This is a genomic window from Pelistega europaea (genome assembly GCF_013133775.1).
Taxonomy (GTDB): Bacteria; Pseudomonadota; Gammaproteobacteria; order Burkholderiales; family Burkholderiaceae_B; genus Taylorella; species Taylorella europaea.
The window spans coordinates 57,672-115,342 of record NZ_JABGBO010000009.1; the positions used below are offsets into that span (position 1 = coordinate 57,672).

Annotated in this window: 48 protein-coding genes and 1 other RNA gene (2 of these 49 cut by a window edge); 13 read left to right on the forward strand and 36 right to left on the reverse strand. The window is 42.3% G+C overall.

Translation table 11 applies throughout. The annotated features are described in order from the left end of the window. Positions 1-158 carry the 5' portion of a 2-C-methyl-D-erythritol 4-phosphate cytidylyltransferase gene (gene ispD / locus HKX40_RS10755; protein WP_246233657.1) on the reverse strand. Its footprint begins 586 nt before the window's first position, so only the first 158 of its 744 coding nucleotides appear in the window; its start codon is at positions 156-158; its stop codon lies beyond the left edge, outside the window. Between the two features lie 163 nt (positions 159-321). On the opposite strand from ispD, the gene mfd reads away from it, so the two are divergent. Both mfd and serB read left to right on the forward strand, forming a co-directional pair. Beyond that, complete coding sequence (gene mfd / locus HKX40_RS08655; protein WP_171589174.1) at positions 322-3,759, forward strand: transcription-repair coupling factor; 3,438 nt, start codon at positions 322-324, stop codon at positions 3,757-3,759. Between the two features lie 332 nt (positions 3,760-4,091). Further along, the gene (serB, locus tag HKX40_RS08660) at positions 4,092-4,952 is read left to right on the forward strand and encodes a phosphoserine phosphatase SerB (protein ID WP_171589175.1); all 861 of its coding nucleotides are present in this window, start codon (positions 4,092-4,094) and stop codon (positions 4,950-4,952) included. A 120-nt stretch (positions 4,953-5,072) separates the two neighbouring features. On the opposite strand, the gene HKX40_RS08665 is transcribed toward serB, so the two are convergent. The 3 genes from HKX40_RS08665 to HKX40_RS08675 all read right to left on the reverse strand — a co-directional run bounded on the left by HKX40_RS08665 (position 5,073) and on the right by HKX40_RS08675 (position 7,771). Continuing rightward, on the reverse strand, positions 5,073-5,429 hold the full coding sequence (locus tag HKX40_RS08665; RefSeq protein ID WP_246233658.1) for a hypothetical protein: 357 nt from the start codon (positions 5,427-5,429) through the stop codon (positions 5,073-5,075). A gap of 258 nt (positions 5,430-5,687) precedes the next feature. After that, positions 5,688-7,490 carry a sodium:solute symporter family protein gene (locus HKX40_RS08670; RefSeq protein ID WP_171589176.1) on the reverse strand — a complete coding sequence of 601 codons (1,803 nt, stop codon included), beginning with the start codon at positions 7,488-7,490 and terminating at the stop codon, positions 5,688-5,690. Between the two features lie 11 nt (positions 7,491-7,501). Further along, a complete protein-coding gene (locus HKX40_RS08675; protein WP_171589177.1) occupies positions 7,502-7,771 on the reverse strand; it encodes a DUF4212 domain-containing protein in 270 nt (89 codons plus the stop codon). Positions 7,772-8,357: 586 nt separating this feature from the next. On the opposite strand from HKX40_RS08675, the gene HKX40_RS08680 reads away from it, so the two are divergent. Both HKX40_RS08680 and HKX40_RS08685 read left to right on the forward strand, forming a co-directional pair. Next, entirely contained in the window at positions 8,358-10,238 is a 1,881-nt protein-coding gene (locus tag HKX40_RS08680) for a DUF294 nucleotidyltransferase-like domain-containing protein (RefSeq protein ID WP_171589178.1), read from the forward strand. Between the two features lie 140 nt (positions 10,239-10,378). Next, a complete protein-coding gene (locus HKX40_RS08685) occupies positions 10,379-11,101 on the forward strand; it encodes a 3'-5' exonuclease (protein WP_171589179.1) in 723 nt (240 codons plus the stop codon). A gap of 56 nt (positions 11,102-11,157) precedes the next feature. Here HKX40_RS08685 and HKX40_RS08690 read toward each other — a convergent pair whose 3' ends face one another. From HKX40_RS08690 to gyrA, 24 genes are all read right to left on the reverse strand, one after another. Then, positions 11,158-11,667, reverse strand: coding sequence for a DUF2818 family protein (locus HKX40_RS08690; protein ID WP_171589180.1), 510 nt, complete (start codon positions 11,665-11,667; stop codon positions 11,158-11,160). Positions 11,668-11,683: 16 nt separating this feature from the next. Then, complete coding sequence (gene nuoN / locus HKX40_RS08695; protein ID WP_171589181.1) at positions 11,684-13,168, reverse strand: NADH-quinone oxidoreductase subunit NuoN; 1,485 nt, start codon at positions 13,166-13,168, stop codon at positions 11,684-11,686. A 12-nt stretch (positions 13,169-13,180) separates the two neighbouring features. Beyond that, positions 13,181-14,662 (reverse strand): NADH-quinone oxidoreductase subunit M, encoded by a 1,482-nt coding sequence (locus HKX40_RS08700; protein WP_171589182.1) that lies wholly within the window; start codon positions 14,660-14,662, stop codon positions 13,181-13,183. A gap of 10 nt (positions 14,663-14,672) precedes the next feature. Beyond that, positions 14,673-16,691, reverse strand: coding sequence for an NADH-quinone oxidoreductase subunit L (gene nuoL, locus HKX40_RS08705; RefSeq protein WP_171589183.1), 2,019 nt, complete (start codon positions 16,689-16,691; stop codon positions 14,673-14,675). 11 nt (positions 16,692-16,702) lie between these two features. Beyond that, the gene (gene nuoK, locus HKX40_RS08710; protein WP_171589184.1) at positions 16,703-17,029 is read right to left on the reverse strand and encodes an NADH-quinone oxidoreductase subunit NuoK; all 327 of its coding nucleotides are present in this window, start codon (positions 17,027-17,029) and stop codon (positions 16,703-16,705) included. Then, positions 17,029-17,646 carry an NADH-quinone oxidoreductase subunit J gene (locus HKX40_RS08715; protein WP_171589185.1) on the reverse strand — a complete coding sequence of 206 codons (618 nt, stop codon included), beginning with the start codon at positions 17,644-17,646 and terminating at the stop codon, positions 17,029-17,031. Before HKX40_RS08715 ends, nuoK begins: the two co-directional genes overlap by 1 nt. A 13-nt stretch (positions 17,647-17,659) precedes the next feature. Next, positions 17,660-18,145, reverse strand: coding sequence for an NADH-quinone oxidoreductase subunit NuoI (nuoI, locus tag HKX40_RS08720; protein WP_171589186.1), 486 nt, complete (start codon positions 18,143-18,145; stop codon positions 17,660-17,662). Between the two features lie 11 nt (positions 18,146-18,156). After that, positions 18,157-19,257 carry an NADH-quinone oxidoreductase subunit NuoH gene (nuoH, locus tag HKX40_RS08725; RefSeq protein WP_171589187.1) on the reverse strand — a complete coding sequence of 367 codons (1,101 nt, stop codon included), beginning with the start codon at positions 19,255-19,257 and terminating at the stop codon, positions 18,157-18,159. A 1-nt stretch (position 19,258) separates the two neighbouring features. Beyond that, positions 19,259-21,577, reverse strand: a complete 2,319-nt coding sequence (nuoG, locus tag HKX40_RS08730; RefSeq protein WP_171589188.1) for an NADH-quinone oxidoreductase subunit NuoG — start codon at positions 21,575-21,577, stop codon at positions 19,259-19,261. Positions 21,578-21,586: 9 nt separating this feature from the next. Then, positions 21,587-22,945: an NADH-quinone oxidoreductase subunit NuoF gene (nuoF, locus tag HKX40_RS08735; protein WP_171589189.1), complete on the reverse strand. Its 1,359-nt coding sequence runs from the start codon at positions 22,943-22,945 to the stop codon at positions 21,587-21,589. Next, positions 22,942-23,433 carry an NADH-quinone oxidoreductase subunit NuoE gene (gene nuoE, locus HKX40_RS08740; protein WP_171589190.1) on the reverse strand — a complete coding sequence of 164 codons (492 nt, stop codon included), beginning with the start codon at positions 23,431-23,433 and terminating at the stop codon, positions 22,942-22,944. Before nuoE ends, nuoF begins: the two co-directional genes overlap by 4 nt. Positions 23,434-23,463: 30 nt before the next feature. After that, positions 23,464-24,720: an NADH-quinone oxidoreductase subunit D gene (locus tag HKX40_RS08745; RefSeq protein WP_171589191.1), complete on the reverse strand. Its 1,257-nt coding sequence runs from the start codon at positions 24,718-24,720 to the stop codon at positions 23,464-23,466. A gap of 4 nt (positions 24,721-24,724) precedes the next feature. Next, the gene (locus tag HKX40_RS08750; protein WP_171589192.1) at positions 24,725-25,333 is read right to left on the reverse strand and encodes an NADH-quinone oxidoreductase subunit C; all 609 of its coding nucleotides are present in this window, start codon (positions 25,331-25,333) and stop codon (positions 24,725-24,727) included. Positions 25,334-25,363: 30 nt separating this feature from the next. Next, on the reverse strand, positions 25,364-25,843 hold the full coding sequence (locus tag HKX40_RS08755; protein WP_171589193.1) for a NuoB/complex I 20 kDa subunit family protein: 480 nt from the start codon (positions 25,841-25,843) through the stop codon (positions 25,364-25,366). 21 nt (positions 25,844-25,864) lie between these two features. Next, positions 25,865-26,224, reverse strand: a complete 360-nt coding sequence (locus HKX40_RS08760) for an NADH-quinone oxidoreductase subunit A (RefSeq protein ID WP_171589194.1) — start codon at positions 26,222-26,224, stop codon at positions 25,865-25,867. A gap of 185 nt (positions 26,225-26,409) precedes the next feature. Continuing rightward, positions 26,410-26,706 (reverse strand): integration host factor subunit beta, encoded by a 297-nt coding sequence (locus tag HKX40_RS08765; RefSeq protein WP_171589195.1) that lies wholly within the window; start codon positions 26,704-26,706, stop codon positions 26,410-26,412. A gap of 4 nt (positions 26,707-26,710) precedes the next feature. Then, a complete protein-coding gene (gene rpsA / locus HKX40_RS08770; RefSeq protein WP_171589196.1) occupies positions 26,711-28,423 on the reverse strand; it encodes a 30S ribosomal protein S1 in 1,713 nt (570 codons plus the stop codon). 295 nt (positions 28,424-28,718) lie between these two features. Further along, on the reverse strand, positions 28,719-29,372 hold the full coding sequence (gene cmk, locus HKX40_RS08775) for a (d)CMP kinase (RefSeq protein ID WP_171589197.1): 654 nt from the start codon (positions 29,370-29,372) through the stop codon (positions 28,719-28,721). A gap of 130 nt (positions 29,373-29,502) precedes the next feature. Beyond that, positions 29,503-30,879: a 3-phosphoshikimate 1-carboxyvinyltransferase gene (gene aroA, locus HKX40_RS08780; RefSeq protein ID WP_171589198.1), complete on the reverse strand. Its 1,377-nt coding sequence runs from the start codon at positions 30,877-30,879 to the stop codon at positions 29,503-29,505. Positions 30,880-31,081: 202 nt separating this feature from the next. Next, entirely contained in the window at positions 31,082-31,960 is an 879-nt protein-coding gene (locus tag HKX40_RS08785) for a prephenate dehydrogenase/arogenate dehydrogenase family protein (protein WP_171589199.1), read from the reverse strand. Between the two features lie 125 nt (positions 31,961-32,085). Continuing rightward, on the reverse strand, positions 32,086-33,177 hold the full coding sequence (gene pheA, locus HKX40_RS08790) for a prephenate dehydratase (protein WP_171589200.1): 1,092 nt from the start codon (positions 33,175-33,177) through the stop codon (positions 32,086-32,088). 5 nt (positions 33,178-33,182) lie between these two features. Then, positions 33,183-34,310, reverse strand: coding sequence for a 3-phosphoserine/phosphohydroxythreonine transaminase (gene serC / locus HKX40_RS08795; protein ID WP_171589201.1), 1,128 nt, complete (start codon positions 34,308-34,310; stop codon positions 33,183-33,185). A gap of 63 nt (positions 34,311-34,373) precedes the next feature. Continuing rightward, a complete protein-coding gene (locus HKX40_RS10810) occupies positions 34,374-34,496 on the reverse strand; it encodes a hypothetical protein (RefSeq protein WP_281360255.1) in 123 nt (40 codons plus the stop codon). Between the two features lie 16 nt (positions 34,497-34,512). Further along, positions 34,513-37,200 carry a DNA gyrase subunit A gene (gyrA, locus tag HKX40_RS08800; RefSeq protein WP_171589202.1) on the reverse strand — a complete coding sequence of 896 codons (2,688 nt, stop codon included), beginning with the start codon at positions 37,198-37,200 and terminating at the stop codon, positions 34,513-34,515. A 488-nt stretch (positions 37,201-37,688) separates the two neighbouring features. Between gyrA and ompA the strand changes: the two genes are divergently transcribed. From ompA to HKX40_RS08815, 3 genes are all read left to right on the forward strand, one after another. Then, positions 37,689-38,246: an outer membrane protein OmpA gene (ompA, locus tag HKX40_RS08805; protein ID WP_171589203.1), complete on the forward strand. Its 558-nt coding sequence runs from the start codon at positions 37,689-37,691 to the stop codon at positions 38,244-38,246. Positions 38,247-38,540: 294 nt separating this feature from the next. Next, the gene (gene ubiG, locus HKX40_RS08810; protein ID WP_216605212.1) at positions 38,541-39,245 is read left to right on the forward strand and encodes a bifunctional 2-polyprenyl-6-hydroxyphenol methylase/3-demethylubiquinol 3-O-methyltransferase UbiG; all 705 of its coding nucleotides are present in this window, start codon (positions 38,541-38,543) and stop codon (positions 39,243-39,245) included. 134 nt (positions 39,246-39,379) lie between these two features. Then, a complete protein-coding gene (locus HKX40_RS08815; RefSeq protein WP_171589205.1) occupies positions 39,380-40,045 on the forward strand; it encodes an HAD family hydrolase in 666 nt (221 codons plus the stop codon). Here the strand turns inward: HKX40_RS08815 and ssrA are convergent. Beyond that, positions 40,046-40,407, reverse strand: a transfer-messenger RNA (tmRNA) gene (ssrA, locus tag HKX40_RS08820). Positions 40,408-40,529: 122 nt separating this feature from the next. Then, complete coding sequence (locus HKX40_RS08825) at positions 40,530-42,776, reverse strand: carboxy terminal-processing peptidase (protein WP_171589206.1); 2,247 nt, start codon at positions 42,774-42,776, stop codon at positions 40,530-40,532. A 262-nt stretch (positions 42,777-43,038) separates the two neighbouring features. Between HKX40_RS08825 and HKX40_RS08830 the strand changes: the two genes are divergently transcribed. Next, entirely contained in the window at positions 43,039-44,229 is a 1,191-nt protein-coding gene (locus HKX40_RS08830; RefSeq protein ID WP_171589236.1) for a lytic murein transglycosylase, read from the forward strand. 125 nt (positions 44,230-44,354) lie between these two features. Further along, positions 44,355-46,295 carry an ATP-binding cassette domain-containing protein gene (locus HKX40_RS08835; protein WP_171589207.1) on the forward strand — a complete coding sequence of 647 codons (1,941 nt, stop codon included), beginning with the start codon at positions 44,355-44,357 and terminating at the stop codon, positions 46,293-46,295. Positions 46,296-46,342: 47 nt separating this feature from the next. Here the strand turns inward: HKX40_RS08835 and HKX40_RS08840 are convergent, their stop codons facing one another. After that, complete coding sequence (locus tag HKX40_RS08840; RefSeq protein ID WP_171589208.1) at positions 46,343-46,510, reverse strand: hypothetical protein; 168 nt, start codon at positions 46,508-46,510, stop codon at positions 46,343-46,345. A 393-nt stretch (positions 46,511-46,903) separates the two neighbouring features. Here HKX40_RS08840 and HKX40_RS08845 point away from each other — a divergent pair, with 393 nt between their 5' ends. Further along, positions 46,904-50,650 (forward strand): indolepyruvate ferredoxin oxidoreductase family protein, encoded by a 3,747-nt coding sequence (locus tag HKX40_RS08845; protein WP_171589209.1) that lies wholly within the window; start codon positions 46,904-46,906, stop codon positions 50,648-50,650. A gap of 222 nt (positions 50,651-50,872) precedes the next feature. Here the strand turns inward: HKX40_RS08845 and pnp are convergent, their stop codons facing one another. Together pnp and rpsO are read right to left on the reverse strand one after the other, a co-directional pair. Then, positions 50,873-53,029, reverse strand: coding sequence for a polyribonucleotide nucleotidyltransferase (pnp, locus tag HKX40_RS08850; protein ID WP_171589210.1), 2,157 nt, complete (start codon positions 53,027-53,029; stop codon positions 50,873-50,875). Between the two features lie 144 nt (positions 53,030-53,173). Then, positions 53,174-53,443: a 30S ribosomal protein S15 gene (rpsO, locus tag HKX40_RS08855; RefSeq protein ID WP_171589211.1), complete on the reverse strand. Its 270-nt coding sequence runs from the start codon at positions 53,441-53,443 to the stop codon at positions 53,174-53,176. A 373-nt stretch (positions 53,444-53,816) separates the two neighbouring features. Here rpsO and HKX40_RS08860 point away from each other — a divergent pair, with 373 nt between their 5' ends. Continuing rightward, positions 53,817-54,317, forward strand: coding sequence for a hypothetical protein (locus HKX40_RS08860; protein WP_171589212.1), 501 nt, complete (start codon positions 53,817-53,819; stop codon positions 54,315-54,317). Between the two features lie 121 nt (positions 54,318-54,438). On the opposite strand, the gene pssA is transcribed toward HKX40_RS08860, so the two are convergent. Beyond that, positions 54,439-55,239 (reverse strand): CDP-diacylglycerol--serine O-phosphatidyltransferase, encoded by an 801-nt coding sequence (gene pssA, locus HKX40_RS08865; RefSeq protein ID WP_171589213.1) that lies wholly within the window; start codon positions 55,237-55,239, stop codon positions 54,439-54,441. A 345-nt stretch (positions 55,240-55,584) separates the two neighbouring features. On the opposite strand from pssA, the gene HKX40_RS08870 reads away from it, so the two are divergent. Together HKX40_RS08870 and HKX40_RS08875 are read left to right on the forward strand one after the other, a co-directional pair. Further along, on the forward strand, positions 55,585-56,544 hold the full coding sequence (locus HKX40_RS08870; protein WP_171589214.1) for an NAD(P)H-dependent flavin oxidoreductase: 960 nt from the start codon (positions 55,585-55,587) through the stop codon (positions 56,542-56,544). A gap of 115 nt (positions 56,545-56,659) precedes the next feature. After that, the gene (locus tag HKX40_RS08875) at positions 56,660-57,406 is read left to right on the forward strand and encodes an enoyl-CoA hydratase-related protein (protein WP_171589215.1); all 747 of its coding nucleotides are present in this window, start codon (positions 56,660-56,662) and stop codon (positions 57,404-57,406) included. Positions 57,407-57,415: 9 nt separating this feature from the next. Here the strand turns inward: HKX40_RS08875 and HKX40_RS10945 are convergent, their stop codons facing one another. Then, the gene (locus tag HKX40_RS10945) at positions 57,416-57,586 is read right to left on the reverse strand and encodes an anti-sigma factor family protein (protein ID WP_484555880.1); all 171 of its coding nucleotides are present in this window, start codon (positions 57,584-57,586) and stop codon (positions 57,416-57,418) included. A gap of 34 nt (positions 57,587-57,620) precedes the next feature. Next, on the reverse strand, positions 57,621-57,671 hold the 3' portion of the coding sequence (locus tag HKX40_RS08880) for a sigma-70 family RNA polymerase sigma factor (RefSeq protein ID WP_171589216.1). Its footprint extends 525 nt past the window's final position; only the last 51 of its 576 coding nucleotides appear in the window; its start codon lies beyond the right edge, outside the window — the gene reads right to left on this strand; its stop codon occupies positions 57,621-57,623.

A 57,671-nucleotide genomic window follows, 5' to 3' on the forward strand; every position in this document is an offset into this window, starting at 1 on the left:
AATAGTGCTTGCACGGTATGCCACAACATAGATTGCCCTTTAATCAGACGATATTGCTTTGGAATAGCCTGTCCATTGACCATAGCAGCCGCTCTTGAGCCAACACCACCAGCAGGAATAACTGCACGGATAGTAGGATAAGGAAAATCTAACTTCATCAAACCTATATCACCCTTTCTTTTATCATGCTGGCTATATTACCATTAAGTAGATAACTTTGCTAACACACAGAAATACGTCAAGCAAATACCTAGTATGTTAAAATTTTCCTTTGTTTTATCTGGTGAAATTTAACCACAGCATCACCTACTATCATCACTTATGAGTCTCATCCATCTACCCTCCCACGCTATTAAATCTGGTCAAAAATTTCTCATTGCTAGACCTGTTGGTTCTGGCGATGCGTTATGGATAACACAGCTGGCAGACTACACCAAGAAATGTTTAACAGTGTTCTGTGCGGACCCCTTAGAGGCTCAACGCTTAACTGAAGAGATGCGTCTATTTGCTTCACATCTTAAAATTCACCAGTTTCCAGATTGGGAGACACTCCCCTATGATGCTTTTTCTCCCCATCAAGACTTAATTTCTGAACGTTTGCAAACACTTAATCAGCTATGCCAAGGACTAGTAGACATTTTAGTCATTCCTGTCACTACTGCCTTGTACCGATTAGCTCCACCATCTTTCCTAGCAGCTTTTACTTTTTCATTTAAGAAAGGAGCTACGTTAGATGAGCAAGCCTTAAAAAATCAACTGATGTTGGCTAACTATACCAATGTCACCCAAGTGACCACCTCTGGTGAGTTTAGTGTGCGTGGCAGTATTATTGACATTTTCCCCATGGGGTCAGCACTACCTTATCGCCTTGATTTACTTGATGATGAGATTGACTCTATCCGCGCTTTTGATGTCGATACACAACGCAGTATTTATCCTGTCAATGAGATTAATCTACTCCCTGGTCGCGAGTTTCCAATGGACTCAGAGGCACGTCAACAGTTCCGGGCTAGATTCCGAGAGTATTTTGAGGGTGACCCATCACGTGCATTACCCTATAAAGATGTTGGTAATGGCATCAGCTTTGCAGGGATTGAATACTATCTACCCTTATTTTTTGAACAAACTGCCACTATTTTTGACTATTTGCCTGCTGATAGCATTTGCATCACCGTAGGCGATGGAGAAAAAGCTATCCGCGAGTTTAGTGAAGATACTCAAAATCGTTATCGTTTTCTCAATACAGATAGAGAGCGTCCTATCCTTGCTCCTGAAGAACTTTTCCTCTCACAAGAGCAGTTTTACACTGCCCTAAAATCCCACCCGCGTCTTGGTTTTGATGATACACAAACTAGCACGGATATTACTACCCCACCAACAGTTGCGGTACTACGTCGTCATGAACAGCCATTTCAACATCTCAGCACAGTCTTGAATAGTCATGAATGGAAAGTCTTGCTCTGCACGGACTCTGCTGGTCGCCGTGAAACGTTATTACAACTTTTGCAAGAGCATCAACTACGCCCGTCTAAAGTTGTCGATACCATTCATCAATTTCTAGCAATACCTGAAGACTTTGTAATGGCTGTAGCACCTTTGCAAAAAGGCTTTGCCTTACCAGAACAAAAGTTGCTTTTCATCACCGAAAATGACCTCTACCCAGAGAGTGTTAGTCAGTCACAACGTCGTCGACGTCAGCAAGAAAAACATAGCAATGTGGATGCGATGGTACGTGACTTGGCTGAGTTACAGGAAGGAGACCCTATTGTTCATGTACAACATGGCATTGGACGCTATCGCGGTCTTACACATATGGAAATTAATGGTGATATTGTAGAGATGCTACAGATTGACTATGCTGGTGATAGCAAACTCTACGTCCCTGTCTCTCAACTACATGTCATTTCACGTTATTCAGGAGTGGATCCAGAGACAGCACCATTACATAAACTTGGTTCAGGGCAATGGGAAAAAGCTCGCAAAAAGGCTGCCAAACAGGTAAGAGATACCGCTGCAGAGTTGCTTCATATCTATGCCCAACGTGCGTTACGCCAAGGTTATAGTTTTAACTTGCCATTACAAGACTATGAGCAGTTTGTAGCAGGATTCGGTTTTGAAGAGACGCCCGATCAAGCCCAAGCCATTAATGCTGTTATCCAAGATATGACAAGTGATAAGCCTATGGATCGCTTAGTTTGTGGTGATGTGGGCTTTGGTAAAACAGAAGTCGCCTTGCGTGCAGCATTTCTCTGTATTGCCAATGGTCAACAAGTGGTCATGCTTTGTCCAACAACCCTGCTTGCAGAACAACATGCACAAACTTTCGTTAATCGTTTTGCCGATTGGCCAGTAAAAATTGCTGAGCTCTCACGTTTCCGTACTGGCAAAGAAACTACAGCAACATTAAAAGGGCTAGAGGACGGTACTGTTGATATGGTTATCGGGACACATAAAGTCCTTTCCAAAGATGTGCATTTCAAACGATTAGGCTTGGTTATCATTGATGAGGAACATCGTTTTGGTGTGCGTCAGAAAGAAGCCCTTAAGGCATTACGTTCTGAGGTGGATATTCTTACTCTCACCGCTACTCCTATTCCTCGTACACTCAGCATGTCGCTAGAGGGTATTCGTGATTTCTCAGTGATTGCTACCGCACCACAAAAACGCTTAGCCATTAAAACTTTTGTGCGTCGTGAAGATAACAGCACCATTCGCGAAGCGGTCTTACGTGAATTAAAACGAGGTGGACAAGTTTATTTCTTACATAACGAAGTCGATACTATTTATAACCGTAAAGCTCGTTTAGAAGAATTAATTCCCGAGGCTCGAATTGGTGTAGCACATGGACAGATGCACGAACGTGAATTGGAAGTAGTCATGAAAGACTTCTATCATCAGCGTTGTAATATCTTGCTTTGCACCACCATTATTGAGACAGGGATTGATGTTCCCAGTGCAAATACCATCATTATTCATCGTGCAGACAAACTAGGACTGGCTCAATTACACCAACTACGTGGTCGCGTAGGACGTTCACACCACCAAGCCTATGCCTATTTACTCACACCTGGAGAAGATGCAATTACATCACAAGCAAAGAAACGTCTTGAAGCTATTCAATCTATGGAAGAGCTCGGATCAGGTTTTTATCTTGCCATGCACGATCTTGAAATACGAGGGACAGGGGAAGTACTGGGAGATCAGCAATCAGGAAATATTCAAGAAGTAGGCTTTACCCTCTATGCAGATATGCTTAATCGTGCTGTGCGGGCTTTAAAAGCAGGAAAAGAACCTGATTTAGAATCACCATTTGATCTTGGAACCGAGGTCAATTTACATACCTCTGCCTTGCTACCAGATGACTACTGCCCTGATATTAACATGCGTTTGTCTATCTATAAACGCCTCTCTCATGCTGAAAACAACGATGACTTGATTCAAATTCAGGAGGAACTTGTTGACCGTTTTGGTAAACTTCCTGAGGCAACCATCATGCTAATGGCAACCCACCGGCTACGTCTTATTGCTCAAGACTTGGGTATCACAAAGATTGATATTAGTGAAGAAAATGCCCTACTTGTCTTTGATGAGAAAAATAATAAAATCGATCCAGTAACAATTATTGAGCTCATTCAGAAAAATCGCGGTATCCGCCTGCAAGGACCTGATAAATTACGCATTGAACTGAAAAATATGCCAGATATTGCACAACGCATAGAAAGTATTCGTCAGTTACTAAAAACGTTGAAAGGAAAATAACACCTCTCTGTTGGGCATTGTTTGCTTGTCATTCTATCCGCCTCAAAGAGTCCTCTATCAACGATAAACCATAATACTGGCGTCATCTATGCTCTGTAGATTTTACTGGTCTACCTTATCAGCTATTTACCTTATTCCATAGTATTAAAGCTATTATCAATCCTCTTTATGGCATGTCTGATTAAGCATTCAATACAGTCTTGGGGTAGAAAACAATCTAGCTCAATATCATTTCAATGGATAGCTGCTTTCACTTTCTTTTATCTGTTTTACCGCTGCCCCCATGTTAAAATGCTTCCATTAAGTTTGCTGTCATCACGAAGGAATTTGTCATGTCCACCCCTAGTATTGTTCTCCAAGCTCCTGCCCTTTCCCTTTCTTTGATGGAACAAGCAGCAGCACTGGCGAATGCCAATCAGTTGATTTTAGAAGGTGCTCATTGCGGTTTGCTAGTCGATATAGATACCACACTAGTAGATGATGTTCGTACATGGGCAACTCAACAACGCGTGGACTTTGCCTATTTCCCCCATGGTTTAACTAATTGGCAAGATATCCGTATCTTGGCAATGGACATGGACTCTACCTTGATTAATATTGAATGTATTGATGAAATCGCTGCGATGGCGGGCCGCAAAGAACAAGTTGCCGCAATTACCGAGGCTGCTATGCGTGGTGAAATCAAAGACTTCTCTGAAAGTCTACACCGCCGTGTTGCTATGCTAGAAGGTGTACCTGCCTCTGCCCTTGAGCAGGTTTATTTAGAAAAACTTGCACCCAATCCAGGAGCTGAACTATTGCTACGCAAGGCCCATGAAGCAGGAATTAAGACCCTATTAGTCTCAGGTGGTTTTACTTTCTTTACTGAGCGCCTTCAAAAACGTCTAGGTCTTTATGAGACTCATGCTAATACCTTAGAAATTGATGCACGAGGTTACCTTACTGGTAGAGTACTTGGTAATATCGTAGATGCTCAAGCCAAAGCAGACTACCTTGCGGATTTAGCTACTCGCGAGAAAGCAGATGCCACCCAATGCATTGCAATGGGTGATGGCTCTAATGATTTATTAATGATGGAAAAGGCATTCTATTCTGTAGCCTACCGTGCGAAACCTATTGTTCAACAAAAAGCCCGCTTTAGTATCAACTACAGTGGGCTTAATGCTGTATTAAATTGGTTTGAGGGCGTTTAACTCCCTTATCTTTACATAGGTCTATCCTCTTTGATATGGTGCTAGGTATCATTTCACCTTCTTTAAACACCAAGCACAATTAACAAGTGGCTTATTAAACTAAAGAGAATTCATAGAAGACTATGCGGGCTTCTTGCGTACAGGTGGGTGTGCATGCCGTCCCATTACAAAACTAAACATCATCTTGCACCAAATCGTACTACCCGCCAATGCTGTCCATGTGTTATAAGACCACGCTTCGACTACCACTCCATAAATAGTAAAGAGCAATAGTGATGCTGCCACCACATGTAAAATTACATCAGGAATGGCAAATTTGCGAGGGTTCAATGCAGGAACACCCTTTTTAAGGGCAACCACAGAATAGTCTTTTTTTACAGCGATACGATAAGCACGATAAAGCCAAAATCCTGAAATAGGAAAAAGTGCTAAAAACAAAATCCACGTCAGTACAAGATCTACATAAAATGCCATCATAGTCCCCTTTTATCTCACTCATCAAATGATCATTACTCGGTGATTAATAACTCAAATATTTTTTATTAAAAACTCAGTAAGCTCTTAATAAACAACATTCTCCACTTTTGAATCTAGTCTGCTAACCTGATGCTATACAACATCCACATAAACACTCTCAAATAACACAGACAAAATCAATACATTGTTAACTAGCTTCTTTTACTGAATAAAATCAGCTTTAAATGGGAGGGAAAAATCTCCCTCCCCATCACTTAATTAGTGATCATGTGCTGCACCCGCACCACGTGGAATACGAATAGATTCAACCAGTTGTTGAATTTCTGCAGGAACAGCTGGTGTCACTTTACTTACGATAAACGCAACGATAAAGTTCACCATAGCACCCACTGCACCAAACCCTTCTGGAGAGATGCCAAAGAATGAGTTAGGACCACCGATAAGGTCTGTGTAAGAAGTACCTGCAATGAAGAAGATACCTTTGTGAGCAAACACGTAGAATAACGTGATGCCAACACCACACAGCATACCCCAGATAGCACCTTGTTTAGTCACTTTAGTACTAAAGATACCCATCATAATTGCAGGGAACAAGCTAGATGCTGCAATACCAAATGCTAACGCTACAGTACCTGCTGCAAACCCTGGAGGATTAAGACCTAACCAACCTGCAAAGACAATCGCCACAGCCATGGAAATCTTACCTGCAAGAAGTTCATTCTTCTCACTAATATCTGGTTTAATCACACTCTTAATCAAGTCATGTGATACTGCAGAAGAGATTGCCATCAGTAGACCTGCTGCCGTAGACAACGCTGCAGCTAAACCACCTGCTGCTACCAATGCAATAACCCAATCAGGTAAGATAGCAATTTCAGGGTTAGCCAATACAAGAATATCTGGGTTTACGGTCATCTCTGATCCTTTCCAACCAGCGGCTTCTACTTTAGCGACAAACTCAGGATTTGTGTTTTTGTCGTTATAGTATTGGATTAAACCATCACCGTTTTTATCTTGGAATTTCAATAGACCAGTTTTCTCCCAACGTTGCATCCAATCAGGTTTCGCATCAAAATGCAAGGCTGCTTCTGGAGCAAATAAATCACCACCTTTAGCTACGTTAGCATTGACTGTTGCATGTACGTTATAGCGAGCCATAGCACCTACTGCTGGGGCTGTAGTATAAAGAATCGCAATACATACAAGAGCCCAACCAGCTGATTTACGTGCATCAGCCACTTTAGGTACAGTAAAGAAACGTACAATCACGTGAGGCAAGCCTGCTGTACCAACCATCAATGATAGAGTATAGAAGAAAGTGTTTAACTTACTGCCTGCAAAAGCTGTTGTATATTCACTAAAGCCTAAGTCAGTCACTACTTGGTTAAGACGATGCAAGAATGGTTCTCCAGAATCTACCAAAGTACCTCCCAAACCAATCTGCGGAATAATATTGCCAGTAAGGTTTAGAGAAATAAAGAGAGCAGGAATGGTATATGCCAAAATCAATACGATAAATTGAGCAACTTGAGTGTAGGTAATACCTTTCATGCCACCAAACACAGCATAGAAGAACACGATACCCATACCAATATAGATACCAGTTTCACTAGACACATTAAGGAAGCGAGAGAACGCTACACCTACACCTGTCATTTGACCAATCACATAAGTCACTGATGCTAATAGCAAGCAGATCACTGCGACTGTACGAGCACTGCTACTATAGAAGCGATCACCAATAAACTCTGGTACAGTAAAACGACCGAATTTACGCAAGTATGGAGCAAGCAACATCGCTAATAGCACATAACCACCAGTCCACCCCATAAGGAATACAGTACCACCATACCCCATATTGGCAATAAGACCAGCCATACTAATAAATGATGCAGCTGACATCCAGTCTGCACCAGTTGCCATACCATTGATAACTGGTGGCACACCACCACCCGCCACGTAGAACTCCTTAGTGCTCCCTGCACGAGCCCACCATGCAATACCTAAATACAGAGCAAAGCTTGCCCCTACTACCAAGTAAGTAATCGTCTGTAAATCCATGATCCTCTCTCCTATTCTTCATGCACATCAAAGCGCTTATCAATATCGCTCATCTTCTTGGCATAGAAGAAAATCAGCACGATAAAGATGTAGATTGAACCCTGTTGAGCAAACCAAAATCCTAATGGATATCCACCCAGACTAAACTGGTTAAAGAACTCCACAAAGACAATGCCTACCACATAGGAACACAGGAACCATACAACTAGAATTGAGAATAGCAACTGTTTGGTTGCCTTCCAATAACCACTATGGTCAATAGATTTTTGATTGTCGCTCATGTTGTCTCCTCTTTTGCTAGAGTTAAGTTTTAAAGAAAATTGAATTTATTTCTGTTAATAGAAACGACAAACTTAGTATCTTTTAAGAAACTCAAAACGACAAGTTTTTTTTGCAAAAATTAGGGAAAATTCTAGTAATTTTTGAGGGTTTTTCGATAGAAATTAGTAGTAATACTGAGTAATTTTGCAACTTAAAATCTACACATCTTATCTCTTTACCGAGCCTTAGGCTAAATACTTTTTATTAGGTGAAACATATACCCCCTATAGAAAATCATACCTATACGGACAAACCACTGGCAAAGCACAAATCCGTGATAGTAAAGTGCAATAACACCTATCTCCTATCTCACTAATTAAATCCGTTTATATAAGCGTGGAAATTGACGGTCTTGAACAACATCTGTCTGCTATCTCACTGATTAAATCAGTAAAAATACCAGTTTTTTTAAATCAAAAATCCACCTAATATAAAACACATGTAGCCCTACTGTATTAGACGTAGTTCATACACCCCACACTGAAAAAAACCGATTTATTAATCAATAACAACAAATAAATAGCTCCCCACCACAGAGGATTAGACATGGACATTATTCGCACGACGATAAACCACCTACAACAGTTTATGCCTTATCAAAAAATGGATATTGCCTCCCTGACTTTTCTTGCTGAGCATATTGAGGTGAACTACTTTGCCCAAGGGGAAGTCGTGCTTAACCATACAACCACAGAACCCGAATACTTCTTTATTGTGAAACAAGGTGTTGTAGAAGGGCATCGTGAAGCCAGAGAAAACCAGTTTTACAAAAATGCCTTTGAGTTTGAGGAAGGAGAAGGCTTTCCTGTAGGACCACTGCTCTCCCATTCCCCTAATCTCAGCCAATTTATCGCAAGCACAGACTGTTTTGTTTATCAAATATCCAACCATGTTTTTCATGAACTACGCCAGCGGTCACAAGTATTTAAAGATTTCTGTGAAACCCGCGTAGCCATATTATTAGAAGAATCCAAACGCATTATCCAAAGCCAATATGCCACTCGTGACCAAGAACAACAACCTTTATCTCTACCGCTCGGTGAGCTAATTCGCAAAAACATTTACTCTTGTACACCTGATACCCCAATACGTGACATATTAAACACTATGGATAGCACAGGTATTGGCTCGATGGTAGTTGTCAATCCTCAACAACAGCCTGTGGGGATTTTTACTCTACATGATGTCTTGCGTCGCATCACTATTCCTCAAGTTAACCTAGACACACCAATTAAAGACTATATGACAGCTAATCCCATCACCTTATCACGTGATGATTTAGCATATAAAGCTGCGTTGATTATGGCAAAACATGGTTTTCGTCATATCCTTGTCGTCCATCCACATACCCAAGTCTTACTCGGTGTTGTCTCTGAGAGGGACTTATTCTCACTGCAACGCATAGGCTTACGGGAATTGAGTATCCAAATTCAGGAAGCAACCCAATTAGAAACTCTTAAAGACTGCCAAAAAGAAATTAAAAGACTGACCAAAAATATGATGGCTCAAGGGGTAGCGATTGGTCAGTTGACCCACATTATTTCAACATTAAACGACTTAATTTCTGAGAAAGTCATCTCCTTAGGGATAGCTCAATTCCCTGAAGTCAGGGATATCCGTTTTGCCTGGATGGCTATGGGTTCAGAGGGAAGACTAGAACAAATGTTTTACACTGATCAGGATAATGGTATTATTTTTGAAGATACCGATAACCGCGAAGAACATCGTGCAATCCTACTTAAGTTTGCCCACCAAGTAAACCATGACTTAAATACTCTTGGTTTTACCCTATGCAAAGGTAATATCATGGCGATGAATCCACAATGGTGTCTCAGCACGGTAGAGTGGCGTCAACGCTTTAGCAAATGGATGAATACCCCCGAACCACAGGCAATTTTAAATAGCACCATTTTCTTTGATTTTAGAGGTATTGCAGGAGATATTCGTCTTGCAGAAGAATTACGCACATGGTTATGTGAACAAGTATCTACACAGAAGATGTTCTTACGCTTTCTATGCCAAAATGCACTCTCAAATCGCCCTCCTTTAGGATTAATCAAAGACTTTACGACCAATCATAATGATGCGATTGATCTGAAAATCAACGGTGCTGCCCTACTTGTCGACATTGCCCGTCTCCTTGCTCTTGCACATGGCTCTACAGCAACGAATACTGTGCAACGGTTTAAAGATGTGGTAGATAAATCAGGCTTCACGGAAAAACAAATTAAAGGATGTATAGAGACATTTTTATTTATTCAGCTGCTACGTATGCGACACCATTTTGAATTGGAGCAAGCTGGCACTGAGTTGAGTAATGAGATAAAACCATCAGAGTTAAATACGCTAAATACAAGGGTATTAAAAGAGGCGTTTAGGTTTATCCGAGACCTACAAAGTAGCATGGCGAATAGGTATCGATTGTAATCCTGCTACCACACTTACTTCACTGCTTTTATAGATAACTATAAAGAAAACATTGGCTACAGTGAAAGTGAAATAGTAGATACTCAACCCAAGCTACAGGAGAATACACTTTGAGCGAAAGGGAGAAAAAGGAGTAACCAATGCAGATATTAAAAGCTGTGAAGCGACTATTTGCTTCTACACCAGCATTAAGCCCAGAGATAGAGCAGCGTCTAAAGGCATGGGAGGCCCTGCCTCCTCCAGACCTCACTCGAACTTTTGCAGAGAGCGAATTTATTGTTGTTGATGTGGAGACTAGTGGCTTTAGCCTGCGTAAAGATAACCTCATTGCTATTGGAGCCTGTCTGCTTAAAAATGCCAAAATCCCTCTAGCCAATGCCTTTGACATCATATTGCGTCAAGAGCAAATCAGCTCTAAGCAAAACATCCTCATCCACCACATTAGCCAAGAACAACAACTAAATGGGGTTGAACCTGCCGAAGCACTGATGCGTTTTTTAGAATATATGGGGAAACGACCATTACTCGCCTTTTATGTGGGTTTTGACCAACCCATGTTGGATAAAGCGTTTAAAAAGTATCTAGGCATCAGCCTCAAACACCACATATGGTTGGACGTTGCTTTTATTGCCCCTTTGTTTTTTCCAGAGAAAGCACGTCAGCACCGCAATCTAGACTTCTGGATGAAGCTATTTCACATCCAAAACATGAACCGTCACCATGCTGTGGCTGATGCAGTAGCGACTGCACAGGTTATGCAAGCTGTGATGAAAGCAGCTCCTATCAATCTCAATCTACAAAAACTCAAAGATATGCAAGCTAAAGCGATGAAGATTCATAACGAACTGCATGGCCCTAAATAACTTTTTATCTATAACACTCCAAAGGGTGTTATATCTCATCAAGTAATATAGAGGACCTACTCCATATGCCCTTGCCCTAATCCTGGATGACGCATTAAATGTCGCCATACAAACCCAGGGAAGGCAAGCAACACAAACAAGCAAATACCAATAGCGTAAAACTGCCAACTCTGTGTAAAACGATTAGCGTAGTAGGACTCAATAAAAAATCCTACTGCTGCAATAAAGCACACTAATAACAATAGCTCTACCATACGAGCCCAGACAGGCTTCACCGCCACATAACGACTATATAAAAACCCAGGCATAGCGAATAACACGATAAACAATACCAATCCAAACAGCTTGGCACTCATCGGTAGTACAACCTCAGTCGTTAGGTAAAAAGCACACCCCATCACGCCATAAAAAACAAAGGCACGAATAAGATAAAAGCCAGCAAACTTCTCTGGCTCCCCTTTCATGCGTACAGGCACAAAAGCGAACATCCGCTCGGTTAAAAACGGTACATTAGCACAAATAATCGCCAAGACAATAATTAACCAAACGGATGATTCAGGATACATAATACAACGCTAAAAATTAAAACGGAAACTTAAGTGATGCATCGATCACTTGTACGCACAGTGTTAACAAGCCCCCTGGTAAGATACCTAGTACAAGGATTAACAAACCGTTGATAGAGAGTACTCCACTACGGAAGCTAAGTTGCTTACCGATTTCTGGGGCATTTGTTGCTGGCTCATCAAAGTACATAGTTTTCACGACACGGAGGTAATAGAATGCACCGATAAGCGAGAACAATACAGCTACGATGGTCAAAGTTACATGACCTGCCGCAAGTGCTGCTTGTAATACCACTAATTTAGCATAGAAGCCCACCATTGGAGGAATACCTGCCAATGAGAACATCAAAATTAAAATCGCAAAGGCAAGCAAGGGGTTACGACGGTTCAATCCAGCTAAATCGCTGATTTCCTCGCTTTCAAAGCCTGCTCGACTAAGGATTAAAATCACACCAAAAGCCACCAATGTTGTTAATACGTAGGTAACCATATAGAACAACGCTGCCCCATAAGCACCTGTCGCTAACTGACCATCAGCGATACCAGATAATAGACCTAGCAGTACAAAACCTACATGGGAAATAGTAGAGTATGCCAACATACGTTTAAAGTTAGTTTGCATAATCGCGGTCAAGTTACCGATAGCCAATGATAACACCGCCAATACAACTAACATCGGTTGCCAGCTAAGTGACATTGAGCTCATAGCCTCAACTAATAGGCGCAGGGCCATCGCAAATGCTGCTAATTTAGGACCAGAAGCAATAGTCAATGTTACAGCTGTGGGAGCACCTTGATATACATCAGGAATCCACATATGGAATGGTACTGCACCAAGTTTAAAGGCAATACCTGCTACCACAAAAACGATACCAAGAATGAATGCCATTTGATCAACCTGGCCTTGAGCGAGTACTTGTGCTACATCTGAAAGATTCAATGCCCCTGTCGCTCCATATACCATAGAAATACCATAAAGCATGAAACCAGAAGCCAATGAACCCAAGATATAGTATTTCATCGCAGATTCAATACTACCAAGATGGTCTCGTCGAACAGCCACCAAGGCATATAACGCTAATGACATTAACTCTAAGCCAAGGTAAATCATCAACATGCTACTAGCAGAAATCATTACCATTTGACCTAATAGAACAAATAGGCTTAATACGTAGTACTCCCCCCCTTTAACCATGTGACGATCAATCAAGTATTGACGACTATAGATGAAAGTCACTAGTGCAGCTAGGTAAGAGAAGATTTTAAGCAAATAGGCTAAAGGATCTGCCGTAAATTGTCCGTAGAAAGTTGTGCCAACTACACCTGAGTTCCATTGAACCAAAGTAAGTACAGTCACAAAAACCAAAGACAATAACGACAACACATAGCTTACTGCACTGTCTTTGGACTTAATAAATGCCTCAATAAGCAAAATACCGGTTGCCAAAGCACAAAGAACAACTTCCGGTAAAGCGAGTGCGATATTAAATTGATTATCCATTTTGTCCCGACCTTACAGTTTAGATTGAGCCGCTTGCTCAAGCAAGTTTTGTACAGATACGTGAATCATATCAGTAAAGGCTTGCGGATAGAGACCCATAAATAGCGTAAAGATAGCTAATAAACCTAAAATTAAAAATTCACGTTTATTAATATCGGTCATATGTTCGACCTCTGGGTTGGTAATTTTGCCGTAAATCACACGTTTAGTCATCCAAAGTGAGTAAGAGGCACCAAGAATCAAGGCTGTTGCTGCCAATAAACCAATCCAGAAGTTGTAATCTACAGAGCCTAAAATCACGTAGAACTCACCCACGAAACCACTCGTTGCAGGTAAACCACTGTTTGCCATAGAGAACAACACAAAGTAAGTGGCAAATTTAGGCATCACATTGATTACACCACCATAGTCAGCGATACGACGAGTATGTAGGCGGTCATAAAGAACACCGATACACATGAACATCGCACCAGAAACAAAACCGTGAGAAATCATTTGGATAACCGCACCCTCAACCCCTGCAGTACTAAACATAAAGAAGCCAAGAGTCACAAAACCCATATGAGCTACTGAAGAATATGCCACCAGTTTCTTCATATCGTCTTGAACAATAGCCACCAACCCAATGTAAATAACGGCAATTAATGACAACGCAATCATTAAACCAGCCATACTATGTGCTGCATCAGGGGTGATAGGTAAAGAGAAACGTAAGAAACCATATGCCCCTAATTTCAACATAATCGCTGCCAACACGATAGAACCACCAGTAGGTGCCTCCACGTGTGCATCAGGCAACCATGTATGCACTGGCCACATTGGAACTTTAACAGCAAACGCTGCAAACAAGGCAAAGAACACTAGTAATTGCGCTGTCATGCCAAGTGGCACTTCATGCCATGTTGCAATATCAAACGTACCTGTTTGAGTGTACAAATAGATAAAGGCAATCAGGGTTAATAAGGAGCCTAACAAAGTGTAGAGGAAGAACTTAAATGCAGCATATACGCGATTTGGTCCGCCCCATACACCGATAATGATGTACATAGGGATAAGTGTCGCTTCAAAGAACACGTAGAACAACAAACCGTCAAGAGCAACGAACACTCCAATCATCAAACCCGATAAAATAAGGAATGCTGCCATATACTGCGCTACACGGTTTTTAATCACTTCCCAACCCGCTAATACCACGATAACCGTAATAAAAGCAGTAAGAATGACAAACCATAAGCTAATACCATCCACACCAAGGTGGTAGGCGACGTTAAACGCATCAATCCAAGGTACATTCTCTACAAACTGCATATCTGCAGTGGTAGAGTCAAAACCGAAAAGGACTGGTAAAGTCACTAGAAAGCTCACTATCGCCCCAACCAACGCCATCTTACGGGTATAGTCAGCACGTTCATCACGGCCGAAAATCAATACCAGAATACCAGCGATAATCGGTACAAAAATCGATAAGGAAAGCCATGGAAAAGTTGAATTCATTTCGCCGCCCTTAACCTAATACAAAGAATACAAAGAAAGAAATTAATACGATCAAACCCGCAATCATGGCAAAAGCATAATGATAGATATGACCAGATTGAAGCACACGGCTTACCGCAGCTACCAAACCAACCAAGCGAGTTGAACCACCAATAAAGATACCCTCAATAATGCCTTTATCCCCGATGTTCCAGAAGAACTTACCTAGGGCACGAGCACCACGTGCGAATACATTTTCGTAGATCCAGTCCACATAGTATTTGTTTTCAAGGATACGGTTAATGCTAGAGAGTGCTTTATAAATCTTAGGTGGTAATGATGGGTTCACCACATAACCATACCAAGCCACCACCAAACCAGCTACCATAAGCCAGAAAGGCACGGAAGTAAAGGCATGAATACCATAAGCCACCCAACCGTGGAATTCTTCAGCCAAATGCTCCATCGCAGGATGTTGGTGAACATCAATAAAGATGGTATTAGCAAAGTAACCACCGAATAACAAGCTATCTACTGCCCAAGCCCCTATGACTACAGAAGGAATCGCTAACACAATAAGTGGTAAAGTCACTACCCAGGGTGATTCATGAGGTGTACCACCATGGTGTCCATGATCATCATGTCCATGGGCATCGTGTCCATGATTTGAGGTATCAAAACGCTCTTTTCCATGGAATACTACAAAGTACACACGGAAAGAATACAATGAAGTCACAAATACGCCGATTAGAGTTGCATAGTATGCAAAACCAGCACCCCAAACATTCGCATAGTGAGCTGCCTCAATAATATGCTCTTTGGAATAGAAGCCTGAGAAGAATGGTGTACCGACAAGTGATAAAGTACCAATTAAGAAAGTAATCCATGTAATTGGCATATATTTGCGTAAACCACCCATATTACGAATATCTTGGTCATGGTGCATACCGATAATAACTGAACCTGCTCCCAAGAACAATAAGGCTTTAAAGAAAGCATGTGTCATCAAGTGGAATACCGCTACTGAATAAGCAGAAGCACCTAAAGCCACAGTCATATAGCCAAGCTGTGAAAGAGTAGAGTATGCAACTACACGTTTAATATCGTTTTGGATAAGACCTAAGATACCTAGGAACAGTGCACCAATAGCACCCACGATGATAATTAATGATGATGCACTAGGGGCTAACTCATACAATGGCGAGAAGCGAGATACCATAAAGATACCAGCAGTCACCATGGTCGCCGCGTGAATCAATGCAGAAATTGGTGTAGGACCTTCCATAGAATCAGGTAACCATGCATGTAAAGGCACTTGTGCTGATTTACCCATTGCACCGATGAACAGACAGATACATGCCAAGGTCAGCATATGCCAATCACCAAGCACAGTCACTTGATTAAGTTCCTCAGCTTTAGGAAAAATATCTACATAGTTCATGCTGCCAGAGAAAGCAAACACTAAACCAATACCAAGAATAAAACCAAAGTCACCTACACGGTTAACTAGGAATGCTTTCATATTGGCGAAAATCGCTGTATCTTTGGTATACCAGAATCCAATCAATAGGTAAGAAACCAAACCTACGGCTTCCCAACCAAAAAAGAGTAAGAGCATATTATTGCCCATCACCAACATCAACATTGAGAAAGTAAATAATGAGATGTAAGCAAAGAAACGGGCATAGCCAGGATCATCCACCATGTAACCGATAGTGTAGATATGAACCATCAAGGATACTGAAGTCACTACAACCATCATCAAGGCACTGAGTGGGTCAATTAGGAAACCCACATCAAGGTGAATATCACCAATCATGCTCCAAGTATAAAGCGTGCCATTAAAATAAGCATCATTTACGATAACGTTATATAAGACGTAAATAGAGGCTAAGGCAGAGAAAGCTACCAGAGCAATCGTTACCATATGAGCCCCTCGACGGCTCACAAAATTACCCAAGAAGCCCGTACCAAATAGACCTGCTAAAATCGCACCCAACAATGGAGCCAATGCGATACACGCCAAGAGAACGGGAGAAAATGTTGTCATTGTTTTTCCCCTTAGCCTTTGAGACGCGCAACGTCGTCAACATTAATAGAATGAATCTTACGGAATAGCAAGACAAGAATGGCAAGACCAATAGCTGCTTCAGCTGCTGCTACAGTAAGAATGAAGAATACGAAGATTTGCCCTGCAGCATCAGGCATGCCATTTGCATCTGGATGCCACACAGAGAAAGCTACAAAGTTCATGTTCACCGCTAATAACATCAACTCAATCGACATCAACAAGCTGATAATATTGCGACGGTTAAAGAAGATACCAAACACCCCTAGAGCAAATAAGATTGCCCCAAGAATAAGGTAATGCGCTAAAGTAAGTTCCATTATTGCTCACCTCCCTCTTGTTCAGGAGTTTCGACTTCTGATTTAAGATTTACCAAGCGAACACGCTCTTTGGCATTGACATAAAGCTGATCGCTAACCAAGACATATTTACGGTTTTTACGTTCACGTAAAGTCAAGGCAATCGCAGAAATCATACCAACTAGCAAGATGAAAGCACCAATTTGAATAGCAAAGGAATATTCGGTATACATCGCAATACCCAATGCTAAGGTGTTGTTATAACCTTCAAGCTGTGCTGGTGCTGGGGTATCCATATAAGCGGCACCAAGCACAAAAGCAATTTCAGCGACCATTACGCCACCAACGACCAAACCAAGAGGCAAGAAAGTGCGGAACCCATGTCGTAATGATTCAGGAACTACATCAATCATCATTACAACGAAAAGGAACAATACCATCACCGCTCCTACGTAGACTACTACCAGCAAGAGTCCCAAGAACTCTGCTCCGATAAGAATCCACAACATAGCAGCAGTAAAGAATCCCAAAATAAGATGCAATACAGCCACTACCGGGTGACGAGCCAATACCACACGTACCCCGGAGTAGAGTAGCACAGCGGCTAAAATATAAAATAAAATGCTTGAAAACATCATTTTACGCACCTGCCTATCGATAAGGCGCATCAGCTTGACGACGCGCAGCAATTTCGGGTTCATACTTATCACCAACCGCCAACAGCATATCTTTGGTGAAATATAAATCCCCTCGTTTTTCTCCATGATATTCATGGATATGGGTTTCTACGATAGCATCCACAGGACAGCTTTCCTCACAGAAACCACAGAAAATACATTTGGTTAAGTCGATGTCATAGCGTGTAGTACGACGACTGCCATCTTCACGTATACCAGACTCAATGCTAATCGCCATCGCAGGACAAATTGCTTCACATAGTTTACATGCAATACAACGCTCTTCACCATTGGCATAACGACGTTGTGCATGCAAACCGCGGAAACGAGGCGACATTGGCGTTTTCTCATAGGGATAACGCAAGGTAAACTTTGGTTTAAAGAAATATTTACCTGTTAAAGCCATACCCTTGATTAATTCACTCAAGAATAGGCTTGCAAAGTGATTTTTAAAACTCATCTGACCTACTCCTAGTTATGGGTCCAAATATTGAGTGGTGTTTGCATCCAAATCGCCACAACGACTAACCAAATACCAGTAAGCGGAATGAAAATCTTCCAACCCAAACGCATGATTTGGTCATAACGATAACGTGGGAATGATGCACGGAACCAAATAAAGAAAGAGACCACTACAAAAGCCTTAATACCAAGCCATAACCAACCTGGAATCAATGTAAATGGTGCAAAGTCCAAAGGACTAGACCAACCACCCAAGAACATAATAGAAGCCATTGCAGATAATAAAATCATATTGGCATACTCTGCGAGGAAGAACATCGCAAAGCCCATACCAGAGTATTCCACCATGTGACCAGCCACAATCTCAGACTCACCCTCTACCACATCAAACGGGTGGCGGTTAGTTTCAGCTACTGTCGAAATCACATAGATAACAAAAAGAGGAAGTAGTGGCAACCAGTTCCACGATAAGAATGTTAGGCCCTTATCTGCAAACCAACCTTGTGTTTGACCTGCTACGATACCATTCATATTGAGCGTACCAGAAACTAGCAACACAGTTAGCAACACAAAGCCCATTGCTAACTCATAAGAAATCATCTGTGCAGATGCACGCATCGCAGCAATAAAAGGATACTTAGAGTTAGAAGACCAACCTGCTAGAATCACCCCATACACTCCTAGCGAAGTCACCGCCATGATAAAGAGTAAACCAGCGTTAATATTGGCAAGCACTGCTTCAGGACCAAAAGGAATCACCGCCCATGCTACAAGTGCTGGAACCAAGGTCAAAATTGGTGCCACAATGTAGAGAATCTTGTTAGATTTTGTAGGGACGATAACCTCTTTAGTGAGGAGCTTTAACACATCCGCAAATGGTTGCAAAACACCGCCAGGACCTACGCGATTAGGACCACGACGAATATGCATGTAACCAATCATGCGGCGTTCCCATAAGGTTAAAAAAGCCACACAGATAATGATGGGTAAAGCAATCACTAAAATACGGACAATCGTCCAAATAATAAGCCATGGCGTCTCACCAAATAGCCCAGTACCCCACGCATTCAGCGCCGCGATACCATCTGTGAACCAAGACCAAATATCCATGTTAGATTCGCTCCACAGTTAATTGGGCATAGGCATTGCCTAAAGCCACAGTTGCATCAAATCCTTGTGCCAAACGGATAGTATCGTCAGCCAAGTTATCGTCTAATTGAACAATAAACTCACCTTCACCAACCGCAGACTTCACTTTTACCTTGTCACCATCTGCTATTTGAAGGTTACTCAACGTAACTGCATTCAAACGTGCCTTAGGTGTTTGGCTAATTGCTGTTGCTTGTAAAGCTGCCGCACGGCGTACTGTTGCATCAGTACGGTAAATTGCCACTTCCGCCACACGTTGTAGTCCCTCTGTAGGAACTGTTGTGCGACGTACTTCTTGACCTAACACAGTGACCTTGTTATTGAGGTATTGAGCTATGCCAGAACCAATCACTTCATCACGTACCTGTTCAGAAGACTCTTGCTCAAAACCTCCAAACTGTAGCATATTACCTAATACACGCAGCACTTTCCAGGCTGGACGTGATTGACCCTTACTTGCCACTACTCCTTTAAAGCTTTGTGCACGACCTTCAGCATTAACAAAAGTACCAGAGGTCTCAGTAAATGGTGCAATCGGTAACATCACTTTTGCCCAATCAGCAGCCGCTGATTTATAAGCTGTTAAAGCTACCCCAAAGGCATTCGATAAAGTTTTCTCAGCCGCAAGACCATTGTCCATATCGAACTTAGGTTCTGCATGTAAAACTAAATAGGCTTTAAGTTGATTTTCAATCATTTGTTTTGCACTCAAACCATCACCTTGAGCAACCGCACCAGTGATGTAAGCACCTACCGTATTAGCTCCAGCAGTTAAGAAACCTAATGTTGCACCGTAAGCATCTGCCAACTCTTGTGCTTTCGCTGCAATTTGGCTTGCATCAGGAGCTGCAACAGCTGCGTTACCAAGGAATACAGCAGGTTTAGAACCACCAACTAATTGGGCAGCTAATGCTTGAACGGGATCACTTAAATCAGCTTCTGCACCTGATTTCTGAGCAGCAACTGCTTTAGCTACGGCTTCTACAGTCTTAGCTAACTCAGATGGTGCCACAGTCAAACGAGCAGCTACTGGGAACAATGGATCCTCGCCATAGCTATCGATAAGCGTGATACGAGCACCTTTCTTAGCTGCTTGGCGAAGACGCTGTGCCATTAATGGATGGTCTTTACGCAAGTAAGAGCCAATCACCACCACTCCATCAACACTATCTAAATCTCTGATAGACATACCCAACCAAGGAGCACCTTCAGTAGCACGTGCAAAATTAGAGTCATTATTACGCAAGAGTGCATCAACATTGCTAGAACCTAGACCACTCATTACTCGTTTTAATAGTGCTAACTCTTCTAAAGTCGAAGTCTCTGTCGCTAGGGCACCGAGATATTCAGGACCTTCAATGCGAGCAATTTGTTCAAACGCGTCTGCGACCACTTTAAGTGCATCCTGCCAACTTACTTCACGCCATACGTTATTTTCATCACGAACCATAGGCACGGTGAGGCGATCTTCTGAATTAAGCCCCTCATAAGACCAGCGATCCTTATCACTAATCCAGCACTCATTGACATCTTCGTTTTCAAACGGAACCACACGCATCACACGGTCGCCTTTAACTTGAACCACCAAGTTAGCACCTAAGCTATCATGTGGGCTCACAGAACGACGACGAGCTAGCTCCCAAGTACGTGCAGAATAACGGAAAGGTTTAGAAGTCAACGCACCAACAGGACAAATATCAATCATATTGCCAGACAATTCCGACTCAACCGCACGTCCTACAAAGGAGGTAATCTGAGAATGCTCACCACGGTTAAGCATACCGAGTTCCATCTGACCGGCAATTTCTTGGCCAAAACGAACACAGCGAGTACATTGGATACAACGAGACATTTCCTCTGCTGACACCAACGGTCCCATAGATTTGTGCATCACCACTCGTTTTTCTTCACCAAAACGAGAGTGTGTCTTACCATAACCCATAGAGAGGTCTTGTAGTTGGCACTCACCCCCTTGGTCACAAATAGGACAGTCAAGTGGGTGGTTAATCAACAAGAATTCCATGACTGCTTTCTGAGCAGCTTGGGCTTTTTCAGAGTTTGTATGAACCACCATGCCATTGGTGACAGGGGTTGCACAAGCAGGTAGCGCTTTAGGTGCCTTTTCAACTTCTACTAAACACATACGGCAGTTAGCTGCAATAGAAAGCTTTTTGTGATAGCAGAAATGTGGCACATAGATACCGAGTTCGTTGGCAGCATGCATAACCATGCTACCATCGGGAACCGATACTGTTTTACCATCGATAGTTAATTCAACCATTATTCTGACCTATTTGTAAGGAGCCACCACACATTTCTTGTTCTCAATGTGGTAAGCGAATTCATCACGATAATGTTTTAAGAAGCCACGAACAGGCATAGCCGCTGCATCACCAAGGGCACAAATTGTACGACCCATGATATTACCAGCAACGTTATCCAACATTTCAAGATCTTCTGGACGACCTTGACCATGTTCGATACGATTAACTACGCGATACAACCAACCTGTACCCTCACGACAAGGAGTACATTGACCACAGCTTTCTTCGTGGTAGAAATACGATAAACGGAGCAATGATTTCACCATACAGCGAGTTTCATTCATTACAATCACTGCTCCAGAACCCAACATAGACCCTGCTTTAGAAATAGAGTCATAGTCCATCGTCAAATCCATCATCATGTTACCCGGAATCACTGGAGCACTAGAACCACCGGGAATAACTGCTTTAAGAGGTACACCATCACGCATACCACCCGCCAACTCTAATAGAGTAGAAAACGGAGTGCCTAATGGAATTTCATAGGTACCAGGACGTTCCACATCACCCGAGATAGAGAACAGCTTGGTACCCCCATTATTGGGAATACCTACTTCAGCATAGGCCTGACCACCATTGCGGATAATCCAAGGCACTGCAGCAAAAGTTTCCGTATTGTTAATAGTGGTAGGTTTGCCATATAAACCAAAGCTTGCTGGGAATGGAGGTTTAAAGCGTGGCTGACCTTTTTTACCTTCGAGAGACTCTAGTAAACCTGTTTCCTCTCCGCACACATAAGCACCATAACCATGATGAGCGTTAAGTTGGAAGCTAAAATCGGTACCAAGGATATTGTTACCAAGAAAACCAGCCGCACGAGCTTCTGCAATAGCCTCTTCAAAACGACGATAAATCTCGAAAATTTCGCCGTGAATATAGTTATAACCAGCACTTACACCCATGGCATAACCGGCAATAATCATACCCTCAATAACTGCATGCGGGTTGAAACGTAAGATGTCGCGATCTTTAAATGTACCTGGTTCCCCCTCGTCAGAATTACAGACGATATATTTTTGACCAGGAAAAGAACGTGGCATAAAACTCCACTTCAAACCAGTTGGGAAGCCTGCACCACCACGACCGCGAAGACCAGAAGCCTTAACCTCTGCAATCACTTGTTCTTGGGTCATACCAGTGGTAAGAATTTTACGTATAGCCTCGTAACCACCACGTTTGATATAGTCTTCGATGTGCCAGTTTTCGCCATTTAAATCAGCCAAAATTTGTGGCTTGATATGGCGACCGTGTAAGGCCATGCTCGTGGCTAAATCATTGCCGGGATTAGGTACCAAGCCTTGCGAGTATTTATCTAAAAAACTCATGCCTGCCCCTCTTTGCGAATATCCGCTAACATTTCATCAATACGTTCTTTGGACATACGAACACACATATGATGATTATTTACAAGAAGCACTGGTGCATCACCACAAGCACCCATACACTCACCTTCTTTTAATGTGATTAAACCATCTGGTGTAGTTTCGTTGATACCAATACCCAATTTTTCTTGGAGGTATTCCATTGTCTTTTCGCCATCACGCAATGCACAGGGAAGATTCGTACAAACCGTAATCTTAAAGCGACCCATAGGTTGTAAATCATACATATTATAGAAGGTCGCTACTTCTTGTACTGCAATTGCTGGCATACCAATATACTTTGCAATGTCTTCGATAATCTCAGGAGACACCCAGCCTTTTTCTGTTTGCGCAATACGCAAAGCTGACATGACAGCTGATTGGCGCTGATCGGCTGGATATTTCGCCAACTCGACATCAATCAATTTGTAAGCCTGTTCTGAAAGCAACATAGTTATTGTTCCAAATAATTCCACTATCAACTAGCGGTCAATTTCACCAAATACGATATCTTGTGTACCAATAATGGTCACTGCATCCGCCAACATATGACCACGAGACATTTCGTCAAGTGATTGCAAGTGGACAAAGCCTGGAGCACGAATCTTAAGACGATAAGGCTTATTCGCTCCATCAGATACCATATAAATACCAAACTCACCTTTTGGATGCTCAACAGCGGAGTACACTTCGCCTGCTGGTACAGGATACCCCTCGGTAAAGAGTTTGAAATGGTGAATAAGGTCTTCCATACCTGTTTTCATGTCTGCACGTTTAGGTGGAGCCACCTTGTGGTTGTCAGTCATTACAGGACCAGGGTTATTTTTGAGCCAATGAACACATTGAGCAATAATGCGATTACTTTCACGCATCTCAGCAATACGCACAAGATAACGGTCATAGCAGTCACCATTAACACCCACAGGGACATTAAACTCTAGTCGGTCATAAACCTCATAAGGCTGTTTACGACGTAAATCCCACTCCACACCAGAACCACGAAGCATCACACCAGAGAAACCAAGTGCTTTGGCACGTTCTGGCTCAACCACTCCAATACCAACTAAGCGTTGTTTCCAGATACGGTTATCAGTCAATAAAGTCTCATACTCATCAACACATTTGGGGAAACGCTTGGTGAAGTCTTCGATAAAATCAAGCAGAGAGCCTTCGCGATTGGCATTAAGACGCTTCATTTCACGCACGCTACGATATTTAGAATCAATTTCGTGCTTAGGCATCGTATCAGGCAAATCACGGTAAACACCACCAGGACGGTAGTAAGCTGCATGCATACGTGCACCTGAAACCGCCTCATAACAGTCCATCAAGTCTTCCCGCTCACGGAATGCATAAAGCATCACTGCCATTGCTCCCACATCAAGTGCGTGGGTACCCACACTCATTAAGTGATTCAAAATGCGAGTAATCTCATCAAACATCACACGGATATATTGAGCACGCAAGGGCACTTCGATGCCTAGCATGCGTTCGATTGCCATCACATAAGCATGCTCATTACAAAGCATAGATACATAGTCTAGGCGATCCATGTAAGGTAAAGCTTGTAGGAAAGTCTTGTGCTCAGCAAGCTTCTCTGTACCGCGGTGAAGCAAACCAATATGAGGATCAGCACGCTGAATGACCTCACCATTAAGTTCAAGAATCAAACGTAACACACCATGCGCTGCAGGGTGTTGCGGACCAAAGTTAAGCGTATAGTTTTTAATATCTGACATAATCTTAGCGTCCTGCTCCGTAACCCTCTTCACGAATTACACGTGGTGTAATCTCACGAGGTTCGATAGTTACTGGTTGATAAACAACACGTTGGCTTTGTTCGTCATAACGCATTTCCACATAACCAGATAATGGGAAATCCTTACGGAATGGGTGACCAATGAAGCCATAATCCGTAAGAATACGACGCAAGTCAGGGTGTCCCTCAAAGATGATACCAAACATATCAAAGGCTTCTCGCTCAAACCAGCCCAAGCTAGGCCACACATTCACCAATGTAGGCAATATAGGCATCGCATCATCAGGAGCAAAAGCACGCACACGTAAGCGCCAGTTATGTTTAGTAGAAAGAAGATGCACTACCGCAGCAAAACGTGCAGGGAAAGGAGTTGCAGGACCTTTACCAGGTAGCCCATAGGTTGAGTAATCAATACCTGCCAAATCAACAGCGATATCGAAACCAAGCAATGGTTCATCGCGTAAATTAGTACAGACTTTCACCCATTGGTCTGCGGGAATTTCTAAAGTGATTTCACCATGCTTGACCACCATAGGGAACGTGTCACCGAGGCGCTCTAGTAAGGTTTTTTCAAGTGTTTGTAAACGCGTCATAGTAATACCGTATAAGTAAGCCTGCCAACACTATGCTTCACGAGCGATAGTATTAGTACGACGGATTTTATTTTGTAATTGCAATAAACCATAGACCAATGCTTCGGCAGTCGGAGGACAGCCTGGAACATAGATGTCTACAGGGACAACACGATCACAGCCACGAACCACTGAGTAGGAGTAGTGATAATAACCACCCCCGTTCGCACAGGACCCCATGGATAACACCCAACGTGGCTCAGCCATCTGATCATAAACCTTGCGTAAAGCAGGTGCCATCTTATTGCACAAAGTCCCCGCAACAATCATCACATCTGATTGACGGGGACTAGGACGGAAAATAATACCAAATTGGTCTAGGTCATAACGTGCAGCGCCAGCGTGCATCATTTCAACGGCACAACAGGCGAGACCAAATGTCATCGGCCACATAGAACCAGTCTTCACCCAGTTCATCACCGCATCGGCGCTCGTAACGAGAAAACCCTTATTGTTTAATTGTTCTTCCATAATTGCTGCTCTTTGAAAAGATTAATCCCAATCTAATGCGCCTTTTTTCCACTCGTAGATAAAGCCAGCAGTCAAAATCACGAGGAATAAAATCGCTGTACCAAAACCTACGATACCCACATGATTATTAGCAATCGCCCAAGGGAATAAGAAAGCCAATTCCAAATCAAAAAGAATAAAAAGAATTGCGACCAAATAATAACGCACATCGAATCGCATACGAGCATCTTCAAATGCTTCAAAACCGCACTCATACGGAGAGTTTTTCTCTCCATCGGGCTTGCGGGGTCCAAGAATAGAACCCAATGACAATAGCAAACAGCCTAACCCAGTTGCCACAATAATAAAGAGGAGCACGGGCAAATATTCAGCAATACTCATAATTTCGCCGCCTATTTTAAAATAGAAAAAGTTTATAAACTGGTAGATTATAGCACTTTCACCGATTCAACTTTAGGGTAAGTACTGTAAATTTTTATTTTTTTAGCTTATGTGCAAGTTTGAACCAGAAAAAAGGCTGACACCCAACATGAGCATCAGCCTTTATGTAAATTGTTTACAACAATCTACTTATCTGTCTTGAAGACAAGATCCACTCTTTCGCGCAATTCCTTACCAGCTTTAAAGTGAGGCACACGTTTACCAGGAACCTCAACTTGCTCACCAGTTTTGGGATTACGACCAACACGGGGGGCTCGTTGTGATAAAGAAAAACTACCGAAACCACGAATTTCAATACGTTGACCTTGAACAAGAGAGTCCGTCATCGCATCAAGAATCGTCTTAACGGCTAAATCCATATCACGGACAGCGAGCTGTGGATAGCTCGCCGCCAAAGCCTCGATTAACTCTGATTTAGTCATCAGCTTAGTCGTCTTTTGCTTGATCAAGTTTCGCTTTTAACAAAGCACCCAAGTTTGTAGTACCTGAAGATGCAGCAGCATCGTTAAGGCTTTCTAATTTATCTGCAGTTTCAGCATTATCACGTGCTTTAACAGATAATTGAATAGAACGTGCCTTGCGATCGATATTAAGAATCATCGCTTCAACTTTGTCACCTTCTTTAAGTACTGTAGTAGCATCTTCTACACGACCGTTGGAGATTTCAGAAGCACGTAAGTAACCTTCGACATCTACATCTAATGTTACTACAGCACCTTTAGGCTCAACAGATTTAACCACACCAGATACGATGCTACCCTTGTCATTAGCAGAAGCGTAGTTATTGAATGGGTCACCTTCAAGCTGTTTGATACCTAAAGAAATACGCTCTTTTTCAGTATCAATAGCAAGAACAACTGCTTCAACTTCATCACCTTTCTTGTACTTACGAACCACTTCTTCACCTGGTTCTGTCCAAGAAAGATCAGATAAGTGAACAAGACCGTCGATGCCACCATCAAGACCGATAAATACACCAAAGTCAGTGATAGACTTGATTGCACCTTTAATCTTGTCACCACGTTTGAAGTTGTTAGCAAACTCTTCCCATGGGTTAGCACGAGTTTGTTTCATGCCCAAAGAGATACGACGACGCTCTTCGTCGATTTCCAATACAGAAACTTCAACTTCTTCGCCTAGGCTTACTACTTTACGTGGGTCAACGTTCTTATTAGTCCAATCCATTTCAGAAACGTGAACAAGACCCTCGATACCAGTTTCAACTTCAACAAATGCACCGTAGTCAGTCAAGTTAGTTACTTTACCGAATAAACGAGTACCTGTAGGATAACGACGAGCTAAACCTACCCATGGATCTTCACCAAGTTGTTTGATACCTAATGAAACACGATTCTTGTCTTGGTCAAACTTAAGTACTTTAGCTTCAACCTCTTGACCAACAGTCAACACCTCTGATGGGTGACGAACACGGCGCCATGCCATATCAGTGATGTGCAATAGACCATCAATACCGCCCAAATCTACGAATGCACCGTAATCAGTGATGTTCTTAACAACACCAGTAACCACAGAACCCTCTTGTAGACTTTCAAGAAGTTTTTGACGCTCTTCACCCATGTTCTCTTCAAGAACAGAACGGCGAGACAACACAACGTTATTACGCTTACGATCAAGCTTAATAACTTTGAATTCCATAGTTTTGCCTTCGTATGGTGTTGTATCTTTAACAGGACGAACATCAACTAAAGAGCCTGGCAAGAAAGCACGGATACCATTAGTCATAACAGTAAGACCACCTTTCACCTTACCAGTGATAGTACCAGTGATCATTTCACCAGACTCAAGGGCTTTTTCTAATGATAACCAAGCAGATAAACGTTTAGCACGATCACGAGAAAGAATAGTGTCACCGTAACCGTTTTCTAATGAGTCAATAGCTACAGAAACAAAGTCACCAGCTTGTACTTCGATTTCGCCTTGATCATTAAGGAATTCTTCGCGAGGAATGTAAGACTCTGATTTTAAACCAGCGTTTACAACAACAAAGTTATGCTCAACACGCACCACTTCGGCTGAAATCACCTCACCTGATTTCATTTCTTGATCTTTCACACTAGCAGAGAATAAGTCTGCAAAGCTTTCGCCACCTAAGGCTTCTTGTAAATTGATAGTTGACATTAAAAATATCCAACAGCATATGCTGCAAAAAACACACCAACTTGGTCACTTCACACCATGTTAAGTTAACCAATATCAGCGGAGTTAACAAAAGACCTTCTGCGCAATGTAGATGCTAGTTTAAACAACCCTTGAAAGAGCTAACTACAGCATCATAATAATGCCATTGTGGTAGCAATTCTTTTGTGGTTTGCCTAAGCACTGACTCAACAAAAACGCAAAAAGCACCCATTCCCTACCAAAGGGAATTTTGCATTTTAAATAAAAAAATCTTTTTATTCAAGTGATTAGGAGATTAATGAGATTTTTTCTCCCACTCCCTTAGGATACTATCCACCACTTCCTGAATACCCATATGACTAGAATCAATTAACACAGCATCATCTGCTGGTTTCAATGGTGCAACGGCACGATTCATATCCTGCTCATCACGTCGTTGTAAATCCGCCAAAATCGCCTCAAAATCAGCATCAAGACCTTTATCCAAAAGCTGCTTATAACGACGATTTGCACGCTCACGTACATCCGCAATAAGAAAAATTTTCAAAGGAGCTTCTGGAAAAATAACTGTTCCCATATCTCGTCCATCCGCCACCAAACCAGCATCTGTTAAAAAGGCACGTTGTCGCTCAAACAAGGCTTGACGCAATGCAGGATAAGCCGCAATTTTAGAAGCTAATTTACCTGTGGATTCCTGACGTAAAATATCGTCGACAGCAGCACCATCTACCCATACTTTTCCGTCTTTAAATTGAATTGCCAGATGTGATACAACTGCTGCAACCGCTTGTTCATCCTCGAGTGCAATGCCATCACGTTGTACCGCATAAGCACTGATACGATACAAGGCCCCAGAATCCAACACTTCCCAACCTAGTGCTTTGGCAACTAATTGACTGACTGTCCCCTTGCCCGATGCACTCGGACCATCAATAGTTATTAATTTCATGCTATCCCCTATTTGCCATATCCCTTTTAACAAAAATCAACCAATGTTACTTAGCACATAAAGGTGCAAGCCAGCTCCATTTTGTTTTCAGCAACACTCATCTGCCCTCTTAGGTATAACCTCAACAATATTACTTAACTAGTTGCCGGTATACATCAAAATAAGTAGGGAACGTCTTTGCAACACAATTCGGATCCATAATACGCACACCCACAGGCCCAAATGTTGCTAATGAAAAACACATTGCCATACGATGGTCATCATAGGTATCAATGCTCGCTGTTTGCCACTTTTGTGGAGGCTCTACACGCAACCAATCCGGCCCTGAAGACACTATAGCCCCTAATTTTTCAAGTTCCTTGTGCATAGCATCAATACGATCTGTTTCTTTCACACGCCAACTTGCAATATTGCGCAAGGTGCAGGGTCCATCTGCATATAAAGCCAGCACAGCTGCTGTCATTGCGGCATCAGGAATTAAATTAAAATCCATATCAAAGGCACGCAAAGGTTTTATGCCACCATAGGAAGCACCAGCACAAGCCACACTAGGCTCTGATTCAGTGACAGCACCATTAGCACGCTTCACATCTATATAGTTATCTGCCATATCAATCTGCGCACCCATATGCTCCAAGACCTGTGCAAACTGAATATCCCCCTGAATACTATATCTACCGATACCCTGTAAACGAATTGGTCCTCCGCCAAGCAATCCCAACGCCATGAAATAAGAGGCAGAAGAAGCATCTCCTTCTACATGAATTTCATCAATAGCTTGATAACATGCATCCGCAGGCACGACAAATCGCGACCAATTTTCATGAGCCACTTGCACGCCAAAACGAGCCATTAAATTTAACGTAATCGCAATATAAGGTTTAGAAATCAATTCTCCCTTAACCTGAATCACTACCTCACGTTCTTGTCGTTGGGCAATCAACGGCGACACCATTAGTAAAGCTGTTAGAAACTGGCTGGACACTGACCCTTCAATCTCAATCGGAGCTTTGACATCAATTACAGATTTATGAATTTGCAAAGGGGGATAACCCTCGTTTAAGCCATAATCAATAGAACAACCAAATGAACGTAACGATGTTACTAAATCCCCAATAGGACGCTCGTGCATACGCGGCACACCATGCAGATAATATTCCCCCCCTATCACTGACAAAGCAGCTGTTAAAGGGCGAAAAGCCGTTCCTGCATTACCAAGAAAAATATCTGCTTCTTTCACAGGAAAACCCGCCCGTGTATCAATGCCTTGCACAGCATAAGTTTGTTCATCAAACTTTTCCAGTGATACACCTAATGTTTTTAGTGCTGATAACATCACCCTTGTATCATCTGAATCCAGCAACCCAGAAATCTTTGTTCGTCCTTGAGCCAAAGCAGCAATTAACAACACCCTATTAGAAATACTTTTGGATCCGGGTAACGTCATTTCGCCTTGTGCCAGCGTTGATTTTGGTAAATCTAAAAATTCTACCGTTTTATTACTCATCAGCACTCACTCTATCTTCAAAAATTTATTTAATATAAAACTGCACTTTACTGCAACCTATTCACCGGTGTATCCGACACTATCATGACTTATCAGCACTACCTACTAGCAACCTATTCATCAGTGTATCCGACACTATCATGACAGCCAACAATTCCGTATAGTCAATAGATTATACAATCAACAAATATTGACCTAGCAATCAACTCTGAACTGTCTTCCATGTGCGCCGTGCTTCTGCTGCTTTAGCCAACCAATCATAAATTTGCTCCCCATCTGCAAGCTCTAACATGTGTTTAAAATGCACCAGCTCTTTCTCAAACTCATCCATCTGATGTAGCATCGCCTCACGATTACTGAGAAAAATATCCCGCCACATTTCAGGAGAACCTGCCGCTATCCGCGTAAAGTCACGGAACCCAGTTCCTCCCATCTTTAATGCTTGCCGACGCACGGGGTCTGATTCCATAAACGACATGTAGCACGCAGCCAAAAAGTGGGGAAAATGACTTACTCCAGCAAAAATATCATCATGGTCTTTAGCCTCGGCAAGTAGCTGCACATGGGCACCGCAAGCCTGCCATAATGCTGTCATCAAGGCCACATCCTCTGGTTTATTCTCTACTAGTGGTGTGATAATTACATTTTTCTCTTGGAATAATTCTAAAAATGCCGCAGTGGGTCCAGAAGCGTGAGAACCCGCAATAGGATGCGCTGGCACAAATTGACCAATACGATTTCCCATCACTTCACGCGCAGCTTGGATGACATTCGCCTTGGTACTGCCCACATCACTAACAATTGCCTGTTTAGACAGTTTAGGCATCAACTGCTGCAATACTTTAGCAAAGGCATTTACCGGAGTCGCCACCACAATAACATCGGCTTTTTGGGCAATCTCATCAATGGATGCTATACGGTCAATAATTCCAAGCTCTAACGCTTTGACAATACTACTAGTATCTCGCCCTGCCCCTAATACACAATCCACCAGTCCATAATGCTTTAAGTTTAAAGCAAATGAGCCGCCAATAAGACCCACACCAATAATACCTAAGGTTTTAATTCTTGCTGTCTTCACAGCGACTCCTTATTGACTTACTCATGAACCTCTCTAAATAAAGCTGGATACACTCAAATAAAACGCATCATCAACCGCTTTATTCCATAAATTCATGATAAAAACATAACCTGTTATTGTCCAACTTACTCTGTTGGATAAGAACCTAAAATCTTGAAAAACGCTGACCGCTCTTTTAACTCATTTAATGCTGCTGCCACATTATCATCAAATTGATGTCCGAGAATATCCACATAAAAATAGTATTCCCATTGCCCGGTACGGGCTGGACGAGACTCAAAACGAGTCATCGACACACCATGCTTAGCAAATGGTGAAATCATATCGTATACAGCACCAGCACGATTAGGCACAGCAAAAATCAGACTAGTTTGATCTTTACCACTTGGCAATGCCTCAATCTTACCAATAGCAAGAAAACGCGTCTTATTATTTGCATCATCTTGAATGCCTTCATGCACCACAGTCAAGTTGTAAATCATAGCAGCTTGCATACCTGCAATTGCCACACAAGTCTCATCTTCTGCAGCAATGCGTGCAGCCTCAGAATTACTCACTGCTGGTTCACGCTCTAAGTTTGGATAATGTAAATTTAACCAGTGATAACATTGGGCAAGTGCTTGTGGATGCCCCAATAGTCTTGTTACCTTATCAAGATTGCCAGTCTTATGCAACAGACAATGACGAATAGGCAAGGTCAACTCACCATGAACTTTGAGAATACTGGTCAACAACAAGTCCTGTGTGCGATTGACAGCCCCTTCAGTAGAATTCTCTACAGGTACCATGCCCACATTAGCACGACCAATCTCTACTGCACGAAATACCTCATCAAATGAAGCACAAGGCAACTTCTGAATGGCATGGCCATAATAAGACAAGGCCGCTTGTTCAGAAAACGATCCCTCTGGTCCTAAATAAGCTACAACAAGCCCTTTTTCCAAACCTCGACAAGCTGAAATAATCTCTGCCCATACAGCACGCACGGAATCTACTGGAAAGGTTTTGCGTTCATTTAATGCTTGTAAACGGCGAATAATCTGTGCTTCACGTTCTGGCTTAAGCACTGTATCCACTTCTCCAAAAGCATGTTTAACCTCACCCACCTCAATGGCAACTTGTGCACGTTCATTTAGCAACGATAACAACTGCTCATCAATGGCATCAATCCGTTGACGTAGCGGTAATAACTGTGATTTCAAACCTTTTTTATCCATGGCAATTATCCGTGCTCGCGCTCAAACTCTTTTAAATATTCAACTAATGCTTTTACTCCCTCAATTGGCATGGCATTGTAAATAGATGCACGCATACCACCTACAGACTTATGACCTTTGAGTCCTAGCAAACCACGTGCTTTGGCTCCTGCTAGAAAAGCCTCATTTAAGCTGTCATCTGCTAGCACAAAAGGTACATTCATTTGAGAACGGAAAGCAGGATGAATTTTATTGGTATAAAAATCACTTGCATCTAAAGCTGCATAAAGACATTCTGCCTTGGCTTCATTAGCAGCTTTCATAGCAGTTAAACCGCCTTGACGTAGCAACCACTTAAATACCAGGCCACACATATAGATACCATAAGTGGGAGGAGTGTTAAAACGAGAACGTTGTTCAGCGACATTAACATAATCAAAAGTCGATGGGCATACCGCCATTGCCTTACCCAACAAATCACGACGCGCAATCACCACTGTCACACCTGCTGGGCCTGCATTTTTCTGAGCTCCGGCATATATCAAGCCAGCTTTAGTCACATCAAAAGGACGAGATAAAAAGTGAGAAGACATATCAAGCACCATAGGTACATCAGCCGCACCCAATTCTTGCATATCAGGCAAAGCAAACATCTCTACACCCCCAATAGTTTCATTTGTACACATATGGAGATAGGAAGCCTCTGGATTCACTGACCATTGACTAAACTCAGGCACCCAACAATAAGCCCCATAAGACTGTCCATTGAGTATTATTTCACTATTGCTACTTGCCGCTAAACGCACTTCACCATAGCGTGCCGCCTCTTTGTATGACTTGGCTGACCAAGAGCCTGTCACCACATAATCCGCAGTATTTGCAGGACGCACCTGCAACAAATTCATTGGAATAATTGCATTTTCAGCAGTGGCACCACCTTGCATAAACATCACAGCATAGTCGTCTGGTACACCAAGCAACTGGCGCAAATCCTCTTCTGCCTCATCACAGATTTGCGTGAATTCTGCACCACGGTGACTCATTTCCATCACCGACATGCCACTACCATGCCAATCCATCATTTCTGCAGCCGCTTGTTCCAATACTTCTGTAGGCAATTTAGAAGGCCCTGCAGAAAAATTCCATACTGTCATTTTCATTCCTTTACTACATGTTTTTTAGCAATCAAAAAATAATTCAGTTTGTGAATTGTGACACTAAATAATCATCACGACCCACTGGTCTGGCAAACCATTCATACCTTTAAAATAGTTTTTGTTACCAGCCTCCAAACCATCTACAACACCATGAAAAATGGGTAAACCCCATCGTTTACCCATCCTCCATTGATTACACTTATTCATCTGATGTCGTATCAGGCGCATCATCTTGTGCGCTAGCCTCTGGGACATCTATATCAGAGGCCCCCTCAGTATCATGAGGAGTATCAACCTCCTCAGTTTCTACATCGTCATCAGCATCAGACTCTGCAATACGTCGGATACCTGATAACACAGAACCCTCGTCAACCTTAATTAAGGTAACACCTTGAGTGGCTCGTCCCATCTCGCGGATTTGGTCAACCCTAGTGCGAACCAACACACCGCCAGTGGTAATCATCATGATTTCGTCGGTTGGATTCACTAATACGGCCGCCACAACCTTGCCATTACGTTCAGAAGTCTGAATTGCAATCATGCCTTTAGTGCCTCGACTATGACGCGTATACTCACTAATCGAAGTGCGTTTACCAAAACCATTTTCAGTTGCAGTCAAGACACTTTGACTCTCATCACCTGCCACAAGCAATGAAATCACGGACTGCCCCTCTTCGAGATTCATACCCCGTACACCACGTGCAGCACGCCCCATCGAGCGAACATCATTTTCATCAAATCGTACTGCCTTACCAGCATCAGAAAACAACATCACATCATGTTGACCATCTGTTAATTCAGCTCCAATAAGGAAATCCCCCTCATCTAGGGTTACAGCAATAATGCCTGCCTTGCGAGGGTTAGCAAAATCAGATAAAGGCGTCTTTTTCACTGTGCCTTGTGAAGTTGCCATAAAGACAAAACAATCATCACTAAACTCTTTAACTGGTAATACTACCGTAATGCGTTCGCCCTCTTGTAGATTAAACAAGTTCACAATAGGTTTACCACGTGAAGTACGCGTACCTTGAGGTACTTCCCATACTTTCAACCAGTACACCCGACCATGATTAGAGAAGCACAACAAATAATCATGTGTGTTAGCAATAAAGAGTTGATCAATCCAATCATCCTCTTTCATTGCCGTCGCCTGTTTACCGCGACCACCACGTTTTTGAGAACGATACTCTGATAAAGGCTGGCTCTTGATATAGCCACTATTCGACATAGTCACAACCATATCTGTAGGCGTAATTAAGTCTTCAGTGTCTAACTCACCACCATTTATCTCAATATGAGAACGACGAACATCTTTTGCCTTAATAGAGAATTCGTTTTTAATCTCAGTTAACTCATCACCAATAATCGCAGTAATACGCTCAGGTTTAGCAAGAATATCTAATAAGTCTGCGATAACCTTCATTGTTTCTTCGTATTCTTGGATGATTTTGTCTTGTTCCAAGCCAGTCAAACGACGCAAGCTCATAGCAAGAATACCTTCAGTTTGCTCTTTACTTAAACGGTATAAACCATCACTCTGCAAACCATAAGCACTACTTAAGCCCTCTGGACGATAAGCCAGTGCTCCACCTGATATACCCTCTGCTTCTACCCCTTGCAACAAACCACGCACAAGAGAAGAGTCCCAACTACGTTCCATCAAACGATCACGTGCAATCTCAGGATTAGGAGATGAACGAATAATTTGGATAAACTCGTCAATATTAGCCAGAGCAACTGCCAAGCCCTCTAACACATGGCCTTTTTTGCGATTCTCGCGTAAACGGAATACGGTACGGCGAGTGACCACCTCACGACGATGTTGTAAGAAGTAATCAACTAGCTGTTTCAGATTTAACAAACGAGGCTGTCCATCGACCAACGCCACCAAGTTCATACCGAAAGTATCTTGCAACTGTGTGTGTTTAAAGAGATTATTCAATACAATCTCGGGCACTTCACCACGTTTAAGCTCAATCACTAAACGCATACCGTCTTTGTCAGACTCATCACGGATATCTGAAATACCCTCAATACGTTTATCATTGACAAGCTCGGCGATTTTCTCTTGAAGATTTTTCTTATTCACCTGATAAGGAATCTCATCAACCACAATAGAATGACGGCCGTTATCAGACTCTTCAAAATGCGTACGAGCACGCATCACCACTCGACCACGCCCTGTACGATAGCCCTCACGCACTCCACTCAAGCCATAAATAATACCGCCGGTAGGGAAATCCGGAGCAGGAATTAGCTCAATCAAGTCATCCACAGAGCAATCAGGGTGGCGTAAACAATATAAGCAACCATCAATCACCTCAGATAAATTATGAGGTGGAATATTGGTTGCCATACCTACAGCAATACCAGAACTACCGTTGACTAGCAGGTTGGGCAACTTGGTTGGCAACAATCTAGGCTCTTGCTCACTACCATCGTAGTTAGGCCCAAAATCCACAGTATCTTCATCAATATCAGCAAGTAGCTGATGAGCAATCTTTGCTAAACGCACCTCGGTATAACGCATTGCCGCGGCACTATCACCATCAATAGAACCGAAGTTACCATGACCATCGACAAGCATATAACGCAATGAAAAATCTTGAGCCATACGGACAAGTGTGTCATACACTGCTTGATCACCATGAGGGTGATATTTACCAATTACATCACCAACAATACGTGCTGATTTCTTGTAAGCACCATTCCAGCTGTTATTCAGCTTGTCCATCGCAAAAAGGACACGACGGTGTACAGGCTTAAGACCATCACGCACATCAGGTAGGGCACGTCCTACAATCACACTCATCGAGTAGCTGAGGTAACTACGACGCATTTCTTCTTCGAGAGAGACGGGTAGCGTTTCTTTAGCAAAAGAATCCATATTACTCACTTATTAATTTCACCAACCAATTGCTAAATATAGCAATGACAGTGGTAGTTCTCTATTAAATGTATACTCTTAAACGGTTGATTTTAACACTCTTCTAGGAAGGAAATCAGTTTAGACCCTTTCATCAGAAAAAGTGCTATCCCTCTTCCATGGACTATCCTTCTTTCATAGATATAAACTCCCCATAAGGAATCAAAAAAACATTTCGCCTCATCTAAAGCAAAGAAAAACAGCAAAGTGTTGCATAACAGCAACATCTATAGCATAAAAACCACAAACAGCGGAAATACTTGAAGAAATATAGCCATTAATCCCTGCAAAAGCCCACGAAATCACTTAATATGTCAATGAGGATGCAGGGAAAACGACAAAAGTTTTGAAACAAACCTCAAGGATTGTTATACTAACCCTGATTTCCATTCTGCGGCGTTATCGCTGCGAGTCAATTTTTTAGCTTATTTAGCTCATCGAGGAGAAATATGAACAAGCCCTCTAAATTCGCGTTAGCAATCGCCGTTGCATTATCTTCTGGCGTTGCATCAGCTCAATCAGTAGATAACTGGGTTAGCAATTTTGGTTTAAACTGGAAAAACGGCACTGACGAGTACTGCTGGAGAGACAATTTCTGGACTCCTGCAACTGCTGCTGAAGGTTGTGGTGCAACTGCTAAAGTTGACGTAACTGCTAAGAAAGTAACTTTCAACGCAGACACATTCTTCGACTTTGACCGTGCTACATTGAAACCAGAAGGTCGCAACGTACTTGACCAAGTTGCTGAACAAGTTCAAAAACTTAACCTAGAATCTTTAATCGCAGTTGGTCATACTGACTCTGTAGGTTCTGAAAAGTACAACCAACGCTTGTCTGAGCGTCGTGCTGCTTCTGTTAAGAGCTACCTAGTTTCTAAAGGTGTCCCAGCTGACCAAATCATCGCTTCTGGTCGTGGCGAATCTCAACCAGTAGCTTCTAATGCTACTCGTGAAGGTCGCGCTAAAAACCGTCGCGTAGAGATTGAAATCGTGGGTACTCCACGCTAATTATCTCTTGATTGGATCAAGTGATTCTAAAGGCTCCTCTTGTAGGAGCCTTTCTTATTCTTTCTTATCCTTTGTTTGCTCTCTCCCCTTCTTTTCTTCCTTATTTCTATAAGATACATAGAACATATCATTATGCTTTAAATAAAGATGGGAGCCCTCTCTTCCTTATTTCTGTAAAATACATAGAACCCCTATCCAAAGCATCATTACTTCATATATGACAGCTAATAAATCATTCAGTTGCTGACCCATGTTACAATGAAAGGAGTGAGAACAACATTTCGAAGAATATCTATGAATACCCCAAATATTAACCAAGCCGAGATTGATAAATTTAGTGCACTTGCTAGTAAGTGGTGGGACCCAGAAAGTGAATTCAAGCCACTGCATGAAATTAATCCCCTGCGTTTGCAATGGATTGAAGAACAAGTGGGGGGAAGCCTGCAGGGACTTCGCATACTAGATATTGGCTGCGGTGGTGGTATTTTGGCAGAAAGTATGGCGCGTAAAGGAGCTATTGTTACAGGTATTGACCTTGCTGCCGAGTCTCTAGAAACAGCACGGTTACATGGATTAGAAAGTGGCATCAAGGTAGACTACCAATGTGTATCTGCCGAGGATTTTGCTCAAGCTCATGCTGGTGAGTTTGATGTGGTCACTTGTATGGAGATGTTAGAACATGTGCCTCAACCAGCATCTATTGTGAAATCATGTGAGCAACTAGTCAAACCTGGCGGATATGTATTATTTTCTACGTTAAATCGCAATCCTAAGTCCTACTTACTTGCTATTGTAGCAGCAGAATACCTGCTTAAGATGGTGCCCAAAGGTACCCATCATTATGAGGGTTTCATTAAGCCAAGTGAGCTTATGCGTGCAGCACGTCAAGCTGGATTATACTTACAACAGCTAAAAGGCCTAGAATATAATCCAATGCGTAAAGTATACTTTCTATCAAACGACACCTCTGTCAACTATATGTTATCAACACGTAAATAAGCCCTAGTCCCGCTGGTACTTATTTGCCATCGGGACTTTCTATTTACCTTACCATATCTGATACTGCCAATGTCTGGCAATCACATCGACTCAAACTAGATACAACACTCATACCAACAAGCATAAGGGTGGACATGAAAAATACCGTTTTTTTTGATTTTGATGGAACACTAGCAGATACCGCTCAAGACCTCGTTGCAGCCACCAATCTGCAACGTATCCGTGCAGGACTAGATCCGCTCCCATTTGAGGCATTGCGTAATTACGCTTCTCAAGGAGCTCCAGGATTATTAGGAGCAGCACTTCAGTTAAATCGAACAGATGAGAATTATGAACACGTCCGCACACAATTTCTTAAAGACTACTACTCTCACATGACTGATAAAAGTGTATTATTTGCTGGTATACCAGAGATGCTAGATGACCTAGAAAAACAAGGTTGGCAATGGGGTATCGTGACTAATAAAGCAGAAAGTCTGTCATTCCCACTGTTTAAATATTTTGGTCTATATGACCGAAGTGTAGCTAATATCTGTGGAGATACTGCTGCTAGACCTAAGCCTTATGCTGACCCACTGTTGCTGGCTGCAGAACGTGCGGGAGTGAATCCTGAAGCATGTATTTATGCGGGAGATGATGAACGGGATATTATTGCAGGAAAAGCAGCTGGTATGAAGACTATCGCTATCGCCTATGGCTACTGTCCTGATGTAACACGCATCCCTGCATGGGGAGCTGATGGCATCGCCCATTCGCCTGAGGAATTACTTGATTGGATTTATATGCTAGCGTCAAAATAATAAAAAGGCAGCCGAAGCTGCCTTGATTCGTTCTGTTGCCAAGTGAATCACTCTCCTAGCGGCCTGTTAATTAGGCGGCTAAAGCAAATTTTTCGTCATTTGCAGTTATAACATTGCTTGATTTACGGTCATCGCCTACCGGCTGCCAATCTTCCTATTTATCCCTGTCGAAACCAATACGTCCCCATCAATAAGACACTCTAAAGTAACATCGCCATGCCTAAACCTGCACGGGGAAATGCCCTATTGGTGGAGACGGCGGGAGTTGAACCCGCGTCCAGAAATCTGTCAGTCGACCAGATATACAGCTTAGAAAATTATCTTAACATAATTTCTATAAAACAGCAATTTTGCTAGTGATAAGACAAAAATCCAGCAAAGCATGATGAATCATAACCAACAGCACAATGATTAACTCATGTACCCAGACACTATAACGTTGGCAAAGGATTTAATTGCCTTATCAGGCACACTACCTACAATCTTAACGCTTGACCTTTAATGCCACCATATCAGATGCAATATTAGCTGACTCACGCACGATAACATCGAGATTCTCCTTGCGCTTTTTCTCGTCTTCAAGCTCTTGTTTAAGATTACCCTCACCAGCAGCTAGACCATCATCTAGCTTAAAGGTGGCCAAATCTTTTTCTCCCAAATCTTTACGACGTTTCTCAAAGTCTTTGTAAGTCTCATTCATCTTTTCTCTTTCTGCTTCACGCTTAACCAGATTTAATGAATAGGATTTACGTTGAGAGAGTTTCAAAGCATAAGAGGTTTCATCTTCCATCAATTGCCAGCTACCAGATGTCTTGATACGCTTATCATGGCGTGCCTTCAAAGTTTTAATTTCTTCAGACAGGCTTGCTAAAGGCTTATAACTTGCAGGCTGAATTGCTGTCCAGGGCATGGCATTATCATAACTTGCTTCACCAAGATCCTCTTTATCAAACATACTTGGAAACTTAATATCTGGAGTAACTCCTTTGACCTGTGTTGAACCTCCATTAACACGGAAGAACTTCTGAATGGTCCACTTCAAGGCACCAAGAGAATCTTTATCTGTAGGGTTAGGATCTCGTAAGAAATCGCTCAAAGAACGGAATGTTTGTACAGTACCCTTACCCCAAGTGCGATCACCAACAACTACTCCTCGCGAATAATCTTGAATAGCTGCTGCAAAAATTTCTGAAGCAGATGCAGAGGTACGATCTACGATAACAACCACTGGTTTATCCCATAGTTTCTCAACATTACGGCTACGAACGTTATTCACATCCCCGTCGGCAGAGCGTACTTGTACAACAGTCTGCTTATCACCGATAAACAAACCTGTTAAATTAGCTGCCTCATTTAACGAACCACCACCATTACCTCGCAAATCCAATACGACCCCTTCCACGCCATCTTTTTTGTAGTCAGTAAGGATTTTTTCCACATCACGGGTTACACTCTTATAATTTGGCGTACCCTGAATACGTCCATCAAAGTCCTCATAGAAAGAAGGGATAATAATTACACCAATTTTACGTTTAACACCGTCTATGTCGGTCTCTAGCATCTTGGAACGAGCCGCCTGCTCTTCCATCAGAACCTTATCACGTACGATTCTAATAACTCGGTGCTTACCATCCAACCCCCCCTCAGCAGGGATAACTTCGATACGGACAACACTACCTCGTTTACCGCGGATTTTCTTGACAATATCTTCAAGACGCCAATCTACAACATCTTCCATGGCACCATCCTCACCTTGGCCAACCGCTACAATACGATCACCTGGCTGTAAACGCCCATCTTTAGCAGCAGGCCCACCTGCTACCACTTCACGAATTTGTCCATACTCATCACGTTTTTGTAAAACTGCACCAATTCCCTCTACCGATAAACTCATCTGTACATCAAAATCTTTGGCAGAGGAGGGACTGTAATAAGTAGTATGCGGATCAGTGCTGTCTGCATAGGAGTTAAGAAACATCTCTGCTACTTCCTCGCTAGTCATACGCACAAGTTGATTTCGATGATTAGTATAACGTTTACGCAAAGTTTCACGAATTTTGGCATCATCGGTTTTGGTCAATTTAAGTCGGATAAAGTCGTTTTTCACTCGACGACGCCATAAATCATTGACCTCATCATCATTCTTAGGCCAGTCTGCTTTCTTGCGATCCACATTAAACTGCTCATCAACTGAAAAGTCAAAAGGCTGTTCCAACAAACTAATCGCATAATCATAACGTTGTGCAACACGATCACGATAACGCAAGAAAACATCAAAAGCAAAACGCATGTCTCCAGCAAGAAGCATCCGTGATACTAAACTCTCTGCCGGTTGATAATGTGCTAAATCTTCAGCGGTAAAAAACATCTTCTGAGGGTCGAGTAACTTAAAGTAAGCCTTGTATACTTCTTCACTCATTTTCCCGTCTAGAGGCTTTTTGTTGTATTCAAGCCGAGTGAGCACATTAGAAACAATAAATGATGCACGAGAAAACTCAATCTCTGGCTGAATTTTGGGAAAATCCGCCGGCTTAATAGGAGCCACCTTAGAAGAGGAAGTCTCCTTACTCTTATCATCATTGGTTGCAACTTGAATTGTTGCAGTTTGAGAGGCATTGGTTACCGCTTGACTTACCCCTGATGGCAAGGTATCTGCATAAGCCCCACCTACAACCCATGCTAATGAAGTTGCCAATACAAGGCTTTTTAATGTCGTCGAATATTTCTTCATAGAGTTGATTATCCGTTACATGACCAAAAAGAAAAGACTATTTTAAACTTAAACTTGAACTTATTTAAAACAAAAAGCCTTAAAATGAGAGAATTGCTATTTCTTTGCATTACTTTGGGAAGAATTTATGTCTATTTCTCGTAGTTTGTATCTTGCTAGTATTGTTATGTTGAGCTGCGGAACTCATTATGCTGTAGCTGCAGGCTCCTCACCTCAAGCCAAAAATGTTAACGAACTCCAACCCAAACACTCATTAAACCAGATGGGCAGTTCCCATACGACAGCACAAGATAATCTAAACAAAGCTACACTTTCTCAAAATAAGCAATTTACCCAATGTATTGCTGGGCTTGAAAACAGCGCTGTGCAATCCGGTGTATCTCGCCATACTTTTGAAACATTGACTCAAAACTTAGCACCAGATTTCTCTTTAGTGGAAAAACTCAATTTTCAACCAGAATTCCGCACTCCCATATGGGATTATATTACTGCATTAGTAGATGAAGAACGCATTGATGATGGCAAATCTAAAATGCGCCAATACAAGGAAGCTCTTAAACGTATTGCTCAACAATATGGTGTAGACCCTGAGACTGTTGTGGCGGTATGGGGAGTAGAGAGTAACTTTGGTAAAAATCAGGGCAAGTATTCACTTATACAAGCTCTAGGTACTCTCAGTTGCACGGGTCGTCGACAAGCATTCTTTCGCAAAGAGTTTTTCGCCGCTATGAGAATTATCCAATCAGGAGATATTCCTGCTAACCGCCTTAACGGTTCATGGGCAGGGGCTTTTGGACATACACAATTTATGCCAACAACCTTTGAGCGGTTAGCTGTAGATTTTGACAAAGATGGTCGTCGTGACCTGATTGATAATTCTGTTGATGCCTTGGGCTCTACCGCTAATTATCTCGCTAAAGCAGGTTGGGTAACAGGTCAGCCATGGGGGGGTGAAGTCAAATTACCTGCAGGCATGTCAACCGCTGGTGAGGGACGTAAACAGAAAAAGACCATTGCATACTGGATAGGAAAAGGTGTTAGAACTGCCGATGGCCATGCCCTAGATACTGTTGTCAGTGATAATTTACGTGCAGGTTTATTGTTACCAGCAGGCCGTAGTGGTCCTGCCTTCTTAGTATTTAAGAACTTCGACGTTATTTATAGCTACAATGCCGCTGAAAGCTATGCTTTAGCTATTGCTCATTTATCTGATAGACTACGTGGTGCTGGTCCTTTTGTGACTCCTTGGCCAACCGATGACTTGGGACTATCTCGCTCTGAACGCCGTGAATTGCAAGAGCTACTCATTAAACGTGGATATGATATTGGTGAGATAGATGGGGCAATAGGCTCCAAAACACGCGAAGCAATTAAAGCTGAGCAAACACGCCTAGGAATGACTGCTGATGGAAGAGCGGGACAGAAACTACTAAAAGCCCTGAAAAATAAATAACCATTTAACCTGATGTCACTCATTTCTACTATATTTATTTGTATTTCATTAAACACTTTATCTGCCTTAAGTTAGTTGCATAGCCAACTTAATAGCGGCTCTAAATTTACAATCATTATTTCATTATGGCTGAACAAACTTTAATTACGCTCACTGATGCACAACTGGCTTTTGGACATCATGCCCTATTAGATCATGCTAATTTTAGTATCCAAGAGGGTGAACGAATTGGTTTGATTGGCCGCAATGGTGCTGGTAAATCTTCCTTGTTACGTGTCTTAGATGGCCGTATTCAGGCAGATGATGGAGAGGTAGCAAGATTAAGCTCGTTACGTGCAATTACGGTTGAGCAAGAACCTATGCTAGATGAGACTCTCTCCATTTTTGATAATCTTGTTGGCAATTTTATGGAGCAAGAAGATTGGTCTCGTCCAGCTCGTGCTAATGCAATGCTAGATCAACTAGGGTTAGATGGTTCGGTGATGGCTGTTGACTTATCAGGTGGTACTCGTAAGCGTGTAGCATTAGCACGAGCATTTTTACAAGAGCCGGATTTGTTATTGCTAGATGAGCCGACTAATCATCTAGATTTTGAGGGGATTCTGTGGCTAGAAAATACCATTAAACAAAGTCGTTGTGCATGTGTGATTATTACACATGATCGCCGTTTCTTAGATGCTGTGACAACACGCATTGTTGAGCTAGATCGTGGTATGTTGCATAGTTTTCCTGGAAATTTCTCACAGTGGCAAACTCAAAAAGCTGCTTGGTTAGAAGCAGAAAAATTGCATAATGACCGTTTTGATAAGTTCCTTGCCCAAGAAGAAGTGTGGATTCGCAAAGGAGTAGAAGCTCGCCGTACACGCAATGAGGGACGTGTTAAGCGTCTAGAAGCGTTACGTCGTGAGCGTGCTGCTCGTCGTGAGCGTGTAGGCAATGTGAACTTTGCAATTGATTCAGGGGAGCGCTCAGGAAAATTAGTTGCTGAGTTAAAAAATATTCATCAGCAATTTGGTGACAAAGTGGTTATCGATGACTATTCCACCACTATTATGCGGGGCGACCGTATTGGGTTGATAGGTCCCAATGGTGCAGGTAAAACGACACTATTAAAAATCATCCTTGGTGAACTACAACCCACCTCGGGTGAAGTTCGTCTAGGAACTAATTTACGCATTGCTTATTTCGACCAAATGCGCGAGCAACTTGATGAAAATGCACCACTGACAGATGTAATTAATCCTGGTAGTGAGTGGATTGAGATTGGCAACACACGCAAGCATGTAATGAGTTATTTAGAAGACTTCCTATTCTCCCCTGCTCGTGCCCAATCGCCTGTAAGTAGCTTATCAGGCGGAGAGCGTGCAAGATTGTTGCTAGCAAGATTGTTTGCTCGTCCTGCTAATGTGCTGGTAATGGACGAACCTACTAATGATCTTGATATTGAAACCCTAGAATTATTAGAACAATTATTACAAGAGTTCGATGGTACTGTTTTGTTGGTAAGCCATGACCGTAGTTTTCTTGATAATGTTATTACACAGACGATTGCATATGAGGGCAATGGACATTGGCATGATTATGTCGGTGGTTACGATGATTGGATTATGCAGCGTGGGGGCGAGACCAAAGCTATCCGTAGTACGAGTGAAAGCAAGGGGGGAATCAATAGTAAAACTACAGAAAAAAATAATACCAATGTTTCTTCATCAAAGAACGGCGGTATTTCCTCATCAAAAAATGAAGGTATTTCTTCTGTAAACTCTGGGACTGGTGAGGCAGGTAAAGAAGATTTCGCAACGAGTGGGTCTGTTAATGCATCACGTAAATCCCCAAATAAGTCTAAATTAAGCTCCTGGGAAGCACGCGAATTGGCTGAAATTCCGGACAAAATCGCCTCTATGGAAAAACGCCAGCAGGAACTCACTGAACAATTATCAGATCCTGAGTTATATTCTGGTGGTAATGACCGTGCCCAAGCAATTAATGATGAGCTTGCTCAGATTGAGGAGGAGTTACTTGCTCTATTTGAGAGGTGGGAAATTTTGGAAGCCAAAGGAAAATAACTCCTAGCGTTTGGTTAATGGGGGAAAATACCCCTCATTAACTGTCGCTAATTCTTATTGCCAGTATGATTTTGTTTTTCCTCCTTTTTCAATATCATCAACGCTCTGACCAAAGCAAAGGAATACACGCCAAAAACTGCCAATATCACAGCAATTAAAAAATTATCTAATATTGCCCACAATACTAAAGCAATCACCAACGCTATTAACCACATAACAAATTCCTACCTGACTACCCAACACTAAATTACTACCCCCCTTAATACAGCAATAGCATATTTTCACTTTACCTTCCCCTGCTAAATGCTAACGAATACCTACAATGACTAACACAGCCAGTGCTTTATATCGTCACAGCAAACAGAGGAGCTTTACGGCACAATCTGATAAAGTTTTTTATAACCCTTTGATTTTCAACTTATTTTATTGCGTTGCAACATCAAAAATATCCGTATAAATCCCTAGTTCTTCTTATTTTAACGAATTCCGAAAAAAGATAAACTACACTAATACAAAAGCACCACAAGTGCAACTTTAACACATACTACTTAATCTATTGACACCACAAGTGTTAATCAAAATCACAAGAATAATTCTCGGAGACAACGATGAATGCACCTTTATCTAAATCACAGCTAAACTTGGCTGAAAGCACCACACTGGACGATAAATATACTGCAAAGCACCAGCGCGTCTTTATGAATGGTACGCAAGCATTAGTTCGCCTGCCCCTATTACAAAAAGAACGCGACAAAGCCGCTGGGCTTAACACTGCAGGTTTTATATCTGGCTATCGAGGCTCACCACTTGGTAATGTAGACCTTACACTATGGAAAGCCCAAAAACACTTAAAAGCCCATGATATTGTATTCCAACCAGGACTCAACGAAGAGCTCGCTGCTACAGCAGTGTGGGGGTCTCAACAACTTAATCTTTTCCCAGGAGCTAACCGTGATGGTGTGTTCGGTATGTGGTACGGTAAGGGACCTGGCCTTGACCGCTCCATGGATGTATTTAAACATGCAAATAATGCTGGCACATCTAAGTTTGGCGGTGTCTTGCTTATTGCAGGAGACGATCATGCAGCGAAATCATCTACTGTCGCATACCAGTCTGAACATGACTTACAAGCGGCGGGCATCCCTGTCCTCTACCCTGCCAATGTGCAAGAGTATCTTGATTATGGTTTACATGGCTGGGCAATGAGCCGCTACTCTGGGTTATGGGTCAGTCTTAAATGTGTTACCGATGTAGTGGAATCATCGTCCTCTGTTGAAGTCAACCCAGACCGGATTCAAACCATTATCCCAGAAGACTTTGAACTACCTGAGGGGGGCCTAAACATCCGTTGGCCAGATACTCCAGCCGCACAAGAAGAGCGTATGAACACCTACAAATGGTATGCAGCTCTTGCTTATGTGCGTGCAAATAAACTAGATAAAATCATTATCGACTCGCCTAATGCACGCTTTGGTATTATGACAGCAGGCAAGGCATATCTTGATGTGCGTCAGGCACTGACTGACTTAGGTCTAGATGAACAAACCTGTCGTGATATAGGGATTCGTCTCTATAAAGTTGGCTGTGTATGGCCCCTTGAGGCACAAGGGGCACGTGAATTCGCTCTTGGATTAGATGAGATTCTTGTAGTCGAGGAAAAGCGTCAGATTATGGAGTATGCACTAAAAGAAGAGCTCTACAACTGGCGTGATGATGTACGTCCGGAAGTGTATGGTAAATACGACGCACGCGATGATGGTGGTGGAGAATGGTCTGTTCCTAGGGGGCCTTGGCTATTACCACCTAATCTTGATTTATCCCCTGCTATTATTGCTAAAGCGATTGCCAAGCGTCTAGAAAAACACAACTTACCCGACGAAGTACGTGAGCGTATCCGTGCCCGCATTGAAATTATTAAAAACAAAGAAAGAGAAAGCCAGCATATTTCCGTTGTTGCTGAACGTAAACCTTGGTTTTGTTCTGGTTGTCCACATAATACTTCCACACGTGTACCCGAAGGCTCTCGTGCTGTAGCAGGCATTGGTTGTCACTATATGACCACTTGGATGGATAGAGACACTTATACTTTCACCCAGATGGGAGGAGAAGGTGTACCTTGGATTGGTCAAAAAGATTTTACTGATGAAAAACACATCTTTGCCAACTTGGGTGATGGAACCTATTTTCATTCAGGCATCCTAGCCGTACGTGCATCTATTGCTGCTAAAGCAAATATCACATACAAGATTTTATTTAATGATGCCGTTGCAATGACTGGTGGACAACCAATTGATGGCACACTCACAGTTCCACAGATTCATAACCAACTTGTGGCAGAAGGAATTGCCAAAGTAGTCATTGTCAGTGATGAACCTGATAATATCCGCGCACTCGGCATTCCTAGCGAGACTGAAATTTATCACCGCAATGATCTTGATGATGTCCAACGCATGTTGCGCGATACTCCTGGGACCACGGCATTAATTTATGTACAGACCTGCGCCACAGAGAAACGCCGTCGCCGTAAACGTGGCACCTACCCAGATCCAGCAGTACGAACCTACATTAACGAAGATGTCTGCGAGGGTTGCGGTGATTGTGGTGTACAGTCTAACTGCTTATCCATTGAGCCTGTAGAAACCCCAATGGGTGTTAAACGCAAGATTAATCAATCAAGCTGCAACAAGGATTTCTCTTGCCAACGTGGTTTCTGCCCAAGTTTCGTCACAGCCAAAGGGGCTCAATTGCTTAAGCCACAATCACATAGTGCTTCTTTTGAGAAAAAGGATCTCCCTTATCCCCAATTACCAACTATCCAGCGTTCTTACAATATTCTTGTCCCTGGTGTTGGTGGTACAGGAGTGGTCACTATTGGCTCCATACTAGGTATGGCTGCCCATTTGGATGGCAAGGGGGTCAATATTCTTGATATTACAGGTCTAGCCCAAAAAGGTGGTGCTGTTGTAAGTCATGTACAGATTGGGGAAAAACCAGAAGATTTATATGCAACTCGTATTGGTACAGGTGAGGCACATCTGGTCATTGCTTGCGATGCCATTGTGGCGGCATCTAAAGAAATTACCTCTAAACTACAAAAACATCAAACCTATGCTGTTGTTAATAGTGCCAAAACACCAACTGCAGAGTTGTTTTCCAATCCAAAGTGGCGTTTCCCTAGTATTGCCACACAACGTGACATTCAAGGTCTCTTAGGCGAAGAAGGTTGTGACTTTTTAGATGCCTCTTTCTATGCCTTTACCCTACTGGGTGATGCCATTTTTGCTAACCCACTCTTGCTGGGATATGCTTGGCAAAAAGGTCGTATTCCCTTATCACTACACGTTATCCAACGTGCAATTGAACTCAATAATGTCGCTATTGAGAAAAACCTTGAGGCCTTTTATTGGGGGCGTTATTTAGCACACTTTGGTCAGCTGCAAGAGATTACTGGCAGCAATGCTATCTCTCCCACTAAAACTTCTGATAAGGTTGGAGCAGACATTGGTAACAAACAAGAGCAAGCTGTTGCTGATAGCTTGATTTCTAGCAATAGTCAAACAACAGATTTTGGTCAAGAAATTTCTCGTCAATCATCAAATCTTGATAAATATTCGGATAATACTATCAAAAATGTATTACATCACACTGTACAATTTACTGAAAGTATTGATAGTTTGATTAAACGTTTGGCAAAGTTTCTTACTGAATATCAAAACAAGGCGTATGCCAATAAATTTGTACAAGCTGTCTCTGCCATTAAGACAATAGAAGATCGCATCAATACAGAAGCGTTATCCTCTGCTGATGGCAAGTATCACCTCCCCTACCATACAAGCAGCTATCCTCTTACCGAGGCTGTTGCCAAAAATCTCTGCAAGCTGATGGCCTATAAAGATGAATATGAGGTAGCACGTCTTTACACTCGCCCAGAGTATTTAGAACGTTTACGCCAAACTTTTGCAGGAGAGCCAGGGAAAGATTACCAACTCTATGTACATATGGCCCCTCCTGCATTTGCTAAGCGCAAATCTGATGGACATCTTGTTAAAAAAGCTTATGGTCCCTGGGTATTTACGGCATTTAAAATACTGACTAAATTTAAATGGTTGCGTGGTACTGCACTAGATCCATTTGGCCATACCGAAGAGCGACGCACTGAGCGCTCCTTGATTGAAGACTATTTAGCTATGCTAGACCTCTTCAAACAAAAGCTATCGGTAGACAATATAAACAAGGCCATTGCACTGGCTGAACTTCCCGATGACGTACGTGGCTACGGTCATGTCAAAGAACGCAATATTGCTAAATATCGTGTCCAAAAGGAGAAATTATTAGAGGAGTTTTACAGAACATAGGATAAAATTCTCAGTTCAAAATATCAGGAAATCCATATAAAACAATGTGGATTCTGGCTCTCATTACAAGGGAGAAATTGCGTCTCTCAAAAGTGAGGGGCATATCCACAATAGCAAAACATCCTCACACTACTAATACTAAACCCTCGCAAGACATCAAAGCCTAGCGAGGGTTCATACTTCAAAGGTAGACTAGTCAAAATAGCCTACACATGACCTGTATTACTCAGCCGCTGGTGCGTCTGGATTAACGATTTCAGTTACTGGTTTCTCAGCATCTAAACCGCCTAATGCCTTGATAGAAAGGCGAACACGTCCACGGTCATCAGCTTCGATTACCTTAACCTTAACTTTTTGACCTACACTTAACACATCATTAATATCATTGATGCGGTAGTTGGCAATTTCAGAAATATGCAACAAGCCATCACGACCAGGTAGAATTTGAACAATACCACCGAAGTCTAATAAGCGTTGAACTGTACCTTCATAAACTTGACCAACTTCAACAACAGCAGTCAACTCTGTGATACGACGTTCTGCCTCTTTAGCTTTTTCAAGATCCGCAGAGGAAATAGTCACTACACCCTCATCGGTAATATCAATTTGACAACCAGTTTCCTCTGTCAAGGCACGGATAGTGGCTCCACCCTTGCCAATCACCTCACGAATCTTTTCAGGGTTAATCTTCATAGTGAGCATACGAGGAGCAAAGCTAGATAACTCGTCGCGAGAGCCTGAAATAGCTTCTTTCATCTTGCCAAGAATATGTAAACGACCTTCACGTGCCTGTGCTAGAGCCACTTGCATGATTTCTTTGGTGATACCTTGGATTTTGATATCCATCTGCAAAGCCGTAATACCATTTGCAGTACCAGCCACTTTAAAGTCCATGTCTCCTAGATGGTCTTCATCACCTAAAATATCAGTAAGTACGGCGAACTTATTGCCCTCCTTGATAAGACCCATAGCAACACCTGCTACATGATCGCTTACTGGAACACCAGCATCCATCATTGCTAAGCAACCGCCGCAAACAGAAGCCATTGATGAAGAACCATTAGACTCAGTAATTTCAGAAACAAGGCGAATAGTATATTGGAAATCCTCGTGTTTAGGTAATGTAGGTACTAAAGCACGTTTAGCAAGGCGACCATGACCGATTTCACGTCGTTTAGGTGAACCAAAACGACCACACTCTCCAGTTGCAAATGGAGGCATATTGTAGTGAAGCATAAAGCGATCACGAGTCTCACCCAATACAGAATCAATTACTTGTTCGTCAGACTTGGTACCTAATGTTGCTACCACCAATGCTTGAGTTTCACCACGAGTGAATAGCACACTACCATGTGTACGAGGCAACACTCCAAGACGAATAGAAATAGGACGTACAGTGCGAGTATCACGACCATCAATACGAGGCTCACCATTGAGAATTTGACCGCGTACAATAGCGGACTCTAAATCAAAGATAATGTTATCAATAGCCACTTCGTCTGGCGCTTCTTCACCACGCTCAGCCGCCTGTGCTGCTAATGTTTCCTTAGTCAAAGCAGACACTTCTTTTAATTTAGCAGAACGTTCTTGTTTTTGGCGAATTTGGAAGGCTGCTTTAAGACCTTCCTCGGCAACCGCTTTAACCGCAGCAATAAGTGCTTCGTTCTTGGGCTCTGGTTGCCAATCCCATTCTGGTTTACCAGCTTCTTCCACCAATTCATGGATGGCATTAATTGCTGTTTGCATTTGCTCATGGCCATAAACCACACCACCAAGCATTACTTCTTCACTGAGCTTGTCTGCTTCCGACTCTACCATCAATACCGCAGCCTCTGTACCAGCAACCACCAAATCCATTGCAGATTTTTCTACTTGGCTAATAGTTGGATTAAGCACATATTGGCCATCAATATAACCTACACGAGCGGCACCAATAGGACCATTAAATGGAATACCAGAAATCGCCAATGCGGCTGATGTACCAATCATAGAAATAATATCTGGGTCGATCTCTGGGTCAACAGATAAAACGTGCACAATAACTTGTACTTCGTTGTAAAAACCTTCAGGGAATAATGGGCGCAATGGACGATCGATAAGACGAGAAGTTAAAGTTTCTTTCTCACTAGGTTTACCTTCACGTTTAAAAAACCCCCCAGGAATGCGACCTGCAGCATAAGTTTTTTCGACATAGTCCACAGTCAAAGGGAAAAAGTCTTGACCTGGTTTTGCGTCTTTAGCAGCAACGACTGTTGCTAATACAACGGTGTCTCCCATAGAGGCAACCACAGCACCTGTGGCTTGGCGAGCAATCTCACCGGTTTCCAGTACCACGGTATGGTTACCGTATTGAAATGATTTAGTTACTTTATTGAACATCGTGTTCTTCCTTCTTAATGCGTTGCCTTTATCCACTACAAAATACACCATGATGCTGTGTATTTAGGCAACATTAACAATAAAAAACCGCACACAGAACCATCAGCACTGTGTACGGTCTTGAATCCTAGTATACCACAAGGATTACTTACGGAGGCCTAATTTTTCAATCAAAGCACGGTAAGAGTCTGGATTACGACCTTTTAAGTAGTCCAATAATTTACGGCGACGACTAACCATACGCAACAAACCACGACGAGAATGGTGGTCTTTTTTGTGGGTCTTGAAGTGTTCTGTAAGTTCATTAATGTGTGCTGTAAGTAAAGCGATTTGAACTTCTGGAGAACCTGTATCGCCAGGTGTACGTGCAAATTGACTAACGATATCGGCTTTATTAATATCTGCTACTGACATGATTTATTCCTTTATACAAGCGTCAGCGATGAATGTGTGCTGACGTGGTTAAAATCACCCATATTTGGGATTAATCCGTGATTATAACAAGGTTTTGCTAGAATGACAATATCTCTCTTTCCCCTCATCCTAGCAAAGGGCATCAAGATGGTTTTTGCTAGCAATAATGTATGGTGCTATACTTATCCAGGCTTTTTACCCAAACTTGGTTAGTTCAGGGCTTTACTAGAGAATGAAATACAAAATTACAGACATATTTTTGTATCTACCTTTCTCTCTCAAATAAAAAGCATTGTTCAAGAAGGATGTTTAAAAAATAACACCATCAAAAAACACTTTAACAGATAACAACACAACCCTTTAAGGAGTTGAGATGCGTATTCTCATGACAACAATCGCTGTGCTAGCCATCTCTGGCTGCACCTCATACCGTGACATTCCTGCAAACTCCTCTGAGCAAGTAGTACTCAACAAAATGGGGACGCCCACTGCTAGCTGTACCAAGTCTGATGGCAGCAAGCGTCTTATTTGGTCAACCCAACCTAATGGGCAGTATGCCTATGGAGCAAATGTATCCAAAAATGGGGTAATCGATAAAGTCACTTCTTTGCTAAGTGATGCCAATTTTAAAAAACTCAACCAAGGTATTTGGACTCCAGAAGATGTCCGCTGCGAGTTTGGTCCCCCTGCTGAAACAGGACGTATTGGACTTGGGGAAAAGAATGAAGTTGTATGGACCTATCGCTACAAAGAAATTAATGTGTGGAACAACCTTATGTATATCTATTTTGGTCGTGATGGTAGCCAAGTTACTCACTATCACTCAGGTCCAGATCCTCGCTATGATACAGACAATGCTTGGTTTTTTGATTAATCCTATTTACCTTATTCTCTGCACTCCAAACTAAAACCCAGTTCATGATGAACTGGGTTCGTTTCACTGGAGAAGCTATTTCCCTCTCTAACAACTACTAAGAAGATGCTTTTCTCTGCTATCAATCGGAGAGATTCTGACTATCCTCTTCCTCTTTTATTCTTTCTCCACTAAGACGGCGTGCCTTTCTCCACCGCATAAAGAACACCACCCAACCTGATATTGAGTACACTACAAAGAGAAGAAATAATACGATGGGAGGATCCAAGGCCACAATGGCAAATGTTAACACCAATGTCAACAATAACCACACAGGGGGTCTAGTCTGACGCCAACCCTCCTCCTCTTTGGCCTTAAACATATGCTTACCACTGAAAAACGGAGCATTAGAAATCATGGTCAAGCCAGCGTAAACCGTCAAGAAGAAAGCAATCCATTGCATAAAGTCAGTGGCTGGCAATCGATTTTCTGCACTTAACCATACAAACCCCCCCACCAAAGCAGCTGCTGACGGACTAGGGAGGCCTTGGAAAGCACGACTATCAACTACATTGATATTGGTATTAAAACGAGCAAGTCGCAATGCTGCTCCTGCCACATAGATAAAGGTAGCAATCAATCCTAGACGCCCAAGATTATCAAGCATATAGGAATACATTACCATAGCAGGTGCTACCCCAAAGGATACAATATCAGCCATAGAGTCATACTGTTCACCAAACGCTGACTGGGTGTTGGTCAAGCGAGCGACTCTCCCATCCATTCCATCTAATAACATGGCTAAAAAAATCGCTGTTGCTGCTGTTTCAAATTGACCATTCATCGCCAACATAATGGCAAATACACCAGCAAATAAATTACCTGTCGTAAAAGCATTGGGCAATAAATAAAAACCCTTATGAGGTTTTTGTGTTGTCATCATCGCTTTGTCCTTTTTCTAAACAATCTTTCATTTTACTCTTTTGCCGTGTATTTGCCTATATGCCAAGCAAATAGCCATGATTTTATCGACATTAAATACAACTTTTCCTCAAAAAATATCCTTCCCTTTCTTGTAAACTTTCACTTCAAACAAATCAAGCTAGTAATACCCACTAGGTAAACTCATAGTTTTTTCGCCCATGACCTGATAAACTAGACGACTAAAAAGCTGGTAAGCACATACTTCTACAACATCATCCTTATCACTAAACACAGAAACAAACACCAAGAACCTATTGAGTTTGACCAAGATGTCGCTCTAGTCGCTTAACTTTAGGAGACAATAATGACCCACCCTATTGTAGAAAAACTTTATGTAAAAATGACACTCCCTGTGATTGGTGCACCTATGTTTATTGTGGCTAATCCTAAACTCATATTAGCCCAATGCACCAGTGGTATTATTGGTTCCATGCCTGCTTTAAATGCTCGCACAACAGAACAGCTTGATGAGCAATTGGCAGAAATAACCGAAGGATTGGCAGCATCTACATCACCCAAAACAGCCCCTTATGCGATTAATCAGATTGTACATGCCAGCAATACACGTCTTGAAAAAGATATGGCATTGTGCGAGAAATATAAAACCCCTATGTTAATTACCAGCTTAAGCGCACCAGCCGATGTAGCTAAAGCGGCTCACGCTTGGGGTGGCATTGTTTTTCATGATGTGATTTCTGTGCGTCATGCTGAAAAAGCACTAGAAGCTGGTGTTGACGGTTTGATTCTTGTATGCAATGGTGCGGGTGGACATGCTGGTACTATCAATCCATTTGCGCTAGTAAGTGAAATTCGCCGTTTTTATGATGGTCCTATTGCACTATCTGGTGCCATTTCCACTGGTGCAGGTATCCTTGGTGCTCGTGCTGCTGGAGCAGATTTTGCTTACATGGGAACACGATTTATTGCAACCACAGAAGCCAATGCAAGTGATGAATACAAAAATATGCTGCTGCAAGCAAGTGCCAAAGATATTATTTATACCCCCTACTTTACAGGGGTCAGCGGCAACTATTTAGTACAAAGCATTATCAATGCAGGCATTAATCCCGAAGACCTAAACAAAGCCGATAAAACCAAAATGAATTTTGGTGAAAATGTGCATGGTGCTAAAGCATGGAAAGATATTTGGGGCGCTGGTCAAGGGGTCGGTACGATTGATAAGATTATGTCTACAGCAGAGCTTATTACACAGCTTCAGACAGAATATAAAGCAGCTAGAGAGGCTTTATTTCATAGTCTTTAAGTCTTGTATCTTAAGTATATTGCATTAAATATATAACCTAACTCTCAAGGATATTAATGCGATACTTCGTCCCTCTCTATTTACATACAAATATTCCCATAGTACAGGAGAATTTATGTCTGAAAAAGCTATCTTAACAATTGAAGACCGCATTGCTACCTTACAATTTAATCGTCCAGAGATGCGCCATGCTCTTGACACAGAAAGCTATCAAGCATTAGCAAAATGCTTGGATGAAGTGGCTAACAATGACCAAATACAGACTCTTATTCTTACCGGTAGTCAGGACTTTTTTACAGCAGGCAATGATTTACATGACTTTCTAGGCCCGCTACCCACTGATGGTGAGTTCTTTGAGGGATTAAAATTTCTATCTGCATTACGTCGTGTACCAGTCCCCATCATTGCAGCCGTTGAGGGTATGGCCGTGGGTATTGGTTGTACACTATTGCTACATTGTGAATTTGTTATTGCTGGTGAGAACACTATCTTCACTATGCCTTTTGCCCCGCTTGGTGCATGCCCAGAAGGAGGGTCTTCGGACTTATTACCTAAAGCCGTGGGTATGCGCAAAGCACAGGAGTGGTTGCTGCTAGGAAGCAAAATCACTGCCCAAGAAGCATTGCAAACCCAACTCATTACCCGTACTTGCTCACCAGGCGATACATTGAATCAAGCACAACAACTTGCAAAGCAACTTTGCAAGCTACCTCGTTACTCATTAATCGCCACTAAGGCGCTGTTGCGTCAACATCAAGGTTTTGATGAACAGGCTTGCTTTAGCGCAGAACAAGAGCGTTTTATTGAGTGCATCACACAGCCAAGTTCGAAGGCTATTATTCAAGCCTTTTTGAAGAAATAAACATTAATATTATTTCTGCCAATTTTTGATTTGAGAACGAATCAGTTTAAGCTGTTTATGATAACGACGACAGTCAATACACAACATCAAATGCAAGTGCAGACTAATTCTTTCTCGATAAGATAGTTTTCTATCCTGCTTCTCAGAAAGAAGGTAGGAGGCTCTTCGACAGTCAATCATGGTATGAATTCTCTACATAAAATATGGTTTCACATTAATGTTCATTGAACCAGTTGCGCTGTAAACATCGACGCAGGGCATTCCT

Excerpts from the sequence above, each read along its gene's own strand:
- mfd (WP_171589174.1), top strand. The coding sequence starts at position 322 with ATGAGTCTCATCCATCTACCCTCCCACGCTATTAAATCTGGTCAAAAA.
- serB (WP_171589175.1), top strand. The coding sequence starts at position 4,092 with ATGTCCACCCCTAGTATTGTTCTCCAAGCTCCTGCCCTTTCCCTTTCT.
- HKX40_RS08665 (WP_246233658.1), bottom strand. The coding sequence starts at position 5,429 with ATGATGGCATTTTATGTAGATCTTGTACTGACGTGGATTTTGTTTTTA.
- HKX40_RS08670 (WP_171589176.1), bottom strand. The coding sequence starts at position 7,490 with ATGGATTTACAGACGATTACTTACTTGGTAGTAGGGGCAAGCTTTGCT.
- HKX40_RS08675 (WP_171589177.1), bottom strand. The coding sequence starts at position 7,771 with ATGAGCGACAATCAAAAATCTATTGACCATAGTGGTTATTGGAAGGCA.
- HKX40_RS08680 (WP_171589178.1), top strand. The coding sequence starts at position 8,358 with ATGGACATTATTCGCACGACGATAAACCACCTACAACAGTTTATGCCT.
- HKX40_RS08685 (WP_171589179.1), top strand. The coding sequence starts at position 10,379 with ATGCAGATATTAAAAGCTGTGAAGCGACTATTTGCTTCTACACCAGCA.
- HKX40_RS08690 (WP_171589180.1), bottom strand. The coding sequence starts at position 11,667 with ATGTATCCTGAATCATCCGTTTGGTTAATTATTGTCTTGGCGATTATT.
- nuoN (WP_171589181.1), bottom strand. The coding sequence starts at position 13,168 with ATGGATAATCAATTTAATATCGCACTCGCTTTACCGGAAGTTGTTCTT.
- HKX40_RS08700 (WP_171589182.1), bottom strand. The coding sequence starts at position 14,662 with ATGAATTCAACTTTTCCATGGCTTTCCTTATCGATTTTTGTACCGATT.
- nuoL (WP_171589183.1), bottom strand. The coding sequence starts at position 16,691 with ATGACAACATTTTCTCCCGTTCTCTTGGCGTGTATCGCATTGGCTCCA.
- nuoK (WP_171589184.1), bottom strand. The coding sequence starts at position 17,029 with ATGGAACTTACTTTAGCGCATTACCTTATTCTTGGGGCAATCTTATTT.
- HKX40_RS08715 (WP_171589185.1), bottom strand. The coding sequence starts at position 17,646 with ATGATGTTTTCAAGCATTTTATTTTATATTTTAGCCGCTGTGCTACTC.
- nuoI (WP_171589186.1), bottom strand. The coding sequence starts at position 18,145 with ATGAGTTTTAAAAATCACTTTGCAAGCCTATTCTTGAGTGAATTAATC.
- nuoH (WP_171589187.1), bottom strand. The coding sequence starts at position 19,257 with ATGGATATTTGGTCTTGGTTCACAGATGGTATCGCGGCGCTGAATGCG.
- nuoG (WP_171589188.1), bottom strand. The coding sequence starts at position 21,577 with ATGGTTGAATTAACTATCGATGGTAAAACAGTATCGGTTCCCGATGGT.
- nuoF (WP_171589189.1), bottom strand. The coding sequence starts at position 22,945 with ATGAGTTTTTTAGATAAATACTCGCAAGGCTTGGTACCTAATCCCGGC.
- nuoE (WP_171589190.1), bottom strand. The coding sequence starts at position 23,433 with ATGTTGCTTTCAGAACAGGCTTACAAATTGATTGATGTCGAGTTGGCG.
- HKX40_RS08745 (WP_171589191.1), bottom strand. The coding sequence starts at position 24,720 with ATGTCAGATATTAAAAACTATACGCTTAACTTTGGTCCGCAACACCCT.
- HKX40_RS08750 (WP_171589192.1), bottom strand. The coding sequence starts at position 25,333 with ATGACGCGTTTACAAACACTTGAAAAAACCTTACTAGAGCGCCTCGGT.
- HKX40_RS08755 (WP_171589193.1), bottom strand. The coding sequence starts at position 25,843 with ATGGAAGAACAATTAAACAATAAGGGTTTTCTCGTTACGAGCGCCGAT.
- HKX40_RS08760 (WP_171589194.1), bottom strand. The coding sequence starts at position 26,224 with ATGAGTATTGCTGAATATTTGCCCGTGCTCCTCTTTATTATTGTGGCA.
- HKX40_RS08765 (WP_171589195.1), bottom strand. The coding sequence starts at position 26,706 with ATGACTAAATCAGAGTTAATCGAGGCTTTGGCGGCGAGCTATCCACAG.
- rpsA (WP_171589196.1), bottom strand. The coding sequence starts at position 28,423 with ATGTCAACTATCAATTTACAAGAAGCCTTAGGTGGCGAAAGCTTTGCA.
- cmk (WP_171589197.1), bottom strand. The coding sequence starts at position 29,372 with ATGAAATTAATAACTATTGATGGTCCGAGTGCATCGGGCAAGGGGACA.
- aroA (WP_171589198.1), bottom strand. The coding sequence starts at position 30,879 with ATGAGTAATAAAACGGTAGAATTTTTAGATTTACCAAAATCAACGCTG.
- pheA (WP_171589200.1), bottom strand. The coding sequence starts at position 33,177 with ATGGATAAAAAAGGTTTGAAATCACAGTTATTACCGCTACGTCAACGG.
- serC (WP_171589201.1), bottom strand. The coding sequence starts at position 34,310 with ATGACAGTATGGAATTTTTCTGCAGGGCCTTCTAAATTGCCTACAGAA.
- HKX40_RS10810 (WP_281360255.1), bottom strand. The coding sequence starts at position 34,496 with ATGGGTAAACGATGGGGTTTACCCATTTTTCATGGTGTTGTAGATGGT.
- gyrA (WP_171589202.1), bottom strand. The coding sequence starts at position 37,200 with ATGGATTCTTTTGCTAAAGAAACGCTACCCGTCTCTCTCGAAGAAGAA.
- ompA (WP_171589203.1), top strand. The coding sequence starts at position 37,689 with ATGAACAAGCCCTCTAAATTCGCGTTAGCAATCGCCGTTGCATTATCT.
- ubiG (WP_216605212.1), top strand. The coding sequence starts at position 38,541 with ATGAATACCCCAAATATTAACCAAGCCGAGATTGATAAATTTAGTGCA.
- HKX40_RS08815 (WP_171589205.1), top strand. The coding sequence starts at position 39,380 with ATGAAAAATACCGTTTTTTTTGATTTTGATGGAACACTAGCAGATACC.
- HKX40_RS08825 (WP_171589206.1), bottom strand. The coding sequence starts at position 42,776 with ATGAAGAAATATTCGACGACATTAAAAAGCCTTGTATTGGCAACTTCA.
- HKX40_RS08830 (WP_171589236.1), top strand. The coding sequence starts at position 43,039 with ATGGGCAGTTCCCATACGACAGCACAAGATAATCTAAACAAAGCTACA.
- HKX40_RS08835 (WP_171589207.1), top strand. The coding sequence starts at position 44,355 with ATGGCTGAACAAACTTTAATTACGCTCACTGATGCACAACTGGCTTTT.
- HKX40_RS08840 (WP_171589208.1), bottom strand. The coding sequence starts at position 46,510 with ATGTGGTTAATAGCGTTGGTGATTGCTTTAGTATTGTGGGCAATATTA.
- HKX40_RS08845 (WP_171589209.1), top strand. The coding sequence starts at position 46,904 with ATGAATGCACCTTTATCTAAATCACAGCTAAACTTGGCTGAAAGCACC.
- pnp (WP_171589210.1), bottom strand. The coding sequence starts at position 53,029 with ATGTTCAATAAAGTAACTAAATCATTTCAATACGGTAACCATACCGTG.
- rpsO (WP_171589211.1), bottom strand. The coding sequence starts at position 53,443 with ATGTCAGTAGCAGATATTAATAAAGCCGATATCGTTAGTCAATTTGCA.
- HKX40_RS08860 (WP_171589212.1), top strand. The coding sequence starts at position 53,817 with ATGCGTATTCTCATGACAACAATCGCTGTGCTAGCCATCTCTGGCTGC.
- pssA (WP_171589213.1), bottom strand. The coding sequence starts at position 55,239 with ATGATGACAACACAAAAACCTCATAAGGGTTTTTATTTATTGCCCAAT.
- HKX40_RS08870 (WP_171589214.1), top strand. The coding sequence starts at position 55,585 with ATGACCCACCCTATTGTAGAAAAACTTTATGTAAAAATGACACTCCCT.
- HKX40_RS08875 (WP_171589215.1), top strand. The coding sequence starts at position 56,660 with ATGTCTGAAAAAGCTATCTTAACAATTGAAGACCGCATTGCTACCTTA.
- HKX40_RS10945 (WP_484555880.1), bottom strand. The coding sequence starts at position 57,586 with ATGATTGACTGTCGAAGAGCCTCCTACCTTCTTTCTGAGAAGCAGGAT.